Genomic DNA, 47,511 nt, shown 5'->3' on the forward strand with positions numbered 1-47,511 from the left:
GGGCGGCTGTAAATACGCCTGATGTTGGGAGTGTCGATATGGGTAACCATGTCTGCGCTTCACAATAAAGCCTTCGACTTCAGTCGCGGGTTATTTACGATGTTTTTTGTCGAGGTTGAAATTCGATTATCTGACGGCCATCGGCAAGCGCACGTGGTTTTTTCGGTTCGGCTTTCCAAGCGTGGCCATAAATGACTTCATAAGTCGCCGGCAAGCGCCCTTCACGCCGTAGGGTTTCATAGCGTTGTTCAATCTGTTGCCATGCCCGTTTCCCCATCAAACCACGGCCACGTCCTGCCATCGCATTGTGTGCGCCAATGGCTTTCAAATCACGCATCACACTTTTGACATCTTCATAGGTCAACACGATTTTTTCCATGTCCATCACCGGCTCGGCAAAGCCAGTTCGCACCAGCGCATCCCCGATGTCGTGCATATCAATAAAACGGTTGACGTGGGTATGGCCATCGACACCAGCAAAGGCTTGCCGCAGTTCCATCAACGTATCTGGCCCTAACGTGGCAAACATAAATAAACCGCCCGTACGCAACACCCGTTGCACTTCGCTAAATGCCGTGTCGGGTGTATTGAGCCATTGGATAGCGAGATTCGACCATACCAAATCAATACAGCCGCTGTGCAGTGGTAAAGCTTCTAAATCTGCACAGACCAAAGGTGGGTCTTTGTGTAATAAACGCCCGAAGAAACCACGCTCATGGCGCTGTTTGTCGCGAGATAAGGCCAGCATACGCGGTGCCAAATCCAGTTCAATCACTTGTGCTGCTGCATAGTGTTGGCGTAACTGTTGTGCGCCATAGCCGGTACCACTGCCGGCATCTAACACCCGTTGAGGCTGATGGCGAATATAACCGAGCCGTTCTGCCATGCGGTCGGAGACTTCACGTTGCAACACCGCCGCACCGTCATAGCTGGCAGCCGCCCGATCAAACGAGGCGCGTACCCGTTGTTTTTCCGTATCAAATAAAGAGGCTTCCATTACACATGTTCCGCTAAAAAGGGGCGTAAAGCCTGTAAAAATTCCGTTTCATGCGACAAAAACGGTGCATGTGAAGCTTGCGGGAAGACCTGTAACCGGCCATCGGCCACCCCATTGGCCCACGTTTGCGCGGCAGCCAAAGGCGTCAACGCATCGCGCGCGCCTGCCAATACCAAGGTCGGTACGGTGATGTCAGCCAGATGGGGCCGATAATCCGTGTTTTGTAATAGCTGTAGCGCCGCTAATAAACCACTCGGACGGCCGTGGGCAAACACCAATTCTCGCAAGGCAGCTAGCGTGGTTTTGGCACTGTCTGAACCCAAGGTTTGTAGGGCTAAAAAACGTTGAATCGTGGTATCAAATTGTTGGTCAAGCTGCTGAGCCAGTTGGTTCACTGTCTCTGCTGCTTGAGCATGGGGCCAGTCCGGTTGTCGAATAAAACAGGGACTCGAGGCCACTAAGGTCAGGCTTTTGATGTGTTGAGGGTAGCGCCGCGCCCAATGTGCGGCGATTAACCCACCTAATGACCATCCCACCACTTGCACAGGCAAGGGAAAGCAGTTGTGCAAGCTTTCCACAATTTCATCCAACATAAATGCGGATACTGTTGCACTGCGGCCATGCCCGGGTAAATCTGGCAGATGCACACAGTATTCCTCCGCAAGCGCCTGTGCCACCCGTTGCCAGACGCCACCATGTAATGCCCAACCATGCAGCAATACCACGTCATGGCCAACGCCTTGGCTAGAAAAGTAAATCGACATTAGGTGTATTCCAAAATTAAGACTGGGCAATCTGCCACAAGGCTGCGACAAGTGCGGCGATATCGGCCTGCTGATGTGCGGCCGACAGAGAGATACGCAAGCGAGCACTACCCTCGGGGACGGTAGGAGGACGAATGGCAGGCACCCAGAACCCTTGTTGCCGCAGTTGTTGTGAGGCAGCCAGTGCTTGCTTGTCTTCTCCTATCACGACCGCTTGAATGGGTGTTCGTGATGGCAAAATTGGCCATGGTAACCCTGCCGTTGCCTCACGGAAGAAAGCGATATGGTTTTGTAAGCGTTGCTGTGCCGTGTTATCTCGAATCAGCGCTAAACTGGCTAATAAGGCACAGGCCAGCGCCGGAGGGGGGGCTGTGGTATAAATGGCTGTAGCAGCACGGTTTTCGAGCCAAACAATCAACGATTGTGACCCAACCACTACCGCACCAGCCACACCAGCTGCCTTACCCAAGGTTGCCATCACAACCACCTGTTCAGGCAGTTGGCTGGAAGCGGATAACACCCCCTGTTCAAACAAGGTACCTTTACCTGCACCGAGCACACCAAAACCGTGGGCATCATCGATATACAACCAAGCATGATGTTCTTCTGCCAATTGCAACAAATCTGCTAACGGCGCTTCATCACCATCCATGCTATACACCGCATCGACGGCAATCAGTTTGCACTTGGCTTCGCTATTGGCAAGTAAGTGGCGCAGCTGTGACATATCGTTATGGTGAAAACGGTGAAGTTGGGCCCGTGATAGCTGAGCGGCAGCATTAAGTGAGGCATGGTTAAGGCGGTCGGCAAAAATCGCATCTCCGCGCCCAACTAACGCCGGTATAACCCCTATATTGGCCAAAAAACCATCACCAAATAACAGCCCTGCTTCGGCCTGTAGCCACTGTGCTAAGGTGTGCTCAAGTGTGGCGTGGGGGCGAAGATGCCCATTCACCAATGCTGAAGCCCCTGCCCCCGCACCCCATTGCGCTGCCCCATGTTGTAGTGCCGCAATGACTTCCGGATGATTAGCAAGGCCTAAATAATCGTTGCTTGCAAACGACAACAGCGCTTGGTCAGCCGTGGTGAGTGCACGTCCTTGCGGACTGTCTAAAACGTAGCGATGGCGCAGCCGATGAATGGCGGCAAGGTGGTCTAGGGCAGGGCTGAGTTCGGCTGGGGTAGGCATCTTTACATCACGTCAAAACTATCCAACAAGACAAGACCTGTGGCAGCTAACAAGAGCGCTTTACCATTGAGGCCATAGAGTACGGTGTTGGGCGGTAAATAAATATCCGGCAATACATGGGCCGGAATGGGTTGGGCATAAATCCACACATCAGTCGGCAGTTGTTTCCCGCGAATCAGTTTTTTCTGCCAACCGTGGGGTAATCCTTTACTGTGGGCAAGATGCTTCTGCAACCCAGGGGGGAGCCCATTAAAGTTGCGTGGATGTGAGGCATCAAAATAGTCGGGAAATTCTTTGGCAAATAGCATGATGTCGGTGCGGTGATGGCGCTGAAAACGCGGCATCCGTTGCATGGTGGACATGCTCTGCATCTCAACCATCGGCTGCATGTCCCTCATGGGCTGCATTTGCTGCATCGGTGCCATGTCCCGCGCCCGATGTTCACGCAAGCTGGCCCCCGCATTGACTTCCCAACCACCACCATGCTGCGGATGGTGTTCGGCTTCGCTATGGGTTTCACGCTGTGGTTTGCTGCTGTAGCTACGGCTGTGGACGGGGGGATTGGCAAACGCCAAGCTGGTGGACAGCGCCAATAAGGTCGCCAACACGGTGGATTTGGTCATGCGAGGTCTCCTCCTCTGAGATCACAAAAGCAATCCGTGCCGGCGTGCTGATAGCCTATCGGTTATGACAGTGGGCGCAAATCGAGTTTGGCCATCAGTTTTCGGTCGTGGTCTGATTCCGGATTGCCTGTTGTCAGCAGCTTTTCCCCGTAAAAGATCGAGTTAGCGCCGGCCATGAAACACAGCGCCTGCATGGCTTCTGGCATCTCATGGCGGCCTGCTGACAGGCGAACATAGCTTTTAGGTAGGGTGATGCGTGCTACAGCAATGGTGCGGACAAATTCTGTCCAATCAAGGTCTTCTGCTTCCGCTAACGGGGTACCTTCGACTTTAACCAGTTGGTTGATCGGTACGGATTCAGGTTGTGGATCGAGGTTTGCCAGCTGTGCAATCAGTCCAGCGCGGTCTTGGCGAGTTTCATTCATCCCCACAATCCCACCACAACAGACATGCAAACCAGCATCACGCACTTTGCCTAAAGTATTGATACGGTCTTCATATTGGCGTGTATGAATAATATCGTTATATTTTTCTGGGGCGGTATCCAGATTGTGGTTGTAATAGTCGAGGCCAGCATCTTTCAGCTGTTGGGCTTGGTTATCTTTCAACATACCCAAGGTGGCACAGGTTTCTAAACCCAACGCTTTCACGGCACTGACCATTTCTTTTACCGCTTCAAGGTCTTGTTGTTTTGGTCCACGCCATGCTGCGCCCATACAAAAACGACTGGCTCCACGCTCTTTCGCCGCTTGTGCTGCGGCTAATACCTCATCTAGCGCCAATAGCCCCTGTTTATCCACGCTACCGCTGTGATGAGCAGATTGGGGACAATAGCCGCAATCTTCAGGACAGCCACCGGTTTTGATCGACAGTAAGGTCGATAGTTGAATGGTTTGTGGATCGAAATGTTCACGGTGCACACTGGCAGCACGATAGACCAAATCTAAGAATGGCAGATCGAACAAGGCTTCGATATCGCTCACCTGCCATTGGTTGGCCACAGGATGAGGTGTTGCGGGGGTCGCAAAACGAATGGGGGTCGCAGTAGTCATGGCAGCCAAATACAGAGAAAAGAAAATGCCTCAAGCATCGTCAGCTAGGGCGGTGCTGTCAAACTTATTTCTGGATTTTTTGAACAATAGCTTAAAAATTCATCAAACCTGTTTGCTCTGTGGTCAACGTTGTCAGGATGACTTTTGCTCTGCCTGTGAACAGGACTGGCAGCGACAACACCAACAGTGCCCACAAAAAAACGTTGCACCTTTACAACAGATTACAGCGGCCTTTCCCTACCACTGGCCACTGACCCGTCTCGTCCAACAATTTAAGTACCACCGCCAGCTCACTTTAGCGGCGCCCTTAGCACGTTTGATGCACCGTTATTTGCCTCCGCTCTCGCCTGATTTCGCCCCCGATTTTTTGGTACCGATTCCGCTACATCCACAGCGTTTTGCCAAAAGAGGGTTTAACCAAAGTGCTGAATTGGCCTTACAGCTAGGGCATTTGCGGCAAATTCCGGTTTCTTTTCACTGTCTGGCGCGTACAATCGCCACCCCAAGCCAAGTCGGTCTTAATGCACAGCAACGACAACACAATCTCGGTCATGCTTTTGCTGTCAGTTGCCCTGTCGCAGGGCAAAAAATTGTGTTGATTGATGATGTAATGACCACTGGTACCACCTTGGCTCAAGCAGCAAAAACGCTGTTAGCAGCAGGGGCAAAACAGGTTGATGCTTGGGTATTTGCAAGCACCCCTGCTCATTTTTCTTGACCAAGTCTTTGATAAACCGTAAAAATCGGCACGCTTTGTATGTTTACTGTTGTTTTGTACCAGCCGGAAATCCCGCCCAATACGGGCAATATCATTCGTCTATGCGCCAATTCCGGCTGTGAGCTGCACCTTGTAAAACCACTCGGTTTTCCCCTCGAAGATGCCAAATTACGGCGTGCGGGGCTGGATTATCACGAGTATGCGCAGATGGTTGTGCATGAAGATTGGCCTAGCTGTCTCAAGGCTCTTGAGGGGCGGCGAATCTTTGCCTTTACCACCAAAGGCCAAACCCGATTTGATCGGGTAGCGTATCAGGCAGGAGATGTCTTTCTCTTTGGTCCTGAATCGCGTGGTCTGCCTGCCGAGGTGCGAGACATCCTTCCTCAGGATCGTCAGCTTCGTCTTCCCATGCGGCCCCAAAGCCGCAGTATGAATTTATCGAATACGGTCGCTGTGGCCATATTTGAGGGATGGCGGCAGCTTGATTTTGCTGGAGGATGCTAAACCCAGTAAGCGATCTGTTTTTTGCCCTGACGAGGTAGAGTCAACAGAGCAAAGCCTTGGCGCAGCCGCATAAGGAGCTCAACCGATGCAAGCTAGTATCCGATGGTTGTGCTTAGTGTTTGCTGTCAGTCTTTTGGCCGCTTGTGCCACCCCTCAAACGGGGAAAAAGACATCATCTGCCAGCATTCGCAAAGCACAAACACCTTCGCCTACCACTTCCATCTCCTCCCCATCTTCTGTCACAGACGGTGGATATTTTCAAAATGACGGCCCGGCAGCGTTTGTGCCGGTTAACCTTGATGCCGTCCCCGATGCTTTGCCTAAAGTCGAAGCACTCAATCCGTGGGCTAATCGTCCTTACACTGCCCTTGGGCAAACTTTTGTGCCAGATACCACCGACCGCAGCTATCAAGCGCGTGGGATGGCATCTTGGTATGGCAGACAATTTCATGGTCGCAAAACCTCATCAGGTGAGCCCTATGATATGTTTTCCATGAGTGCAGCCCATCCTACGTTGCCCATCCCGAGCTATGCCAAAGTCACAAATGTGCGCAATGGCAAGTCGGTGATTGTCAGAATCAATGACAGGGGCCCATTCCATAAAAGCCGTTTAATCGACTTGTCGTATGCGGCAGCACATCGCTTGGACTATTTAGATAATGGTCGGGCAGAAGTGGTGGTGGAACGGGTATTGCCGACGGATGGTTTTGGGGAAGACTTGCGCCGAACTGGTTTGGCAAAAATCAATCAAACCGATTCGCCACTTTCTCGCCCCGAAACACTGCGCAGTGCTGATGGCAGCTCAGTATTTCTCCAGCTCGGTGCCTTTAGCACGCATGTCAACGCGGAAATTTTCCGCAGCCGGATGCAGAGTATGCTGGATGATCAAGACACGGAGGGAGAAGTGGAGATCATCAACCACGACGGTCTCTATAAGGTTCGTCTTGGGCCATTTATCACCGTTTCTCGTGCCCGCGATGTGGCACAACGGTTAAATGTGCAAACGGTCGTCATGCGTTAAAAAAGGCTGACCTCACACAAAAAAGCGCGCGTTGAGTGCGCTTTTTTTATTTTCGAGCGCCATTTGCGAGTCATGGTCAACATGGTAGATTGTCGGTCAACTGATTTCTGCTGATGTTTTATTAAGGATTTGATCAATGATTAGCGAAGCACAACAAACGCAACTGGTACAAATGACAGTCGGGCTGTTTAACGCTGCACCGGGTGTGACCTACATGAATGACTTTGCCAAAAGTCTCAACGCGGGTAGTGAGGTGGCAAGCTTGGCAAAGGGGCTGGTGAATTCTCCTGCTTTTACAGCGCTCTATCCCTTATTTGACACCAATACCCAATTTGCTAACAAATATATGAGCAATCTGCTCGGCAATACGGTTTCAGTTGCGAATAAAGAGTGGGCCGCAAACTGGATGGCTGGGCAATTAAATGCAGGGGTATCGCGTGCAGATGCTGTGTTGACTACCTTGGTCACGCTGCTAGGTATCTCAAGCAGTGACCCTAATTGGGGATTGGCAGTACAACAATTTAACAACCGTGTTGATGTGGCGAAATATTACACATTGACTAAAAATGGTAACGCTACTGACTTGGCCAGTTTGCAAGGGACGATCAGCAGTGTCGGCAGTGATGCGGCCAGCGTTACACAGGCTAAAACGCAAATCGATAATAGTATTACACCTGTTGTACCACGTTCTTATAGTCTAACTGCTGCTAATGCCGTGTTAAGTCATACAGGAACTTCAGTGAATGTCTCTCCTGCAGGTAACTTATCAAGCAACGACGATACCATCACAGCCAATAATGCGATTGTCTTGTCTGGTGCTACTTTACTAGACAACAGCGCCACCGATAACGATACTTTAAACATCACCTTATCGAGTGCAGTCAGTACGGCGCCCACGATCAACCGGATCGAAAATATCACTATCGAAAGCTATAACAGCGGTGAGATGAGTCTTGCTAACGTGGTCAATAGCAAGACGATTACGATTAAAGGCACATCTTTTATTGGCACTGGCGCTAGTTCAGGACAAAGCTTCACCCTCTCTGAGATAAACGGTGCCCAAAAATTCGATCTTGCCACTGAGGCCGGCGCTGTCGATAGTTTGACCTTCCAATTGGTCGCAACAGGAAATGCTGCTTCATTGGATGTTGGAAATGGCGCGCTGGAAAATATCAACCTAAACGTTAACAGCAACAGCAGCTTAACGCTTGCTGATGGTACAAACGGCGGTAATGCAGCCAATGTGGTGATAAGCGGAGTAGCTAATCTGACGCTGACCAACGCAGATAGCACTGCCAATAATGTGATCAATGGCAGTTCTTTAATGGGTGTGCTTAATTATACCCATGCCAGTACAGCACACAGCGCCGTTTCTGTTACCGGTGGCAGTGGTAACGATAGCTTTGCCTTCGCTACCGACAAGATCAATGCCACGACAACTGTAAATGGTGGGGCAGGAACTGATACCTTGAATTTGACTGGTAATACTGCACAAAGTGGGGTCAGTTTGGCTGGGTTGAGCAATCTTGAAACGATTGCAATTGCTAATACAACAACTGATGTTTCTCTTTCTACCACAGATAATGTGGTAGCAGCAGGTGCTGTACTTAACGTCATTACAGCGCAATCTACCGGCAAGTTGACCTTCAATGGCAGTCTGGAAATTGATGGTGGCCGTTTTAGTATCATCGGCGGTGCCGGAGACGATTCATTAACCGGTGGCAATTCTTTGGATACCTTAAATGGTGCGGCTGGTAACGATAGTCTCGTTGGTGGAACAGGGGCAGATATGCTCACCGGTGGAGAAGGCAGCGATACTTTTGTGGGTGGCGAAGGGACTGACACCTTGATTTTGAGTGAAATTGCAGCAGCACGTGATGTCGTAGTCTTGACTCACGCGGGTATTGACATGGTGTCGGGTTTTGCCAAAGGTGCTGGTACAACCAATGACGTCATTGTCTTAAGCCTCTCTGCGTTAGAAACAGCAGGTGCGTTAGCGACAGGTGTAACAGTCAATATCAGTAGTGGGAATTCTACAGACCTTGCTGCAAATAACACTGCTACCATTTTGACGGTAAGTGGTTCTACGACTTTGACAGACGCTAATGTGCTCTATATTGCAGGGAACTATGCCACTGTCGACGCTTTGGTGGATAGTTTAGGGACAGGTGGTAGCAGCAACACAAATGCGCTGACAACCAGTCAAGCTATGACTGCAGGGGAAGCCATAACGATTGTTTGGAATGACAACAGTGGGGCTGCGCATGTTGGTTTGTTACGCTTTACTGCAAATGTTGCAACCAGTACAGCTTTAGTTGATGGGAATGTGGTTGTGCATGATTTGGTGCAACTCGTTGGCGTATCTGCTGCAGAACTCGCTGGTGGTGCGGATGGTGTCACAAATATTGGGTGGATCAGCTAACACACAACCTTATCTAACAGCCCCTGTTATTCATAACGGGGGGCTAGCGCAAACAGCAAAGCCGTTTTAAGGTTTTGTGTTTGCGCTTAGATGGTTAACTCAACACCATCACCCCATCAGCCTCGACCATCACGCCGCGTGGCAAGCTGGCAACGCCGATGGCAGCGCGGGCGGGATAAGGTTGGGTAAAGTATTGCGCCATCACTTCGTTAAAGACAGCGAAATTGGACAAGTCAGTTAAAAAAGCATTTAACTTCACAATATCGTTCAGTGATCCCCCAGCAGCTTCACATACCGCTTGCAGGTTTTTGAACACTTGGTGGGCTTGTTCAGCAAAACCCCCTTCAACACATTGCATCGTGGTGGGATCTAATGGAATTTGACCTGACAAATAGACCGTGTTGCCAGCGCGAACAGCTTGGGAATAAGCGCCGATCGCTGCAGGGGCATGTTCAGTATGGATGATGGTTTTGCTCATCAAAGTGACTCCTTGTGGGAATGTTAGTCGGGAAGAAAAATGGCCAGTAAATCGTTCAAGAAACGACGCCCTTGTTGGGTCGGGATAATATCTTGAGCGGTATGCGTCAACAAACCACGTTGTTGTGCGGCATCTAACTCATACAAAATCGCACTGATTGATAGCCCTGTGCGCTCATGAAACAGACTTTTGGCAAAGCCGTGATTGAGCCTTAGAGCATTCATCATAAACTCAAAAGCCAAATCATCTGCGGCAATGACATGGTCCGTTTGAACGGGTTGACCTGCCTCAATCGCTGCCAAATAGGCTTGAGGTTGTTTAACGCGCATTTGGCGCACGATTTTATCGTGAAAAGACAGTTTACTATGGGCACCGGCGCCAATGCCGAGATAGTCGCCGAATGTCCAATAATTCAGATTATGGCGGCTAGGCTGTTGCGGCAAACAAAACGCTGACGTTTCATAGTGCTCAAACCCCGCTTGGGCTAAGCGTTGTTCAATCGCCTGCTGCATGTCTGCTGACAATTCATCATCGGGCAGATCTGCCGGTGGTTGTGCAGCAAATAGGGTGTTGGGTTCGAGTGTTAGATGGTAAGCGGAAAGATGAGTTGGGCCAAAACTCAAAGCAGTTTCAATATCACAGATTGCCTGTGACAAGCTTTGCGCTGGTAAGGCATACATCAAATCAACATTGAAGTTGTCAAAATGTTGGCCGGCAATTTCAAGCGCTCGCCGTGCCTGTTCTCCGTCATGAACCCGACCTAAACGCTGTAATTTTTCAGCATCGAAACTCTGAATTCCAACGGACAGGCGGTTAATGCCACTGGCGCGATAAGCACGAAAACGTTCTGCTTCAAAAGTGCCTGGGTTAGCTTCGAGCGTAATTTCAGCATCGGGGTTGATTTTCAGTCGTGCATGTAAAGCCAAAAGCAGTCGGTCCAACGCGGCTGCACGGAATATGGACATACAGCGACAGGGGCGGCAAGCTATTCAGTTGGGTAAGATGTTCTGGGCGTTGAAACTGTAAAGGTGAAACACTCATTTTTGCAGCGCTTGTAAACGATTGACCAACTGAACCAAGGCTTGGGCACGATGGCTCACGCGGTTTTTCTCGACACTTGCCATTTCCGCTACGCTTATCTCGTAACCCTGTGCTTGAAACAGTGGGTCATAACCAAATCCGCCTTCTCCACGTGGTGCGGGCAAAATATGGCCACGCCACACGGCATCGGCAATGATCGGTTGGGGATCTTCTGCAGAACGGACCAGCACCAAAACACAGTAATAATGTGCTTGCCGATTTTCCGTGCCATCGAGTGCTGCTAATAGCGCTTCGTTATTGCGCTGATCCGATTTGGGTTCACCAGCATAACGCGCAGACAGCACCCCAGGGGCACCGCCTAGTGCATCTACACATAAACCGGAATCGTCAGCTAAAGCAGGTAAGCCACTCAAGCGGCTAGCGTGGCGTGCTTTGGCCAAGGCATTTTCAATAAACGTCCCATAGGGTTCTTCAGCCTCGGGAATACCTAATTGCCCTTGTGGCACAATTTGTGAAATACCGAGTGGTGCCAATAGTGCTGAAAATTCTTTCAGTTTGCCTGCATTGTTTGAGGCAAGAAGCAGTTGAGTTAGCATGGTGTCACACATCCGAGAGAGGGTTTAGTCGGCACAGAGCTGGGCGGCGCGCAGCAGAAGTTGGCCGTCGGCATCTTTTAACTGGGTTGCATCCGACAACAGTTGACGGAATTTACGTCCCCCTGCTACCCCAGTCATTAAACCAAGAAGATGGCGTGCAATGTCGCGCATTTTACCTCCCTCAGCAAGATGGCTTTCGACATAGGGAAGGAATGCGTGCAAGGCTGCCTGACGCGAAGTATTTGGGTTATGTGCTGCGGCAAAGAAACGGGTATCAGCATCATGGAACAGCCACGGTTGGTGATAGGCTTCACGACCAATCATGACCCCATCGACTTGCTGCAAATGTTGTTCGGTGTCTTGCCAAGTTTTAATGCCACCGTTGATGATGATTTCTAACTGTGGGAAATCCCGTTTTAATTGATAGACATAGTCGTATTTTAATGGCGGGATTTCGCGGTTTTCTTTGGGAGACAGCCCCTTCAAGATTGCATTCCGAGCATGAACAATAAATGTCCGGCACCCTTGTTCGGCAAGCTGACCGACAAAATCTAATAGCACCTGATACGACTCATCTTGATCAATCCCAATACGATGTTTGACCGTGATATCCAGCGTACAGGCATCTTGCATCGCTTTGAGGCAATCAGCGACTAAGTCAGGCTCTTTCATCAAACAAGCCCCAAAAGCCCCACGTTGTACCCGTTCAGAAGGACAACCGACGTTGAGATTAACTTCTTGATAACCCCATTGTTCAGCTAATTTCGCGCAGCGTGCCAGATCCTTGGGCTCTGAACCACCGAGTTGCAGCGCCAAAGGTTGTTCGATTTCGCTAAAGCGCAAATGTCGTGCTGCATCACCATACAACACGGCGCCGGTATTCACCATTTCGGTATAGAGCCAAGTATGGCGGGAAATTTCACGAAAAAAGCGCCGGAAATGGCGATCTGTCCAATCAAGCATGGGCGCTACAGCAAGACGGCGAGGAGGAAAAGAAACAGACATATTCACGTCAGGCAAATCACTGGAGAGCAGAAACCGAGCATGATACCGCCTGTGTCGTGGGATTCGTGCTTTTTTGTTTGCTTAGACACCGTATGCTAAACTAGCGGGCTCTCTTCAAGCCATAACTTTTTGATTCAATTCTATTTTATTGTCAAAAGCTCAATTGGCTTCGTGTTATTTTTTAATTTTTAATTTCGCCCATAATGAAACCAGAAACACCGCTTGTCAGCGTTTTGATTCGTAGCACAGGTCGCCCAGAATTAACGCAGGCGCTAGAGTCAATTTCCCAACAACATTATCAAACAATAGAAGTGTTGATTGTTGACGCTGGAGGAGGTGTGCGCCCTCTGGATCAATATATCCCAGAAGATTTTCCTTTTTCACTAGAAATTATTGACAGTGACACCCCTTTGCAGCGCTGCGTAGCAGCTAATCTGTTGCTTGAAAACGCAACAGGCCAATATGGTATTTTTCTGGATGATGATGACTGGTTCCTCCCAGAACATATTGAAAAACTAGTCACTGCCCAACTTGCCCATCCTGAATCTTGGATATATAGCGGTATCCGTTGTGTTGAGAATAATGGTCAAGAAGTGAGAATATTTGATGAGCCCTTCAACCCAACAAGATTGTTGATTGAGAACTATATTCCAATCCACGCGGTGTTATTCGATTGCAAAAAAATTCGACAAAAGAATATTCTTTTTGATCCTGCGTTTGATTTATTTGAAGATTGGGATTTTTGGCTACAGTGTTTGAGTGTTCAGCACTTTATTCATGTGCCAGGTGTTTCTGCTGTCTATCGTATTCATGGTCAGTCGGGCGCCGGGGTCAAAATTGATCGTGCTGAACAAGCCGAACAAGCCTTACAACAGATTATCGCTAAGTGGCGACAGCGTTGGACAGTACAACAACTACAAGATTTATTTGGTTATGCTCGTCATGTTGTTTCTTTACAAAACGAATTAGTAAAACAGAATGATTATTTAGAACAACAGCGTTTAGGCTATGAAAATAGTAAATCTTGGCGTCTTACCAAGCCTTTACGCCACATTGCCGATATTTTGCGTCAGTACCCTGCACAACAAAACTTAAAAAAAGCGCGCACTTATCTTGCTCGTAGTGTGCTTGATATCGCAACCGCAATTTATCGCAATCCTGCTTTCTCACGTTTGATTGCGTGGATTCCAGCTAATGTTAAAAGACAGGTTCGTAACACCCTAATGGTGTATTCACAAACAGATACGCCACCAGTCAATACCGGGTTGCGTGTTTACCGTCCATTAGGTAAACAACCTTTAGTTAGCATTATTATCCCTGTTTATAACCACGCAAATTATATTGAAAAATGTATTCGGAGTGCTTTGGCGCAAGATTGGGAGAATTTAGAAGTTGTGGTGGTGAATGATGCTTCACCCGATCCTGAGGTGGGGCGTATTTTACAACGCTTAGAAGGTGAACCGCGATTACAAATTCACCATCTCAGTGAAAATGTTGGTATTTGTCGTGCTCAAAATGAAGCGTTAATGAGAACCCAAGGCGATATTATTGCCTTTTTAGATTGCGATGATTATCTTCCTGCTAACGCTATTTCCTGCTGTATACAGGCGTGGCGTGATGATACGGTATATTTACACACTGGTCGTGTGAATGTTGATGAAAATAACCAAGAAATCAACCGTATTCACTTTATGAGTTTGCCTCGTCAGGATTATTTTGCCGAAAATTTGCGGGCGATGTATGCCACACATTTGAAGCTTATTCGGCGTGATGCTTTTTCTCGGGTTGGCTTATTTGATCCACGGTTTGACTCTGCACAAGATTATGAAATGTTGATGCGGATTGCCTTTCATTATCCTTCGAGCAGTTTTGTTCATGTACCAGATTTCCTATATTTCCATCGTTTACATGGCCAACAAACCACACAAACCCAAAAACGTAAGCAAGATCGCTTAACTCAGTTAATTCAAAATGAAGCCTGTCTACGTGAAAATATCCGCCACGGTAAATTTGAACATTTTATTTCATTTATTATGCTTTCCTACGGCAAGCATACCCAAACCCTTAAAGCGATTCAGGGATTAACCGAGACGGTAACTATTCCACACGAAATTATCTTATATGATAATGGCTCTACAGCTGAAACTGTGGATTTTATTCGTGAGTATATTGATGGCAAATTTCCTCAGCTAAAAGTGCATTATGGTGATCGTAATCTAGGCCCAGCCCAAGGACGACGTCAAGCTCTTGAATACGCAAGTGGAGATTGGTTTATTATTTTTGACAATGATGAAATTCCTGAACCAGGTTGGTTAGAGGAATTATTACTGCGTGCTCATGCTTATGATGATGTCGGCGCAGTATGCTGTAGAGTAGTATTCCCTGATGGGAAATTACAATTTAGTGGTGGGAGAGTTTTATCACATCAAAATCAACGCGATGTGATTGATTTAGCGTTATTTGATCGTGGTGAGTCGTTTGAGGCACTGCCTTCTTGCCAATTCCGCCAAGTTGATTGGTGTCCAATTGGAGCAACGCTGTTCACGTTAAACATCAAAGAATACTTACATGATGGTTATCCTAATACCTTTGAGGATGCTGGCGTGTCGTTTGCTCTGAAAAAACGTGGCTTGCGCCTATTAAATGCACCTGGGGCATTAGTATGGCACGACCACATTACCTTTCAACCAAAAGCAGAAATGAAAGAGCAGTATTTACGTGACCGTTATCACCCAAAAATGATGTTAAAGAGTGTGGCGAGCTTTTATCACGAAAATGGTTTGCTGATTTATGATGAATATATTTGGCGTGAGAATGGGTTGCACGCCTTTTCTCGGCCACAAATTGAACAAAAATTACAAGAAGTCGCACAATTAAAAACGGATTTTACGCAGTAAAGATAAGCCAATTTGTTGAATCTGTTTTATTAAATCGGTGGAGAAGGGTAAGCTCTCAACATAAAATGCCTCGGCAAGTTTTCCTTTGCCGAGGTATAAGCCACGATAACGGTTTAATCCCAACATCGCTTCTTCATAATCTGCACAAGCCATGGCTGTTGCATGTGCGTGTAGTGCCTGTCGTTTTTGCTCTACTACAGCACTGATGTCAACCACGTGACTCGCCGGCAATGGCGCCCAAATTTCATAAAAAAGCAAGGTCTCAATGCTTTTTACACGCTGACACAGCCCCGATAAGGCATGGCTGAGTTTGACGTGATCGCGGTGATAATCCAAAGGTGATGGCAGAAACACCCAGTTTGGCTGATAGTCACGCAAGATTTGATCAAGATGAGTCATCACTTCTGCCGTAGCTTCGAATGCGCCATCTGGTTGCTGTAAGAGCAGATAATCGGTGATACCGAGATGGGCCAATGCAGAAATAAACTCTTGTTGACGAATAAGATCGCTACCTGCGGGCAATCCACCTGCACCGCTGCCGTCGGTCACTAACACCACCTTTACAGGGCAATGTTGTGCTAAGCGAGCCAGTGTGCCACCACACCCAAGGCTTTCATCATCAGGATGCGGCGCAAAAACCAGCACTTTTTTTGCCACGTCGAGTGCTAAGGGACGTGGCAGGGGACATAAGGTCAACTCGCTAAGTGGTGGAGGAATGGTTTGCTGCCACCGTTTGATAAAGCGCAGCATAGGCGGCTCCTATTTGTTGTTTATCTGGCCACTGTTGAGCGTGTTGTTTGGCACATTGTTGCCAATACGCTAAGTGTGTTGGCTGTTGTAAAAAACCTTCGATAGCTTGTTGTAGAACGGTTTGCTCACCATGAATCAGTTGTGCACCAGCTCCCACCACCTCAGGCACACCGCCTACGGCCGTACACAAGCTGGCAGTGCCGGCGACTAAAGCTTCTAAGTTGGCTAAGCCAAATGATTCTGTAGCAGACGTGCTGATATATAAATCAGCAGCGGCAAGATAAGGGCTGACGTCTTCAGTGCTTAAACAAAACAGTCGATCAGCAAAACCAGCCGCACTCGCTTGTGCGTATAGGTGATCTCGGTGTCCCTCACCTAGAATACACAATCGCAACTGCGGGTAGCGTGCAGCGAGTGCGGCACAGGCTGTGACTAATAAATCAAATCGTTTTAATGGCACTATTCGGCCAACTGCTAAGACATAAAATGCCCCTTTGTCCCATTGCAACTGCTGGCGTGCGTCATCTCGGCTAGGCACTGACAATTCTGGTCGGGCATGGGGAATGGCATGCCAGTGGTGAGGAATGGAAGGCAACGCCAAATCGCGCGCAAGTTGTTCTAACGAAAGTTGGGTGGGTGCGACAACCCAGTGAGCAGCGCCTAAAGTGCGTGCCTCAAGGCGGCGTAACCAACGCTGTGCACGTGGCCCTTGAATTAAACCATCATCGTGAGTGGCACGGCTATAACAGCCAAATCCATGTTGAGTCACTCCCCAATAAACGCCCTTTAATCCCAGTCGCCGATAGGCCCATGCAAAGCCTGTGGCTAGCCAAGGATCGTGCAGATGGACAAAGCGATATTGTTCTTTGTGGGCAATTTCAGCAGCTAGCCACCCCATCTGCAGCCGTTCCGCCCAAGCACCCAACATCAAGCGCCGACCCATGTGGTGTCGCAATAACGGGACATGATTGAAATAGCGTAGATATCGCTGACGTTTTGCTAGATCGGCAGCGGTTAAATCGTGTTGACACAGGTAACGCACATGCCAACCTTGTTGCTCAAGTGCAGTTTGAATGGGGGTGATACTGCGCCCAAGACCATAGCGACGATCGGCCAAATGTTCACGCGTCACCATTAACAAACGGGATGAAGACTGCATTAGCGAAAATCCGTATCGCCAGCCATTAACCACCAATGATTTTCAAGGGTGGTAACGTCTGGGCCAGGTGACCAAATGTTGGTGGGAATGACAATATCGAGCGGGTGGCATGTTGCGGCAGTGGCGGTTGCAACTGCGGGTGCATGACTTTGAGTGAGCCAAGCAAATAATTTTTTTCGGCCAGCCCGCAAAGCAAAACGGCGGGCCACCCCCACTGCGATGGAAAAATGTTCGGGCGTGGCAATCATGTCTACCAATTCTACCGCCTCTTCCTGAGGTCGATCACGCAATATGACGACGGCCAAAGGCTGATGTCGCCAGCGACGACGTACCAACAATAACTGATAAGAAACCGTAGGATGTGCTAAATAACGATGTGCAATAAAAGCCCAATCACGCACCCCAATAATGCTGTTCTGAAAAGCGGCTGCCATGTCCTCCCAGAGCGTGTTGACAATGCCTGCCTCGTGTGGGGTGACCGGACGAGCGTAAACACGTGGGCTCCATCGTCTGGCAGCCGGCGGCCAATGTAACGCCACCATCTGATCGACTTGTGCATACAGGCCTAACCGTGTTGCCAGTTTTAAAGCCTTACTTTCGGGAAAGCCAAATCCCAATAAGTGGGGTTTGCCATAACCAATTTGATATTCCAAAAAGGTGGCAGCAGCGAGCTGGAACGGGCCATTCTTAGTTAACACCCCCCGTTCAGTGGGATGGACCATCACATCCCCAATTTGTACTGCTCGGCTAGGTTGTCCAAAATAGCGAATCGCACGCGGCATACCACCGTAAAAAGCCACCATTGTCTCTTCACGAAACACGGCGACTCCAAAGGGATTGGCATGGGCATATTTCCACTGCCGTTGAGCTTCGGGCATCACATAGCCAAAAGCCGCAGTAAACAAACTTGCCCAAGCCTGTTCATTTTTACCTTGTTCTGCCCATGCTAACGACCAGCGTGGCTGCCGCTGTTTTTTCCAGCAAGCCTGATCGCTGTCCCACATCCAACCAAAACGTTCTGCTAACGGCTGATGTTGTGGCGATAGCTGTGAGGCGCTGAGTGTGTGTTGTGCGGCAAACTGTTGAGAAAGATCATGTAACGGTTGCAGTAAAGTTGAATAGGCGGCTTGTTCGACAACAGGCTTATCCCACTGAAACCGTTGGCTTTCACAAAGATCTGTCGCAGAGAAAGGGCTGAGTCGCGCCCAGTAGCGGCCACTGCCTAAACATTGCCAAACCTCGTTGCTGACTGTCGCAATGCTGCCTTGTCCACGCTGATAAGCGGCTGGGATAAACAAAGGATGTGGACTTAATTCGAGCAACCAATCATCTTGCCATGCTTCCGGTACCGGCCACTGCGGCGGTTGTGAACATGACCCTAGCTCAGTCGCTGTCGGCAGTCTGGGTTCAGATGGCTGTGCCAAACGCCACTTATATTGTTGATAATCATCAGCAAAGTGTTTTGTCAGATAGTAGCGGTGGCTGGCTTGACTCAGTGCCATTTTGCTCGGTGCAGCCTGCCATTCATGTACCACTTGTGCGGTCGGTAAGAGATAGAGCGTTAAACCTAAGGCTTCGATACGGCGGCATAAGTCCGTATCTTCGTAATACATAAAAATAGCTTCATCAAACAAACCACCGAGACGATCAATGACCGCTCGAGTCAACATCAGGTGGGCACCAGACAACATGGTTTGCGGCACCGCAGCGGTTGTGTAGAGTGCAGCACAAGCTTGTTGTCGGCATTGATAGCTGGCAATTTGGCCTTGTTTTTGATCGGCCAATGCTTTTTGAATTGCATATTCTGTGCGTGGACTGACTGCTTGGCCGGGGGGAAGAAGCCAACGTTGTGCTTGATCCCAATAACTGATCGGAGAAACAGCACCCGCGTCGGGAGTCTGTAATAAGAAATGATGAAGTTGTTGTAGAGCTTCAGGCAATACTAAGGCATCTGGGTTCAGCAAAAAAATGACATCTTGTGTTGCAGCTTGATAAGCCAGATTACAACCACGACCAAAACCGAGATTGCGTTCAGCAATAATAAGACGGCAGTTGGCAGGCAGCGCCTGACGTAATCGTTCGGCCTCTTCTGGCGATTCACTGTTGTCTACCACAATCACTTCGGCAGACGGACATTCACGGAGTACGCTAGACACCGCACGAGAGGTCAAGGCAGCGCAATGATAGTTAACAATAAGGACGGAAATCATTTGACCGCCCCTGCCAGATGCCATTGCCGTGGCAAGTGGAAGATGCCTTGTTCCGTGCTGCTCTGTGTGACATCTAATACCAATTCGTGCGGCATCGCGTCATAAAAGTGTAAGCCGCGTTCACAAGTTAAATAGACACTCAGACTATAACGCCCCTTTAACAAAGGTAGCGCCTTGAGATGCAGTTGCACCGTGGCCGAGCCATCCGCTTGCCGTATGATTTCCCCCGCTTCTAACGACAAGGCGCTGGCAACCATACGCCACTCGGCATTATCAATGGTGAAGGCGACAGCAGGCGCGGGCAGGTTAGGGTCGGATTGAAATGATACCTCACAGACAATGTCCGATTGCAAACTACGGGCAGAGAGCTGCTTACCTTCGACACCATCACATAGCAAACGAATCTTTGATAAGCGTGCATGTCCGTTTGCTGCAATTGGGATGTCGGTACTTTGCTCGGTTGCAGTGTCATTCAACGACGCTTGATAATCGGTGACAATTGCGGCTGGTGAGCCAAATGCTTTTTGTTGACCTTTTTCTAACCAAATTGCCGTATTACAAATGCTCTCAATTTGATACATCGAATGAGAACAAAATAGGATAGTCACGCCTTTTTCTCGCAAACTCATGATCCGATCAAATGATTTACGTGAAAAAGCACCATCTCCGACAGACAATGCCTCGTCAACAACCAAAATATCAGGATCCACACTGGTCGCAATGGCAAAGGCCAAACGAACATACATACCGCTGGAGTAAGTTTTAACCGGTTGATGAATAAAATCGCCAATGCCTGCAAACTCAACGATGCTGTCGTAGCGAGCATCGATTTCGTCTTTAGACAGACCTAACACTGAGGCATTCAGATAGACATTTTCTCTGCCAGTAAAATCAGGGTTAAAACCCGCCCCTAATTCCAATAAAGCAGCAACCCGACCATTGACTTCCACGGTGCCATGGCTTGGAGTTAATGTCCCACAAATTATTTGTAATAAGGTGGATTTTCCTGCTCCATTACGCCCCACTAAACCCAGCACTTCACCTTTTCTTAATTCAAAATTGATATGGCTGAGGGCGTGAAACTCGCGATAATATTGGCGACGCTTCCCAAACAGCATCTGTTTTAGCCGGTCGGCTGGTTTTTGGTAGATATGGTAGTGTTTTCCTAAATCCTGCACACGGATAGCAATATCAGAGCACATCAGCAAATCCCTTCCGTGTTGCTTGGAAAAACAGACCACTGGCAATACAGAACAACATGGCCATCAGACTATACAGGCCCAAGCCAGCCCAGTCTGGCCATTGTTGATGCAACAGAATAGCGCGCAAGCTCTCAATAATGAGTGTCAACGGATTGAGATGCATCCAAAACTGCATCTGCGCTGAAAGTGCCTTGGCTGAATAAAACACCGGTGAAAGAAACATCGCTACATTCACGGCCAGCCCCATCATCTGTGCCACATCCCGTACAAACACCCCAAGTGCTGCGAACAGCCACCCTAAACCCAATAAAAAGGGTAAGAAAGGCAACAAAACAAACGGTAATGCCAGTGCCGTGAAAGGGATATGCTGTCGCAGCACCAGTGTTGCGGCTAATAAAATCAAACAGCTGAGGACAAGATGAAACAGCCCAGAAAGCACACTGATCCACGGTAAAATTTCCAGTGGAAACACCACTTTTTTTACCAGATTGGGTTGCTCAATAATCAGTCGTGGTGCGCGGCTGGCAATTTCAGCAAACAAGTTGAATACCATTAAGCCCGTGAAAATTTGTAGCGCAAACTCCAATCCACCACCCTGTTCCGCTCCCGGCCAGCGTGCTTTAAAGACACCGACAAACACAAAGGTGTAGACCCCCAACATCAATAATGGGGTGATAAACGACCACCCAATCCCTAACAGGGAACCACGATAGCGCCCTAATACTTCACGACGGGCAAATTGCCAGACCAAGGTACGATGGCGAAACGGCAAGAAAAAAGAAAGTGCAGGCAAGGGCATGAAATGCGCCAGTCAAAGTTAATTTTTTGGGGGGTCGATTTTACCTTCTGCAATCTCGCGCAGAAAGCGAACATCATGCACTGTGAGGCTATTACCCTCACGACTGACCACTTGTTTTGTTTGTAGTAACTGAAAGGAGCGAGTGACGGTCTCACGACTGGTGTTAATCATGATCGCCAGCTCTTGTTGTGTTGGAAGATGACTGATTTCCGCTTGCTGACCTTCACCAGACAGTTGCAGAAGTTGAGCACACAAGCGTTGAAATGGGTTGGGGAGCGATAACAGGATGCGCTGCGCGGTCACTGCCCGCACACGTTGTGCTAAACGCAACATCATTTGTTCTGCCACTGTTGGCGAAGCAAAAATAAAGCTGCGAGCAATATCGCGTGGCAAAAATAGAACCTGAGACTTGGCCACTGCAATCACAAATTCGGCACCTGCTTGACCATCTACAACCGATAGTTCACCAAAATAGTCTCCCTGTTCAACGAAGTACAAACCCACCTCGCGCCCATCAACAGTAAAATCAACACCTTGCAAACGGCCTTCTAACAAAAATCCCAACCCCTGCCCAACTTCAGTCCGTGACAACGCCACCTCGCGTCGTGATAACGACTGCAAAGTCATATTTGCCGCGAGATGCTCAAGCGTGGTCGCCGGCAAATCGCGAAGAAGGGCAAAACGATGCAGAAAATTAACGTGAACTGGCATTGAGGGGCCAAGCTGGCGGCCGTAAAAATGGGGCGACTATAACAGAAAATTTTCTTAAGTAATTCATGCTTAAGGCATTTTTCAAAGATGTGCGCCCAGTCACATCTTTTTCCCTACGGTTACGCCATAATCTGGCTGTTATAGTCCCTGTGCTGTGAGGCACTGCCATGATTGCGCGAATTTCCCCGCTTACCGTAAGTCTGTTGTTTGCCTTAACGCCCTATGCGGTTTGGGCGGGTTCAACAGTGGGAGAAGCCACTTTAGTCATCGGCAATAACAAACAGATCACTGCCGAAGGTCAAGCTCAAATTCTCAACCGTGGTATGAGTATCAAGGTTGGTGATCGTATCGAAACCAGCGAAGGTGGCCATGTCCATATTCGTTTTGTCGATGGTGCTTTCGTGAGTGTTCGGCCCGGTAGCCGTCTGGTCATTGAAGACTATCGGCACAATGCACAAAACAGCGAACAATCCGCGATTAAATTCAAGCTTGAACAAGGCACTGTCCGGTCGATTACTGGCCAATGGGGCGAGGCGGCACGAGATCGTTTTCGTTTAAACACCCCCATTGCGGCAATTGGCGTACGCGGGACTGATTTTGTGGTCCAAGCTGATAGCGAGCGCCTGCGTGCGGCGGTTCATTCAGGGGCTATCGTGGTTGCGCCTTTGGGGGAGGGGTGTCGTGCTGATGCCTTTGGCCCATGCGCCACTCAAACAGCACAACAGCTTGCCGCAGATATGGGTAATGTGATGTTGGAGTTACAACGTCGTCAACTCAGTCCCCGTTTGGTGCCATTGAATGACTTACTCAATCCCGAAGGGATTAGCGCACCAGAAACCAGTACACGCAATAACGCTACCACAACCACCACAGCCGCCAACACCAATACCAGCAATCGTCGTACTGATTCATTGGCTGAACCATTGATTACGCAATCACTGGATAACGCTGTGGTATTAAAACCCAAAGAGCCCACCGACAAACCCATTAGTGGCCCTGCCTTGGTTTGGGGGCGGTTAGGTGAGGCCAGTGTAGGGGATATCGTGTCAGTGCCTCTGGGCGAAGTTAGGGAAGGCCGAACCCCGCTGATGGGTAATCTGCGTTACACCTTAATGCGCGATAAACAACAGCCAATTTTTCCTACTGGGGGTGGTAAAACCGAGTTTTCACTACAAGGCGCCTTTGCAGAATACCGCCCAAGTGGCAGCGACCAAGCCCAATTAGCGCGTGTCGATGGGGGCAATCTATCGATTAACTTCGATACTGCCCAATACAGTACACAACTCAACCTACATCATCGCGAGACAGGGGCTGTTGGTTTCCTCTCAGCAGGTCATATTAACGAACAAGGTTTATTTGTTGGTACATCGGGGAATGGCGCTATTTCAGGGGCGATTGGTGGTGCCGGCACCGAGGCTGCTTATCGTTTTGAACGCGTGGTGGAACAAGGTCGTTTCGATGGTATCTCGTTATGGAAAAAGCCCGAAGTGCTGCAAAAAAGCGCAGAAACCTTTGCAACATTAAGTCAGCCGGTACGGTAATTCCATGTCTCGACAGCAACAACTTGCACGCTGGCTTGGTCGTTTTTCTGCGCTATTACTGGCCTATCTGTGTATGCTGCTTGTGCAGCATGGGTTTCCCCACCTCGTTCGTAATTTAGAAGAACGTGGTGGTGATTTGATTTGGCGTCTTGGTGCAGAACATCAGGTTGAACGCCGCTTTGTGATTGTCGACATTGATGAAAAAAGTTTGGCCGAAGTAGGCCCTTGGCCTTGGTCACGCGATACGATGGCTGCATTAAGCCAACAGTTAACCAACCTTGGCAGCCCATTGCACATCTACGATATTGTGTTTCCTGAGTCACGAGAGGGCGATGATGTTTTTGCCACCACGCTACAACGTACCCCCTCGGTTCTGGCGCAAGTGTTTGCAGTTGACCAAGGGGCTGCCGCCCAAGCCGGTGTGCTACAAGGCGCGTTACGGCAGCCACCATGTGCCACCTTGCCACAGGCTCGGGGTTATGTGGCAAATAGTGCGGTGTTAAAAGGTGTGAATGCCGGGCATATCACACCACGCATTGCACAAGATGGCATGATTCGGCAACTACCCGCTTTAGTTTGTTACCAAAACCAAGCCTATCCAGCCTTAGGTCTCGCTGCCATTTTGGCCGGTGCTAAACTGCCGGCACAGCTCAGTTTATCTGCTGGAGAGGATTGGCGCTCACCCGAGCAGTGGCTCACCAGCCCCGATGCCCCAGAATGGCGGCTGCCCCTAGATGCACAGGGCAATGCTCGATTATCGTATTTGTTAAGCCCAGAGTCGTTTATTTCGGTCTCTGCTGCTGATATTTTGCATGGCAAAGTCCCAGATGACTTGCTGCGTGGCAGTTGGGTCTTAATTGGTGCAACGGCATTTGGTATCGGCGATGCTGTACCAACGCCTCATGGTGGTGCAGTGGGTGGCGTCGGTGTACATGCCCAGTGGTTGTCGGCTTTATTAGATCAACGCTTACCATATACCCCGCGTGGTGCCTCGGTCATACAACATATTGCTGTATTGGCCATCGCGCTGATGCTGTTGGCGCTGTCTACTTGGCGTGGACGGGCGGCAATGGTCGTTTTGCCAATGACCGGTTTAAGTTTGGGGATGGTGTGTTACTTCGCTCAAGCTCATCTGCTGTTACAACAACAACTGTGGTTAGGATGGGTGTTTCCTGCAGGGTTTGCCATCAGCGCAGGGTTATTGCTGACTTTGGTTGAATATGCGCGCACTCGTTTTGAACGTGAACGTTTATTTGCCAACCTCACCAGTTACCTACCTGCACCTGTGGCTAACACATTGGCGCTCAAACGACCTTCTAGCACCATCGAAGCCGAACGCCGCGATATCACCGTTTTATTTGCTGACATTCGTAATTTCTCAGCGTTTTGTGAGAATCGTCCCCCAGAAGAAGCGGCGACGTTGCTGCATAACTTCTTTACTTGTGCCACTCGTATCGTAGAGAATTATGGCGGTGTGGTAGAGGCATTCCAAGGTGATGCCGTCATGGCGGTATGGAATGCGCCTTCTCGTTGCGACAATCATCCGATCCATGCCTTGGCTGCGGCTCGTGCTTTGTTGGTTGCAGTCGAAGCCGAGTTGCCAGAGGTAGAGCAATATGGTCTCGAACCTTTGGCACTAGGGATGGGGCTTGAAAGTGGTGAAGCCCTAGTCGGTTCATTTGGTCTGGCAACGCGCCGCGCCCACACCGCTTTGGGTCAAACCGTCACGATAGCCGCACGGCTACAAATGCTCACGCCAGAATTGGCACAACCCATTTTACTTGGTTCTGGTCTGGCCGCGCGATTAACCCCAAACAGCGTGGTCTCGCAGGGCTTTTTCTTACTCGAAGGACTGCGACATCCGCATTGTGTTTATGCGCCTGCTTTGGCTGATTAATTTTTTCGTCCTTCTTTCTTCTCCTCTGTTGTATGCCGAAAGTCTGTCCTGTCCTCATGGCGTCGGTGTCCCTGCAGCCCATTCATGGGAAGAACTTAAACAACGCGAACAAGCGGTGGCGGCTTATGCTGCGCGTTGTGAGCGTGATGCGCATTATTTAGCATGGCATGGTGCATTGTTAAATGCCCTCAATCGTCCACACGATGCTGCCGATCGGCTTGAGCGAGCGTTATTGCTTAATCCAGAATTGATGGTAGCAAAAATTGATTATGCCGAAGCTTTAACCAGCTTAGGTGAAACACGGGCCGCCCGTCAGTTATTACAAGAAGTCCTCGCTCGACCTGACCTCCCTCCCCATCTGGAGTCAGTTTTACAAACGCGCTATAAAGCCTTGGGGCATATTTGGCTCAGTCGTGCCTATCTAACTTCTCGTTTGGGCTACGACAGCAATTTAACCAGCGCCCCACGTATTGACCGACTGACACTTACCTTACCTGATGGCAATTTACCGCTGTTGTTGGCAGAAAGTTACCGCCGGCAAAGCGGTCTCACGGCCAGCCTAGAGTTTAATGGTGATCTTTCCCACCCCTTGGATTCGGGCGGCAGTCTCTTGTTTTACGGTGATATGCGCCTACGTCATAGCCCGAGTGTACGCGGTGTGGACTATGCCCAAATTGATACCGTCGCCGCCTATCTTCATCCCAATACACTAGGGGATGCCTTATTGTCTGTTGGCAGCAGCTTTTTGCATTACAACGGCGAAACACTCTACCGTTCAGCGCGGATCTCGTTGGCACAAGATTGGCAATGGGCAGACTGCCGGCCACGGGTGGGTTGGGACAGTGAGTGGCGGCAATATCCACAAACCCCAGAATTAGATGGTCGTTTTGCGGCGCTGTCTGTTGGGCTTTCCTGTCATCATCAGGCGCGCACCAGCTTTATCCTCCGTGCGGGACGTGATGATGCCGCCCGCCGGCGTGCCGGCGGTGGCCAATGGCGTCTTGAAGCGCGTGCAGCAGCCAGTTGGCCCTTGGCTGGTGGTGTATTGGATACTGATTTGAACTACAGCTTACAACGCGATGATCGCAGCTATAGCCCCTTATTAGCCAATGGCCTCGCTCGTCGAGTCCAACGTTGGACGGCTCGCGCAGAATATCGCTATCCTCTGTCTCGTCATTGGCAGGCGTTAGGCAGTATCGAAGTCAGTCGACAAAATGCCAATCTCGAATTATTCGATGTCAACAGTCATGCTTTTAGTATAGGTGTTCGCCGAACATGGTAACCACAACCTACTCCGAACCAGATTTTAACCGTCGCTTTGGCGGCATTGGTCGTTTATATGGTGAAGCAGCGCAACAGCGTCTTACCACAGCACATTGCTGTGTGATTGGTATTGGTGGGGTAGGTTCATGGGCTGCCGAAGCCTTGGCGCGAACGGGTATCGGCGAATTAACATTGATTGATCTGGATAATGTTGCCGAGTCGAATGTAAATCGCCAAGTGCATGCTGTCAGTGGCGAGTTCGGGAAACCGAAAGTACAGGCGATGGCAGAACGAATTGCACTGATTCATCCGGGGTGTCGCGTGAATGTAATTGAAGATTTTGTCGAAGCCGATAACTTAGAACGCTATTTGGCCCCACGCTATGATTTTGTGTTGGATGCGATTGACAGTATCCGCGCTAAAGTGGCCTTGATTGCATGGTGTCAACGACAAAGACAACCTTTGATTGTCAGCGGCGCAGCCGGTGGACAAATTGACCCAACCAAAATTTGTATTGATGATTTAAGCCGCACGACACAAGATCCGATTGCCGCCAAATTGCGCGCCCAACTGCGTAAACATCATGGATTTCCCCGCGATATAAAGAAAAAGTTTGGGGTTCCCTGTGTCTATTCCACCGAAGTCTTGCGGTATCCCACCCAAAGCTGTGCCACTGCCAGTGGCTTGAACTGTGCCGGTTTTGGTTCAAGCATGATGGTAACAGCCAGTTTTGGCATGGCAGCCGCAGCCTACGCCATAGCGCAGTTGGCGGCGTCTGCTACACGATAACGTTCGGAATTCCGAACAGATAACGAAACGTAAATTCGGAATTTCGACTGTTAGCTTGATGGCTATTGTGAAGTGCATCACAGCCTTTTCTATTTAATGTATTGTTTTATTGTGTGTTTTCTCTTCTTTTGTGGTTTGTTACAAAATTGGCACAGATTCTGCGTTATAGGACGTGTAAAGCCTGACTCAGAACAATCGGCTTATTTCGTACAAAAGAGGAGCTTTCTTTCATGCGTACTACCCCTTTCGCTTTGGCTGCTATCGCTGCTGCCGTATTATCGACGCCGGTTTTTGCAGCAGAATTAACCGGCACGCTGAAAAAAATCAAAGACTCGGGCACTGTCGTCTTGGGTCATCGCGATGCCTCGATTCCATTCTCCTACCTCGGTAACGATCCTTCCCAGCCGATTGGGTATTCTCACGACTTGCAACTGAAAGTAGTTGAAGCACTGAAAAAAGAGCTGAAACTGCCTAGCTTGAAAGTCAAATACAATCTGGTCACCTCTCAAACTCGTATTCCGCTGGTGCAAAACGGCACCGTTGACCTCGAATGCGGTTCGACAACCAATAACCTTGAGCGTCAGAAACAAGTTGACTTCTCGGTAGGGATTTTTGAAATCGGTACCCGTTTGCTGACCAAGAAAACCTCTGGTATCAACGATTTCCCTGATCTGAAGGGTAAAAACGTTGTTACCACCGCTGGCACCACCTCTGAGCGACTGTTGAAAGCCATGAATGTGGAGAAACAGTTGGGCATGAACATCATCAGCGCAAAAGATCACGGTGAATCGTTCTTGATGCTGGAATCGGGCCGTGCTGCCGCCTTTATGATGGACGATGCACTGTTATACGGTGAAATGGCGAAGGCGAAAAACCCTGCTGACTGGGTGGTCACCGGTAAGCCACAATCGTTTGAAATCTACGGATGTATGGTGCGTAAGGGCGATGCTGCCTTTAAGAAAGTGGTGGATGATGCCATCGTTGCCACTTACAAATCAGGTGAAATCAACAAGATTTACAACAAGTGGTTCCAACAGCCCATCCCACCTAAAGGCCTGAACCTGAACTTCCCAATGAGCGATGAGTTGAAACAACTGATCGCCAAGCCAACCGACAAATCTGCCGAACAAATGTAAGCCAGTTGGTTTATAAACAACAAGGGGCTCGTCCCCTTGTTGTCAGTAGGGCGTACCGGTATGCCATGTTGTGCAATGCCGGTTTCTGCATGAAAAGGGGATGTCGATGGATTACAACTGGGACTGGGGTGTTTTCTTTAAGTCCACTGGAATTGGTCAAGAAATTTATCTTGATTGGTTTATTTCTGGCTTGGGCTGGACCATTGCCGTTGCGTTGATCGGCTGGTTAATCGCTTTATTCTTGGGCTCGGTATTGGGGGTATTGCGTACCGTACCAAACCGCTGGCTGTCTGGCTTGGCCACAGCCTATGTCGAGCTTTTCCGTAACGTACCGTTGTTGGTACAACTGTTTCTCTGGTATTTCTTAATCCCCGATCTGTTACCCGAACCGATCGAGATGTGGTTTAAACAAGATTTAAACCCTGCTACTTCAGCCTATCTGAGCGTCGTTGTCTGTTTGGGATTATTTACCGCTGCTCGTGTCTGTGAACAAGTCCGGACCGGTATTCAAGCGCTGCCTAAAGGCCAAGCTGCCGCAGGCTATGCTTTAGGGTTCAAATTACCTCAAATCTATTCGCAAATTCTGTTACCGCAGGCTTTCCGCATCATCATTCCACCGCTGACCTCCGAGTTCCTGAATATCTTCAAAAACTCTTCGGTTGCCTCGTTGATTGGCTTGATGGAGCTGTTGGCACAGACCAAACAAACTGCTGAATTTACTGCCAATTTGTTTGAAGCCTTTACCTTAGCAACGATTATCTACTTCACTCTCAATATGAGCTTGATGCTGTTGATGCGCTGGGTAGAAAAGAAAGTAGCTGTTCCAGGCCTGATTTCGGTGGGAGGTAAATAATGGACTTTAGTGCAATTATTCCCGCCCTTCCCGGGATGTGGGAAGGGATGGCGATGACGCTCAAGTTGTTGGTATTGGGCGTGATCGGTGGGGTGGCATTGGGGACAGTCTTGGCTTTGATGCGCTTGTCGCACAATCCTCTGCTCTCGAGATTGGCCGGTGCCTATGTGAACTATTTCCGTTCGATCCCGTTGCTGTTGGTGATTACGTGGTTCTATTTTGCCGTGCCGTTTGTCTTGCGCTGGATCACAGGTGAAGACATGCCGATTGGTGCATTCACCTCGTGTTTAGTGGCTTTCATGATGTTTGAAGCTGCCTATTTCTGTGAAATTGTGCGGGCAGGGATTCAATCAATTCCCAAAGGACAGATGGGCGCTGCTTATGCTTTAGGGATGAATTACGGCCAAGTCATGCGGCTGATTATTCTGCCTCAAGCATTCCGTAAGATGACGCCGTTGTTGTTACAACAAAGCATTATTTTGTTCCAAGACACCTCGTTAGTGTACGCCGTCGGTTTGATGGACTTCTTGAACGCCGCCCGTTCACGGGGCGATATTATCGGCCAGCCGCATGAGTTCCTGATTTTTGCCGGTCTGGTGTATTTCACCATCAGCTTCTCCGCCTCGTTATTGGTTAAGCGTTTGCAAAAAAGGTTAACGGTATGATCTCGATTAAAAATGTCAGCAAGTGGTACGGCGAATTTCAAGTCTTGACCGATTGCACAACCGAAGTCAAAAAAGGCGAGGTGGTGGTGGTCTGTGGCCCGTCGGGTTCTGGTAAATCGACCTTGATTAAATGTGTGAATGCACTAGAACCCTTTCAGAAGGGTGATATTGTGGTCGACGGCACATCGATTGCCGATCCCAAAACCGATTTGCCAAAACTGCGCTCACGAGTGGGGATGGTGTTCCAACATTTCGAACTGTTCCCTCACCTGTCGATTACCGAAAACCTGACCATTGCCCAAATGAAGGTGTTGCGTCGTAGCAAAGAAGAAGCCACAGATAAAGGCTTAAAACTGCTCGACCGCGTTGGCTTGAAGGCACATGCACATAAATACCCTGGTCAGCTCTCTGGTGGTCAACAACAACGGGTGGCGATTGCACGAGCCCTAGCGATGGATCCCATCGTGATGCTATTCGATGAACCCACATCAGCACTCGATCCCGAAATGGTGAATGAAGTGTTGGATGTCATGGTGCAGTTGGCTCAAGAAGGCATGACGATGATGTGTGTCACCCACGAAATGGGGTTTGCCCGCAAAGTGGCAAACCGTGTGATCTTTATGGATCGTGGGCAAATTGTTGAGGATTGCCATAAAGAAGAATTTTTTGGCAATGTCGATGCCCGTTCCGATCGTGCGAAGCAATTCCTCGCAAAGATTTTGCAACACTGATTTTGTCCCCCTTGGCTGCTGAGTGAAATATTCAGCAGCTTTTTTTTGTTCGTTGTTTTCAAGAGGAAGAAACGATGAAAACCCTCCACAAGCTGGCACCTTGCTTTGCTGCGATGATGTTTTTGTTGCCTTACCAAGCCGCTCATGCAGAAGCGGCCAAGGCAAAATTGCCTAATGTGGTGATCTTAGCCACGGGTGGGACGATTGCAGGGGCTGGCGCAAGTGCAGCCAATAGCGCAACCTATCAGGCAGCTAAAGTCCCAGTCGACAAATTGATTGCTGGTGTGCCCGAGTTGAGTCATATCGCTCAGGTTCGCGGTGAGCAAGTTTTCCAAATTGCATCGGAAAGCTTTACGAACGATCATTTGTTGCAATTAGGCAAACATGTTGCCGAGTTGGTGAAACGTAGCGATGTTGATGGTGTAGTCATTACCCACGGCACCGATACTTTGGAAGAAACCGCCTACTTCCTTAACTTAGTTCAGCGTACCGACAAGCCTATCGTGGTGGTTGGTTCGATGCGCCCTGGGACTGCCATGTCAGCCGATGGCATGTTAAATCTTTACAATGCCGTTGCGGTTGCTGGCAGTAAAGATTCACGCGGTAAAGGGGTGTTGGTGGCGATGAATGATGAAATTCATTCTGGCCGCGACGTCAGCAAAGCCATCAACATTAAAACGGAAGCTTTCAAGAGTCCTTGGGGCCCTCTTGGTATGATTGTCGAGGGAAAAACCTATTGGTTCCGTTTGCCAGCTAAACGCCACACGATGAACTCAGAGTTTGATATCAAGCGCATTAATACCTTGCCGCCAGTTGATATCGCTTATGGTTATGGCAATGTAACCGACACCGCATACAAGGCGTTTGCGCAGCAAGGGGCAAAAGCGATTATCCATGCAGGTACAGGTAATGGCTCTGTGGCTGCGAAGGTCGTCCCTGCATTACAAGAAATTCGCCAAAGTGGTGTGCATATCATTCGTTCTTCTCGTGTCAATGCTGGCGGTTTTGTTTTGCGTAATGCCGAACAGCCTGATGATAAATATGATTGGGTGGTAGCACATGACCTCAACCCACAAAAGGCCCGTATCTTGGCCTCTGTTGCTTTAACCAAAACCCAAGACAGTAAAGAATTGCAACGGATTTTCTGGGAATATTAATTCTGGTCAATACCATTATTTAAGATAAATAAAAAAGCTCCCAATTACTCGGGAGCTTTTTTACTTGTTGTTCCTATCTTAAAAAACGGAAGTTTTTTCCGCAAGATGGCAACGCACTGCTACGAAAATGTTTTTTGCAGCAGTAATTAACGTACGATTTGTGCTAACTCACCTTTGGCATAGCGGTTTGCCATCAGGTCGAGGTTGACGGGTTTAATTTTGCTTGCCATCCCTGCCGCGCCAAAAGCTTCATAGCGTGCGATGCAAATATCACGCATGGCATCGGTTGAGGCTTTCAGATACTTACGTGGGTCGAATTCGTTGGGGTGTTGTGCCAAGAAACGACGGATAGCACCGGTGGAGGCCAAGCGTAAATCGGTATCGATATTCACCTTACGCACGCCGTGTTTAATCCCCTCAACAATTTCTTCGACTGGCACACCGTAGGTTTCGCCTAAATCGCCACCGAATTCGTTGATAATCTGCAACCACTCTTGCGGTACGCTGGAAGAACCGTGCATCACCAAGTGTGTGTTAGGAATACGGGCATGGATTTCTTTAATACGGTCAATGCGTAATACATCTCCGGTAGGCTTTTTGCTGAATTTATAAGCACCATGACTGGTGCCAATCGCAATTGCCAAGGCATCGACGCCGGTATCTTTGACAAATTGTGCGGCTTCTTCTGGGTCGGTCAATAACTGACTGTGATCCAACACGCCTTCTGCGCCCACACCATCTTCTTCACCTGCTTTACCGGTTTCCAAAGAGCCTAAACAGCCAATCTCGCCCTCTACCGATACCCCACAAGCGTGGGCAAAATTGACCACGGTGCGTGTGACATCGACGTTATAGGCATAGTCGGCAGGGGTCTTACCATCGGATTTCAGCGAGCCATCCATCATCACCGAACTAAAGCCGAGCTGGATCGAACGCTGGCAAACATCTGGGCTGGTGCCGTGGTCTTGGTGCATCACCACTGGAATATGAGGGAATTCTTCCACGGCTGCCAAAATCAAATGACGCAAGAACGGCGCACCTGCATACTTACGCGCACCTGCCGAGGCTTGCACAATCACCGGTGCATCGACTTTATCTGCGGCTTCCATGATGGCGCGCATTTGTTCGAGGTTGTTCACGTTAAAAGCGGGCAGGCCATAGCTGAATTCAGCCGCATGATCGAGAAGTTGACGCAGAGAGACGAGAGCCATCGGGCTACCTCCAAAAAGAAAACAGCGCGGCAGGCCGCGCTACAAAAAGAAAAGACTGCCTATCACTGTCTGCTCACACTGGTGAGCGCCACTCCAGCCACAGCAAAAGAACCACCCGCAAAACGATTGAGCCATTGTAGGCGCAAGGGAGTATTGAGCCAGCTTTTTAACTTGGCACCTCCGGTGGCATAGACGATTTGCCATGTGCTTTCGATGACAAAAAATGTTGCCGCTAAGATGGCCAGTTGCACCGATTGATCGGCTTGGGCATTCATAAACTGAGGGAAGAGGGCAGTGAAAAAAACAAACGCCTTCGGGTTGCTCATCGCGACGAGAAAGCCCGTGCGGAAACGCTGCCACGCGGTATCGATGACCGCTGCCGCTGTGCTTTCTTGCAAAGGACTGGCCGGTGCGCGCCATGTTTTAATGCCAAGCCACACCAAATAGGCTGCACCAGCATATTTCACCACCGAGAACAATAATTCCGAGGTCGCGAGCAAAGCGCCGAGTCCTAGGGCAGAACCACACATGATGATGCCCAAGGCCAATAACAAACCGGCTAAAGTGGGCAGGGTATGGCGCACGCCGTAGCGAATACCATGCGTCATTGCTAACAACATATTCGGGCCCGGCGTGGCCGAGACAAAAAACACCGTAGCGACATATAACAACCACGCATTGAGCGACATACCCTATCCTTTAACGCTTAGGCTCGTTCAGCTAACACGGCCACTGCGGGCAGTTGTTTGCCTTCGAGGAACTCCAAGAACGCACCACCCCCGGTCGAGATGTAGCTGATTTTATCGGTCACACCAAACTTAGCAATGGCTGCCAAGGTATCACCGCCACCGGCAATCGAGAAGGCTTTAGACTCGGCGATGGCGCGGGCCAAGGTTTCTGTGCCTTCGGCGAATTGATCGAACTCGAACACACCGACAGGCCCATTCCATACCACCGTGCCAGCTTGAGCCACAATATCAGCCAGTTGGGCGGCGGATTGTGGGCCGATGTCGAGAATCATGTCATTCTTGGTGACATCTTCCACCGGCTTGAGAGTGTCTTCTGCATTCTCAGAAAATTCCGGTGCGGTGACGACATCAACAGGCAACGGCACATTGCCACCACGGGCTTTGATCTTGGCAATCACTTTTTGTGCTTCTGCCACCAATTCTGGCTCGGCTAAGGATTTACCAATGCCATGACCTTCAGCCAATAAGAAGGTGTTGGCAATCCCGCCACCCACGATTAACTGATCGACCTTATCGGCCAGCGATTCCAAAATGGTCAGCTTAGTCGAGACTTTCGAACCTGCCACAATTGCCACCAGTGGGCGAGCAGGGCTTTCTAAAGCGCGGCCTAAGGCGTCGAGTTCGGCTGCCAACAAGATACCAGCACATGCCACCGGCGCAAACTGCGCGACGGCATGGGTTGACGCTTCGGCGCGATGGGCGGTACCAAAGGCATCGTTGACAAAAATGTCGCACAGGTTGGCGTACGCACGTCCTAAATCGGGGTTATTTTTCTTTTCCCCTTTGTTAAGACGCACGTTTTCTAACATCACCACATCGCCCGGATTGAGCGATAAGCCATTTTGCCAATCGCTGACCACAGGCACGGTTTTACCCAACAAGCTGCCCAAGCGCGCAGCCACGGGGGCTAAGCTGTCTTCAGGTTTAGGCTCACCTTCGGTGGGGCGGCCTAAGTGGGTCATCAGAATCACTGCTGCGCCGTTATACAGGGCATGCTGAATCGAGGGCAGCGAAGCGCGGATCCGAGTGTCATCACCGATGGTGCCGTTTTTCACGGGCACGTTCATATCGACGCGAATCAACACTCGCTGGCCGGCGAGTGCCTGATCGGTTAGTTTCTTGAATTGCATAAGCTGTTGCCGCTTTCTTAGCAGTTAAACAGAGCACGGGCGGTGTTCAACATCTGGCACGAGAAGCCCCACTCATTGTCATACCATGCCAATACTTTCACCATATTGCCATTGCTGACTTTGGTGAGGGTGCTGTCAAAGCAAGAGGCTTCGCTGCTGTGATTAAAGTCGGACGACACCAAAGGCAAGGTGTTATAGCCCAACACCCCTTTCATTGCGCCTTCGGCAGCGGCTTTGACGATTTCATTCACTTCGGCAACGCTGGTGTCACGACCGGCTTCAAACGTTAAATCCACCAACGAGACATTGATGGTTGGCACGCGCACTGCAAAGCCATCCAATTTGCCTTTCAGTTCTGGCAATACCAAACCAACAGCTTTGGCTGCGCCGGTTTTGGTTGGAATCATATTGTGGGTGGCGGAGCGTGCGCGGCGCAGGTCTTTATGGCGCACATCGGTTAACACTTGGTCATTGGTGAAAGCGTGGATGGTGGTCATCAGACCTTTTTTGATACCCAAACCATCGTTCAACGCTTTGGCAACAGGTGCTAAGCAATTGGTGGTGCACGAAGCGTTCGACACCACAGTCATGTCGGCGGTGAGCACATCGTGGTTCACGCCATACACAATGGTCGCATCGACATCGTCGCCACCTGGGGCAGAAATCAAGACTTTTTTCGCGCCAGCATCAATGTGAGCTTGGCATTTTTCTTTGGTGGTGAAAGCGCCGGTACATTCCATCACCAAATCCACATTCAACGCTGCCCACGGTAATTCAGCAGGGTTACGGGTTGAGAAGAAAGGAATCACATCACCATTTACGATTAAATGGTTGTCGTCGTGGCTGATGGTGGCGTTAAAACGGCCGTGAACGGTGTCAAATTGGGTCAGGTGGGCGTTGGTTGCTAAATCACCAGAAGCATTGACTGCCACCACTTCAAACTCGTCGCGCAGGTTGTTTTCATAGATTGCACGTAATACTTGACGGCCAATACGGCCATAACCATTGATCGCTACACGGATCGCCATGTTTTTCTCCTGAGATAGTTGTGTTGTGTTGAGGTGCAATAATTGGCACCCCAACCTAGGCTGCTACGATTTACAGCACTGCTTTGACTGCTTTGACCACTGCGGCAGAGGTAATACCAAAATGCTCAAACAACACCGAGGCAGGTGCCGATTCACCAAAGGAATCAATCCCCACCACTTCGCCGGTCAAACCGACATATTTACGCCAGTAGTCGGTTACTCCTGCTTCGACGGCAACGCGGGGTAAGTTTGGCGGCAACACCGCTTCGATATAACTGCGTGTTTGCTGATCAAACAAACGGGTACATGGCATCGACACCACCCGTACAGCCAAGCCTTCATCTGCCAGCTGTTGTTGTGCTTTCAGTGCCAATTCGACTTCGGAACCCGTTGCAATAATCACTGCCCGTGCTTCATCTGCATCACGCAACACATAACCACCGCGCTTAATGTCTTCGATTTGCGGCGCTTCACGTTGGATAAATGGCAAGTTTTGGCGGCTGAAGATCAAGGTGGACGGGCCATCTTGGCGAGCTAAGCTTTCACCCCAAGCGATCAAGGATTCAAGCGTATCGCATGGCCGCCATACGTTCATATTGGGAATCAAGCGCAGGGTTGCGATTTGCTCCACTGGCTGGTGGGTTGGGCCATCTTCACCCAGACCAATCGAGTCGTGAGTAAAGACAAACAACGGGTTAATTTTCATCAACGCCGCCATCCGCAAGGCATTGCGGGCGTATTCACTGAACATCAAGAACGTGGCACCAAACGGTTTTACCCCGCCGTGAAGGGCCATCCCGTTCATAATCGCTGCCATACCAAATTCGCGCACGCCATAGTGGACATAGTTGCCCGAGGTTTCACGCGAAATACTGCGGCTGGTTTTCCAATTGGTCAGGTTTGATGGGGTTAAATCAGCTGAACCACCGACCAATTCCGGCAAGACTTCAGCAAACACACCAATGGCGTTTTGTGATGCTTTGCGGGTGGCGATGGTTTCTGCTTTGCTGTTAACCGCAGCAATCGCCGCTTCATAATGCGCTTGCCACTGGGCAGGTAATTCGCCTTGCATCCGGCGCTCAAATTCTGCAGCTAATTCAGGATGGGCATTGCGGTATGCAGCAAACAGGCTGTTCCATTCCGCTTCGGCAGCCGCACCTTGTGCACGGGCATCCCACTCAGCAGCGATGTCCGCTGGAATATCAAATGGGGCATGTGGCCATTGCAGCGCTTCGCGTGCAGCAGCAATTTCGGCTGCACCCAAGGGCGCGCCATGCACATCATGCCCCCCCTCTTTATTGGGTGCACCCTTACCAATCACTGTACGGCAGCAAATCAAGGTCGGTTTGTTGCTGTCTGCTTTGGCTGCGTCAATCGCTTGCAATACGGCGTCGATATCATGACCATCCACCGCACGGATGACTTGCCAGCCATAGGCTTCAAAGCGCGCTGGCGTATCATCGGTAAACCAGCCTTCGACATCACCATCAATCGAAATGCCGTTGTCGTCATAGAAGGCAATCAGCTTACCCAAGCCCCAAGTCCCAGCCAATGAGCAGGCTTCGTGACTAATCCCTTCCATTAAACAGCCATCACCCAAGAACACATAGGTGTGGTGGTTGACGATAGGGAAGCCATCGCGGTTGAATTCATCGGCTAACAATCGTTCTGTCAGCGCCATCCCAACTGCGTTGCTAATCCCTTGCCCCAAGGGGCCAGTCGTGGTTTCAATGCCCGGGGCGTAACCATATTCAGGGTGGCCGGGGGTTTTGCTGTGCAGCTGGCGGAAGTTTTTTAAGTCTTCCCGTGACACGTCGTATCCTGTGAGATGCAACAGGCTATACAGCAACATGGAGCCATGGCCGTTGGACAACACAAACCGGTCACGGTCGGCCCATTGTGGGTGGCTTGGGTTGTGTTTGAGGTGATATTTCCACAGGGCAACGGCAATATCTGCCATCCCCATTGGCATTCCAGGGTGGCCAGAGTTGGCCTGTTGTACGGCATCCATGCTAAGAACACGGATGGCATTGGCGAGCTGTTTACGCATGAACATTTTCAGGAAAAGACCTTGCTTGTCGGGCGGGAAAGGGAAGAACGCAAAAAAGCGAGTAAAAAAATCATGTAATTATCGCCGATTGCTGCCATAGGCGGCAACCAGCGCAAGGATCTCAGTTTAATAAAATAAGGGTTTTCTTCATGACATCATTGCCTACGCCACCGACTTCGCCACAAACACAGACTTTGCGTGGCTGGTTTTGGATTCGCGATGCTTTTTTCTTACTTAAACAACAACCCAAAGCATGGCTGATGTTGGCAGGGTGCCATTTTCTGGTCAGTGCACTCATGCACTTTCTTCCCGGTATTGGTCAATTATTGGCTGTGTTGTGTGCTCCAGCGTTTCTCGCTGGGTTTTTATATGCTGCGGTTGGCCAACAAATGGGCATTCCTCCACGCTGGCAGCAATTGTTTGCCGGTTTCCGCCTACAGCCTGTACCGTTATTGACGGTAGGTGTCTATTACCTCGTAGGCATGGTGTTGGCCGCCATCGTGTTGGGAATTGGCCTTGGTATTTGGGGCCATTCAGTACCGGCAGAAAGCGATGCCCTGTTACGTTCTGCACAATCGGTCGATGGCCAGATGACCGTATTGCTGATTGGGTTTTTGCTGTTCTTATTGCCAGTGGCGTTGGCCTATTGGTTAGCACCCGCTTTAGTGGTGTTTCAAGGACTACCGGCATTGCGGGCGATGTGGCTCAGTTTGTTGACTGCGTTAAAGCATTGGCCGGCGGTTTTATTGTATTTGGTGCTCATGGCTGCGTTGTTGGGGCTGGCGATTATTCCGTTTGGCCTTGGCTTACCTATTTGGTTACCCGTGGCACTGTTAACTGTGTTTACCGCTTACTGTGACTTATTCCAACAGCCTGCCCCACAACCGATGGTGCCAGAACAAGATACCGCCCATTTTTTGGATTGATTTTACTGTTGGAAATGACTGCGTGCTTGTGCCAAGGTATGGCACAGCATTTTTGCTCCCTCCACCAAGCGTGTGCCCGGGCGACTGAGGGGATCGGCAGGCAGGGAATAGAGTTGTTGCTGTTGGATGGCTGGTAGCTGCGGCCAACTTTGCCACTGTTGCAGCGTTGCGGTGTTCTCCCCCAAGGTAAGCATCACTTGGGGTTGGCGGCGCAACACCTGCTCAGGTAAAACAGGAAACGCATCTAACCCCACATCAGCAAACACATTACTGCCACCACAACCCCGCAGCAAATCGGATAGAAATTGTCTGCCGCCGATGGTCAGCAGTGGCCGTGCAGAAATTTGCACAAACACCGAAAGTCGCGGTTGTGCTGAGGCATAACGCTGTTGTAGTTGTTGCCACTGCTGTTGAAATTGTTGGGCGGCGTGTTGAGCTTGTGCGGTGGAACCGGCTAATTGGCCTAGGCGTAATAGGCTATCTGCTACAGCCTGCAACGAACGGGGTTCGCTGAGAAAGACGGATAAGCCTAACTGCCGCAAGCGTTCTGCATCCCGTTGTCCCTGCCCACTGCCCCATAACACCACCAAATCGGGGCGTAGTGCTAACACTTTTTCAAACTGGATCCCGTTCACGCTGCTGACTTTCGGCAGCTTTGTTGCTGCTGCCGGAAAATCGCTCCACTCGCTGACCGCCACCACCTTTTGCCCTGCCCCGGCAGCAAACAGCAACTCTGTTGCATGAGGGGCAAGGCTGATGATGCGTTGGGCCGGTTGCGATAAACGCACCACGGCACCGGCATCATCTTTCACGGTGATGGGGTTGGCAGAGACAAAGCTAGCAGCGAATGCGGCCAGCCATAGCCATGAGATACGCATTAAGGTTGGTACTGAACGGCGGCAAAGACCGAACGACCGGCCGTTTGATAGCCAACATAATCGGTGTATTCACGATCAAATACATTATCTACCCGACCGTTGACTGACCATTGACGGTTAATCCGATATTCGGCAAACACGCTACCCAAAGCATATCCTCCTAAGCGACTGCGCGCAGCATTGTTTGCTGCACTGTAGCGATGACCCACCGCACGCCATTCTGCACCGACTGATAAATCACCAAACTGATGTGCCACACTCAACGCCGCAAAACGCTGTGGGCGATAAGGCAAGAAACGGTCGCTGTCGGCATCTTTTGCTTGCAACCAGTTCAGATTGCCTTTCAACTGCCATTGGTCGAATTGCCATTGGCTGTCTAAGCTGACGCCTTTAATCCGGGCCTGCCGCACATTCGCCATCGTGCCTTGGTAGGTGACTGGATCGGAAACGTAGCTAATCAAGTCTTTGATTTTTTTATCAAAACCAGTCAAACGGGTTTGGCCATAAGCATTGCGATGTTCCAGCGCCAGCTCACGGTTATAAGCTTGTTCAGGACGCAAGTTGGGATTGCCGCGATAGCTGGCACTTGGCAAATCTTGGTAGAGATCGGCAAAGGTTGGTGCACGGTAGGCGGTGCCATATTGCGCTAATACACGCCATTCTGGATGCAGGCGATAGCCAAGACCAAACGAGCCTGTGGTTTTGCCGCCAAACTGTGAATTGTCATCATGACGCAAAGAGGCTTGTACTGTTAACGCATCATAATTGGCTAAATAGCTGGCAAAGGCGCTTTTCACGTGGCGTTGTTCTTCGGTAAAGCGCGAGCTTCCTTCCACCTCTTGTGTCAGATATTCCACCCCGGCATTGAGCTGTGCCTGACCCAAAGTGAGTTGATGCAACCATGTCCAACGTTGGTCGTGTGAACCAAATTGATTGTTACTGAGCGCAAAGCCACCGCGCACCCAATCGGGGGAACGTGAACGGCTATCGTACCAATCGCGGCTATCCGCATAGGTTAACGTCGCTTGCCACTCATCACTGAAGCGGCTGGTAAACCAAGTGCTGAGTGTGGATTGACGGGTGTGGTTGCGATCATCAAATTGGTTGCCGGTGGCGGCGTCGTATTGGGTGTTGCTATGAATTTGCAGCGCCCGCAGGCCAATTTCATGACCACCATCGAATTGATGTTGCAGTGCCAACGATAGGCTTTGGCTGCGGCTACCGTCTTTATCGGGGTGATGGCTATAGCTGTTGCTGCGCGTCGTGGCCGAGAAACCCTCTGTTTCGCGTTGTGCGAGTGTTAAGGCATAACGGGTACGTTCACCGATTGTGCCTGCTGCGGATAAACGGTAGACCTGTTGACCATCCGAGCCAAAACCAGCGCTGGCGCTTAAACCTTTGCCATGTTGTTTGGTGAAAATCTGAATCACACCGCCAATGGCATCTGCCCCATAAATCCCTGACACTGGGCCGCGCACAATCTCAATGCGCTCAATTTGTTCTGGCGGCAATAAGTGCAACGGTGAGCCACCTGTCACAGCAGAAGCAACGCGTACACCATCGACTAACACCACGGTTTGGTTGGTATTTGTCCCACGCAAAAACAGACTGGTTGGTTGTCCCGCACCGCCATTGCTGGTTAATACCACACCCGTTTGCCGCGCCAAAATCTCGGGCAAGGTTTGACCTGCCGCTTGGCGCAAGGCGGTTTCATCAATCACCGTGACATCATTGACCACCTGATGCAGCGGGCTGGCGCTACGAGTCGGGGTAATCACGACCACCTCTAACGCTGGCGTATTGTCTTCTGCCGATGGGGTTTGGGCATAAGCATGAGAAACCGTCAAGACCGAGGCGGTGAGCGTAAAACAGGAAACAGCTTTGAACATGAAAAAACACTCTTTGGTGAAATCACAACGTAAGAGTGCGAAGACGATCAGCAAGATACATTGCCTAAGGCAGTGGCTCGCGTTTCGCGCCCCGCGAAACTCTGTGGCAAACCGTGTCACACCGACACGGGCTCAGGCCGGTCTCCGGGCTTGGTTATCTCGTCGCTTCCCTTCCCATTTCGGTTTGAAACAGTGGTATGAAGCGGCGGTGTCATTATTGACTCACCTTACCGTTGCGGGGGCAGCGTCGGTTTTGCACCGACTTCCCGTTTCACCTACTGATGTCGTTTTGACATAGCAGACACCTGAACGACAGCGATTATAACCGTCAAGAGCGTGGCTTGCCTGTGTTAGCATCGACAGCACTGGTCTTTTTAAGGAGAAATAGTATGTCAGGTGATAGCGTTGTTCGTGTTCAATTACAACAGAATGAAGGTTTTGAATTTCAAATTCATTTTGCTGAGCATTTACCGGCTTTAATTGCAGATGAACCCCCGCCCTTAGGCAAAGGCAATGGCCCAACGCCTGCTCAATTATTGATTGCTGGTGTGGCTAATTGTCTGTCTGACAGTCTGACTTTTGCGCTTGGTAAATACAAACAACAGGCCGGCCCTCTGCGTACCGAAGCCGAAGCCACCATTGGCCGTAACGAGGACAATCGCCTGCGGATTTTGGCGATTCGAGTGCAACTGCATCTTGCCGTGGCAGCCAGTGAAGTGGAGCACCTCGACCGTATCCTGAGTCAGTTTGAAGGGTTTTGCACCGTGTCAGAAAGTGTGCGGCAGGGGATTCCCGTGGATATCAGCGTCTTTGACAACACCGGAACCCAGTTAAAGTGAAACTCCCGTTGTTGCGCCACGTTATCTTGCCTACCTTAATCATTTTGCTGATGTTCGGGTTTGGCTATGGCGGCTATCGCATTAGTGAGCGCAGCGGGATTCAGGCGTTGACCGAGAATGGTGAACGCCAACTTGAATTACATGCCCGAGCAGTCGAAAGCGAGATCAATCGCTATACCTACCTACCCAGTTTGCTCGAATTGGAGTCGGGTGTCAGTGATTTATTGCTGCGACCGTCCACCGAACGCCAACGCCAAGTCAATCATTATTTGCAAGGGTTGAATGCGCGTAGCGGCAGCCGAGTGACCTATGTGTTAGACCTGACTGGGCGTGTGTTGGCCACCAGTAATTGGAAAGATGCCGACAGCTATCAAGGGGAAGATTTATCGTTTCGCGCCTATTACCAAGATGCGGTTGTCGGTAAACAAGGCCGTTTTTATGGTATCGGTAGCACCATCGGCGAACCGGGTTACTACCTTGCTCATGGCCTGCGCCATCAAGGTCGGATTATCGGTGTGGGTGTGGTCAAAATCCGTTTAGAGGCACTAGAGGCACGTTGGCAAAAAGCACGGCTGGAAGCCTTCGTTACTGATGAAAATGGCATTATTATTTTATCCAGTGACCCCAAACGCCGTCTCAAAGCGGTGTATCCACTTTCTGATGAAAAACGGGAAGCCTTGGTGCGCAGCTTGCAATATCACTGGTGGACATTCACTGAACTCAACCCTGTTGAACGGCTTCCTCTCGGGCCTGGGGTTGAACGTATTACCTTGCAGCGCAGTGCTGATGCAGAACAAGGTGAGACCAATACTGTAAGCTATTTGGCACAAACCCGCCGTCTCAGCGATACGCCGTGGGACTTGACCGTGTTGTCGCCGTTAGATGAAGTGCAACGTAATGCGGTCAGCCACGGCATGTTAGCCGCTGTATTGTTTGCTTTTATTGCCTTTTTTATGATTGCGTGGAATGAGCGGCGTAAAGTGTTGGCCACGCGCTTAGCGGCACGCGAAGCCCTACAAGCGGCAAACAATGAACTCGAACGCAAAATTGCTGAACGCACTGCCGATTTAGTCGCCAGCAATGCCCGTTTACGTGAAGAAATTCATGAACGGCGCCAAACTGAACATAATTTACGGCGTACCCAAGATGAGCTGGTGCAAGCGGGTAAGTTGGCTGTGATTGGCCAAATGTCGACCAGCATTGCCCATGAACTGAATCAACCTCTTGCTGCTTTGCGGACGTTATCGGGCAATACGATTCGCTTTTTAGAACGCGGTGCCCTTGATACTGCCACTACCAATTTACATACAATTAACGAGCTGGTTGATCGGATGGGGCGCATCACTGCCAGCTTGCGCGCTTTTGCTCGTCGATCAGGGGATGAAGGTGAAGCCGAAGTGGAACAGGCGATTGATGCGGCATTGTTTTTGTTGCATCCGCGCTTCGCAAGAACGCCTGTTAATTTACAACGCGCTTGTCCCAATGCGCGGCTGGCGATTGATCAAACTCGTCTTGAGCAAATTTTGGTGAATTTAATGGTCAATGCGCTTGATGCGATGGCAGAGCAGCATGAACGTCAACTGTGGTTGGCGGGGGAGGGGGAGCGCGACCGTTATCGCCTGATCGTGCAAGACAACGGCCCCGGTATTGCACCAGAGTTGCGCCATCATTTATTTGAACCCTTCTTTACGACTAAGCCCGGTGAACATGGTCTCGGTTTGGGTCTAACGCTATCAGCCAGTCTAGCCGCTGCCGCTAAAGGCAGCCTCACCGTTGAACATCCTGCCGAAGGTGGGACTCGATTTGTCTTATCGTTGCCGGTGTTAGCGGAGGATCACACTTAATGCTTTTTCGTCATAACATATAGCTAAAAATACCAAAACAGTTCTTTATAGCGGTGTATGCTGGCAGGACTTTTGATTTCCGTTTGCGGAGAAATCGCTTTCATGTCCTCACACCGTCGCACCCACCTCAAACAACTCGAAGCCGAATCCATTCACATCATCCGTGAAGTCGCTGCCGAGTTCTCCAATCCAGTCATGCTCTACTCCATCGGCAAAGACTCCTCAGTCATGCTACACCTAGCACGCAAAGCCTTTGCCCCTGCCAAACCACCGTTTCCATTACTCCATGTAGACACCACATGGAAATTCCGCGACATGATTACCTTCCGGAATCAAATGGCAAAACAAGCCGGCATGGAGCTCATTGTCCATACCAATCAAGAAGGGTTAGCCGCCAATATCAACCCCTTCGATCATGGCAGTGCCAAATACACTGACATCATGAAAACCGATGCCCTCAAACAAGCACTAGATCAATATGGTTTTGATGCTGCCTTTGGTGGTGCGCGACGTGACGAAGAAAAATCACGCGCAAAAGAACGTGTCTACTCCTTCCGAGATCGCTTTCACCGTTGGGATCCCAAAAACCAACGCCCCGAGCTATGGCACCTATATAACGGTCGCGTCAACCGTGGAGAATCCATTCGCGTCTTCCCACTCTCAAACTGGACCGAACTCGACATCTGGCAATACATCTGGTTAGAAAACATCCCGATTGTCCCACTCTACCTCTCAGCCCCTCGCCCCGTCGTAGAACGGGATGGCATGCTGATCATGGTCGATGACGAACGCCTTCCCCTACGCGAAGGCGAAACCCCACAAATGAAATCAGTGCGTTTCCGCACCTTAGGCTGCTACCCCCTGACAGGCGCTGTCGAATCCCAAGCCACCACCCTGCCAGACATCATCCAAGAAATGTTATTGACCACCACTTCCGAACGCTCTGGCCGCGCCATCGATCACGATCAAGCCGGCTCAATGGAAAAGAAAAAACGCGAGGGCTATTTCTGATGTCTCACACCACCAACACCAGCACCAACCTATTGCAATCCGACATCATTGCCTATCTACGCCGTCACGAAGAAAAAGACCTGCTGCGTTTTATCACCTGTGGCAGTGTCGATGACGGTAAATCAACCCTAATTGGCCGGCTCCTATACGACACCAAAGGCATTTTTGAAGACCAATTAGCCGCCGTAACCCGCGATAGCCGTGTTCACGGCACCACCGGCGACACACCCGACCTAGCTCTATTAGTCGATGGCCTACAATCAGAACGCGAACAAGGCATCACCATTGATGTCGCCTACCGCTACTTCTCCACCGACCGCCGTAAATTTATCATTGCCGATACCCCCGGCCACGAACAATACACACGCAACATGGCAACCGGCGCCTCAACTGCCAGCCTCGCCATCATCCTGATTGATGCCCGCTATGGCGTACAAGTACAAACCCGCCGCCACAGCTTTATCTGTGCCCTATTAGGCATCCGCCATTTTGTGATCGCAGTCAACAAAATGGACCTAGTCCAATTCTCACAAGAACGCTTCGACCACATCACCCAAGACTACCTACATTTCGCAGACAAACTCGGCGTCCGTGACATCCGCTTTGTCCCCCTCTCCGCACTCACCGGCGATAACGTCGCCCGTCCCAGCGAACACACACCTTGGTACCAAGGTCTACCACTCCTAGAAATCTTAGAAACTCTCGAAATCGACCGTGACGACAACCTCACCGACCTACGTTTCCCCGTCCAATATGTCAACCGTCCACACCTCGATTTTCGCGGATACTGTGGCACCTTAGCCGCCGGCACCATTCGCCCCGGCCAAAAAATCAAAGTCCTACCCTCTGGCAAACTCGCCACTGTCAAATCCATCCTTACATGGGAAGGTGAACTCAACCTCGCAACCGCCGGTGACGCCATCACCCTCACCTTGCAAGAAGAAATCGACATCTCCCGTGGCGATATTCTCGTCGCTGCCGAACAACACACCCATCTCGGACGCGCTTTTGCCGCCGATCTCGTCTGGATGCACGACCAACCACTCGACATCGGTAAACGCTACGACTTCAAACTAGGTACCAGCTTTAGCGGTGGCCGTATCCGCGCCATCGACTACCAAATCGATGTCAACTCCCTAGAACAACACCCAGCCCAACAACTCCCATTAAACGGCATCGCTCGCGTCGAAATCGAACTCGATAACCCCCTCGCCTTCGACGAATACCAACTCTGCCAAGCCACTGGCAGTTTCGTCGTCATCGATCGCCTCTCCAACGTCACCATCGGCGCAGGCATGATTCGTCAACCCCTACTCGACTCCTCTCTCCCACTCCAACACACACACACCAACACCCCTTTCGAACAAGATTTGAAAGCTCTAATCCAAAAACACTTTCCCCATTGGTGGCCTTGATTGACTGGGGGGGAGGCGAAAAATAAGAATAAAACCTAGAAAGCGAGATCATTTGATCTCGTTTTCTTTTTTTGGGTGCGCCCGGCAGGGTGTAATGGTCTAATACCCGTAGACACCTCGATAGGGCATGATGTAATGGTCTAATACCCGTAGACACCTCGATAGGGCATGATAGATCTTAACGAGGGGGAAGAAATGAATTCAAAACGTAGTCTGTAATGGTCTAATACCCGTAGACACCTCGATAGGGCATGATAGATCTTAACGAGGGAGAAGAAATGAATTCAAAACGTAGTCAATATGATGCGAGTTTCAAGCTAGAAGTGGCGAGGATGGTAGTTGACCAAGGCCTGAGCGTGATGGAAGTGGTG

General features: G+C 50.0%; 41 protein-coding genes and 1 riboswitch. Of the genes, 19 read left to right on the forward strand and 22 right to left on the reverse strand.

Annotation, left to right across the window (positions count from 1 at the left end; genetic code table 11):
• Positions 1 to 94: 94 nt before the first annotated feature.
• The 5 genes from bioC to bioB all read right to left on the reverse strand — a co-directional run bounded on the left by bioC (position 95) and on the right by bioB (position 4,625).
• On the reverse strand, positions 95 to 997 hold the full coding sequence (gene bioC / locus ACTBZS_RS04425; protein WP_463043388.1) for a malonyl-ACP O-methyltransferase BioC: 903 nt from the start codon (positions 995 to 997) through the stop codon (positions 95 to 97).
• Positions 997 to 1,761 (reverse strand): pimeloyl-ACP methyl ester esterase BioH, encoded by a 765-nt coding sequence (gene bioH, locus ACTBZS_RS04430; RefSeq protein WP_463043389.1) that lies wholly within the window; start codon positions 1,759 to 1,761, stop codon positions 997 to 999. Before bioH ends, bioC begins: the two co-directional genes overlap by 1 nt.
• Positions 1,762 to 1,777: 16 nt before the next feature.
• Positions 1,778 to 2,950, reverse strand: a complete 1,173-nt coding sequence (bioF, locus tag ACTBZS_RS04435; protein ID WP_460430441.1) for an 8-amino-7-oxononanoate synthase — start codon at positions 2,948 to 2,950, stop codon at positions 1,778 to 1,780.
• Positions 2,951 to 2,952: 2 nt separating this feature from the next.
• A complete protein-coding gene (locus tag ACTBZS_RS04440; protein WP_463043390.1) occupies positions 2,953 to 3,573 on the reverse strand; it encodes a hypothetical protein in 621 nt (206 codons plus the stop codon).
• A gap of 62 nt (positions 3,574 to 3,635) precedes the next feature.
• On the reverse strand, positions 3,636 to 4,625 hold the full coding sequence (gene bioB / locus ACTBZS_RS04445; protein ID WP_460430439.1) for a biotin synthase BioB: 990 nt from the start codon (positions 4,623 to 4,625) through the stop codon (positions 3,636 to 3,638).
• 79 nt (positions 4,626 to 4,704) lie between these two features.
• Here bioB and ACTBZS_RS04450 point away from each other — a divergent pair, with 79 nt between their 5' ends.
• From ACTBZS_RS04450 to ACTBZS_RS04465, 4 genes are all read left to right on the forward strand, one after another.
• Positions 4,705 to 5,343 carry a ComF family protein gene (locus ACTBZS_RS04450; protein ID WP_463043391.1) on the forward strand — a complete coding sequence of 213 codons (639 nt, stop codon included), beginning with the start codon at positions 4,705 to 4,707 and terminating at the stop codon, positions 5,341 to 5,343.
• Between the two features lie 39 nt (positions 5,344 to 5,382).
• Positions 5,383 to 5,847 carry a tRNA (uridine(34)/cytosine(34)/5-carboxymethylaminomethyluridine(34)-2'-O)-methyltransferase TrmL gene (gene trmL / locus ACTBZS_RS04455; protein WP_460430437.1) on the forward strand — a complete coding sequence of 155 codons (465 nt, stop codon included), beginning with the start codon at positions 5,383 to 5,385 and terminating at the stop codon, positions 5,845 to 5,847.
• 85 nt (positions 5,848 to 5,932) lie between these two features.
• Positions 5,933 to 6,868 (forward strand): septal ring lytic transglycosylase RlpA family protein, encoded by a 936-nt coding sequence (locus ACTBZS_RS04460; protein WP_460430436.1) that lies wholly within the window; start codon positions 5,933 to 5,935, stop codon positions 6,866 to 6,868.
• A gap of 136 nt (positions 6,869 to 7,004) precedes the next feature.
• The gene (locus ACTBZS_RS04465) at positions 7,005 to 9,290 is read left to right on the forward strand and encodes a beta strand repeat-containing protein (protein ID WP_463043392.1); all 2,286 of its coding nucleotides are present in this window, start codon (positions 7,005 to 7,007) and stop codon (positions 9,288 to 9,290) included.
• 94 nt (positions 9,291 to 9,384) lie between these two features.
• Here ACTBZS_RS04465 and ACTBZS_RS04470 read toward each other — a convergent pair whose 3' ends face one another.
• The 4 genes from ACTBZS_RS04470 to dusA form a co-directional block, all read right to left on the reverse strand.
• Complete coding sequence (locus ACTBZS_RS04470; protein WP_460430434.1) at positions 9,385 to 9,768, reverse strand: RidA family protein; 384 nt, start codon at positions 9,766 to 9,768, stop codon at positions 9,385 to 9,387.
• Positions 9,769 to 9,791: 23 nt separating this feature from the next.
• On the reverse strand, positions 9,792 to 10,733 hold the full coding sequence (gene hemW / locus ACTBZS_RS04475) for a radical SAM family heme chaperone HemW (protein ID WP_463043393.1): 942 nt from the start codon (positions 10,731 to 10,733) through the stop codon (positions 9,792 to 9,794).
• Between the two features lie 72 nt (positions 10,734 to 10,805).
• Entirely contained in the window at positions 10,806 to 11,405 is a 600-nt protein-coding gene (gene rdgB / locus ACTBZS_RS04480; RefSeq protein WP_463043394.1) for an RdgB/HAM1 family non-canonical purine NTP pyrophosphatase, read from the reverse strand.
• A gap of 24 nt (positions 11,406 to 11,429) precedes the next feature.
• A complete protein-coding gene (dusA, locus tag ACTBZS_RS04485) occupies positions 11,430 to 12,410 on the reverse strand; it encodes a tRNA dihydrouridine(20/20a) synthase DusA (protein ID WP_463043395.1) in 981 nt (326 codons plus the stop codon).
• A 203-nt stretch (positions 12,411 to 12,613) separates the two neighbouring features.
• Between dusA and ACTBZS_RS04490 the strand changes: the two genes are divergently transcribed.
• Entirely contained in the window at positions 12,614 to 15,307 is a 2,694-nt protein-coding gene (locus ACTBZS_RS04490; protein WP_463043396.1) for a glycosyltransferase, read from the forward strand.
• Here the strand turns inward: ACTBZS_RS04490 and ACTBZS_RS04495 are convergent.
• From ACTBZS_RS04495 to ACTBZS_RS04520, 6 genes are read right to left on the reverse strand one after another with little or no spacing between them, the layout of a single operon-like run.
• Positions 15,284 to 16,057, reverse strand: a complete 774-nt coding sequence (locus ACTBZS_RS04495) for a PIG-L deacetylase family protein (protein WP_463043397.1) — start codon at positions 16,055 to 16,057, stop codon at positions 15,284 to 15,286. The two genes, ACTBZS_RS04490 and ACTBZS_RS04495, sit on opposite strands and share 24 nt — an antisense overlap.
• Positions 16,008 to 17,216 carry a glycosyltransferase family 4 protein gene (locus ACTBZS_RS04500; protein WP_463043398.1) on the reverse strand — a complete coding sequence of 403 codons (1,209 nt, stop codon included), beginning with the start codon at positions 17,214 to 17,216 and terminating at the stop codon, positions 16,008 to 16,010. The genes ACTBZS_RS04495 and ACTBZS_RS04500 overlap by 50 nt, the downstream gene beginning before the upstream one ends.
• Positions 17,216 to 19,426: a GNAT family N-acetyltransferase gene (locus tag ACTBZS_RS04505; RefSeq protein ID WP_463043399.1), complete on the reverse strand. Its 2,211-nt coding sequence runs from the start codon at positions 19,424 to 19,426 to the stop codon at positions 17,216 to 17,218. The genes ACTBZS_RS04500 and ACTBZS_RS04505 overlap by 1 nt, the downstream gene beginning before the upstream one ends.
• Positions 19,423 to 20,628 (reverse strand): ABC transporter ATP-binding protein, encoded by a 1,206-nt coding sequence (locus tag ACTBZS_RS04510; RefSeq protein ID WP_460430426.1) that lies wholly within the window; start codon positions 20,626 to 20,628, stop codon positions 19,423 to 19,425. The genes ACTBZS_RS04505 and ACTBZS_RS04510 overlap by 4 nt, the downstream gene beginning before the upstream one ends.
• Positions 20,618 to 21,427 carry an ABC transporter permease gene (locus tag ACTBZS_RS04515; protein WP_460430425.1) on the reverse strand — a complete coding sequence of 270 codons (810 nt, stop codon included), beginning with the start codon at positions 21,425 to 21,427 and terminating at the stop codon, positions 20,618 to 20,620. Before ACTBZS_RS04515 ends, ACTBZS_RS04510 begins: the two co-directional genes overlap by 11 nt.
• An 18-nt stretch (positions 21,428 to 21,445) precedes the next feature.
• Complete coding sequence (locus ACTBZS_RS04520) at positions 21,446 to 22,138, reverse strand: Crp/Fnr family transcriptional regulator (RefSeq protein ID WP_460430424.1); 693 nt, start codon at positions 22,136 to 22,138, stop codon at positions 21,446 to 21,448.
• 167 nt (positions 22,139 to 22,305) lie between these two features.
• Here ACTBZS_RS04520 and ACTBZS_RS04525 point away from each other — a divergent pair, with 167 nt between their 5' ends.
• The 9 genes from ACTBZS_RS04525 (at position 22,306) to ACTBZS_RS04565 (ending at position 32,170) form a co-directional block, all read left to right on the forward strand.
• Complete coding sequence (locus tag ACTBZS_RS04525) at positions 22,306 to 23,679, forward strand: FecR family protein (RefSeq protein WP_463043400.1); 1,374 nt, start codon at positions 22,306 to 22,308, stop codon at positions 23,677 to 23,679.
• Positions 23,680 to 23,683: 4 nt separating this feature from the next.
• A complete protein-coding gene (locus ACTBZS_RS04530; RefSeq protein WP_463043401.1) occupies positions 23,684 to 25,576 on the forward strand; it encodes a CHASE2 domain-containing protein in 1,893 nt (630 codons plus the stop codon).
• On the forward strand, positions 25,554 to 26,858 hold the full coding sequence (locus tag ACTBZS_RS04535) for a tetratricopeptide repeat protein (protein WP_463043402.1): 1,305 nt from the start codon (positions 25,554 to 25,556) through the stop codon (positions 26,856 to 26,858). The genes ACTBZS_RS04530 and ACTBZS_RS04535 overlap by 23 nt, the downstream gene beginning before the upstream one ends.
• Positions 26,852 to 27,628, forward strand: coding sequence for a tRNA cyclic N6-threonylcarbamoyladenosine(37) synthase TcdA (gene tcdA, locus ACTBZS_RS04540; RefSeq protein ID WP_463043403.1), 777 nt, complete (start codon positions 26,852 to 26,854; stop codon positions 27,626 to 27,628). Before ACTBZS_RS04535 ends, tcdA begins: the two co-directional genes overlap by 7 nt.
• Positions 27,629 to 27,858: 230 nt before the next feature.
• A complete protein-coding gene (locus tag ACTBZS_RS04545) occupies positions 27,859 to 28,764 on the forward strand; it encodes a glutamate/aspartate ABC transporter substrate-binding protein (RefSeq protein ID WP_463043404.1) in 906 nt (301 codons plus the stop codon).
• A gap of 106 nt (positions 28,765 to 28,870) precedes the next feature.
• Positions 28,871 to 29,617, forward strand: coding sequence for an amino acid ABC transporter permease (locus tag ACTBZS_RS04550; protein WP_463043405.1), 747 nt, complete (start codon positions 28,871 to 28,873; stop codon positions 29,615 to 29,617).
• Positions 29,617 to 30,282, forward strand: a complete 666-nt coding sequence (locus ACTBZS_RS04555) for an amino acid ABC transporter permease (RefSeq protein ID WP_460430417.1) — start codon at positions 29,617 to 29,619, stop codon at positions 30,280 to 30,282. The genes ACTBZS_RS04550 and ACTBZS_RS04555 overlap by 1 nt, the downstream gene beginning before the upstream one ends.
• Positions 30,279 to 31,013: an amino acid ABC transporter ATP-binding protein gene (locus tag ACTBZS_RS04560; RefSeq protein WP_460430416.1), complete on the forward strand. Its 735-nt coding sequence runs from the start codon at positions 30,279 to 30,281 to the stop codon at positions 31,011 to 31,013. Before ACTBZS_RS04555 ends, ACTBZS_RS04560 begins: the two co-directional genes overlap by 4 nt.
• A 74-nt stretch (positions 31,014 to 31,087) precedes the next feature.
• The gene (locus ACTBZS_RS04565) at positions 31,088 to 32,170 is read left to right on the forward strand and encodes an asparaginase (RefSeq protein ID WP_463043406.1); all 1,083 of its coding nucleotides are present in this window, start codon (positions 31,088 to 31,090) and stop codon (positions 32,168 to 32,170) included.
• A 146-nt stretch (positions 32,171 to 32,316) separates the two neighbouring features.
• On the opposite strand, the gene fba is transcribed toward ACTBZS_RS04565, so the two are convergent.
• The 5 genes from fba to tkt all read right to left on the reverse strand — a co-directional run bounded on the left by fba (position 32,317) and on the right by tkt (position 38,344).
• The gene (gene fba, locus ACTBZS_RS04570) at positions 32,317 to 33,381 is read right to left on the reverse strand and encodes a class II fructose-bisphosphate aldolase (protein WP_022654281.1); all 1,065 of its coding nucleotides are present in this window, start codon (positions 33,379 to 33,381) and stop codon (positions 32,317 to 32,319) included.
• A 62-nt stretch (positions 33,382 to 33,443) separates the two neighbouring features.
• The gene (locus ACTBZS_RS04575) at positions 33,444 to 34,070 is read right to left on the reverse strand and encodes a LysE family translocator (RefSeq protein WP_460430673.1); all 627 of its coding nucleotides are present in this window, start codon (positions 34,068 to 34,070) and stop codon (positions 33,444 to 33,446) included.
• 17 nt (positions 34,071 to 34,087) lie between these two features.
• A complete protein-coding gene (locus ACTBZS_RS04580; RefSeq protein ID WP_460430672.1) occupies positions 34,088 to 35,260 on the reverse strand; it encodes a phosphoglycerate kinase in 1,173 nt (390 codons plus the stop codon).
• Positions 35,261 to 35,277: 17 nt separating this feature from the next.
• Positions 35,278 to 36,288: a type I glyceraldehyde-3-phosphate dehydrogenase gene (gap, locus tag ACTBZS_RS04585; protein WP_022654278.1), complete on the reverse strand. Its 1,011-nt coding sequence runs from the start codon at positions 36,286 to 36,288 to the stop codon at positions 35,278 to 35,280.
• 70 nt (positions 36,289 to 36,358) lie between these two features.
• Positions 36,359 to 38,344 carry a transketolase gene (gene tkt / locus ACTBZS_RS04590; protein ID WP_463043407.1) on the reverse strand — a complete coding sequence of 662 codons (1,986 nt, stop codon included), beginning with the start codon at positions 38,342 to 38,344 and terminating at the stop codon, positions 36,359 to 36,361.
• Between the two features lie 143 nt (positions 38,345 to 38,487).
• On the opposite strand from tkt, the gene ACTBZS_RS04595 reads away from it, so the two are divergent.
• On the forward strand, positions 38,488 to 39,264 hold the full coding sequence (locus tag ACTBZS_RS04595) for a BPSS1780 family membrane protein (RefSeq protein ID WP_463043408.1): 777 nt from the start codon (positions 38,488 to 38,490) through the stop codon (positions 39,262 to 39,264).
• A 2-nt stretch (positions 39,265 to 39,266) separates the two neighbouring features.
• Here the strand turns inward: ACTBZS_RS04595 and ACTBZS_RS04600 are convergent, their stop codons facing one another.
• The gene (locus tag ACTBZS_RS04600) at positions 39,267 to 40,142 is read right to left on the reverse strand and encodes a cobalamin-binding protein (protein ID WP_463043409.1); all 876 of its coding nucleotides are present in this window, start codon (positions 40,140 to 40,142) and stop codon (positions 39,267 to 39,269) included.
• Entirely contained in the window at positions 40,142 to 42,031 is a 1,890-nt protein-coding gene (locus tag ACTBZS_RS04605) for a TonB-dependent receptor domain-containing protein (RefSeq protein ID WP_463043410.1), read from the reverse strand. The genes ACTBZS_RS04600 and ACTBZS_RS04605 overlap by 1 nt, the downstream gene beginning before the upstream one ends.
• A 118-nt stretch (positions 42,032 to 42,149) precedes the next feature.
• Positions 42,150 to 42,355, reverse strand: a riboswitch (cobalamin riboswitch).
• A 65-nt stretch (positions 42,356 to 42,420) separates the two neighbouring features.
• On the opposite strand from ACTBZS_RS04605, the gene ACTBZS_RS04610 reads away from it, so the two are divergent.
• From ACTBZS_RS04610 to cysN, 4 genes are all read left to right on the forward strand, one after another.
• Entirely contained in the window at positions 42,421 to 42,870 is a 450-nt protein-coding gene (locus tag ACTBZS_RS04610; RefSeq protein WP_463043411.1) for an OsmC family protein, read from the forward strand.
• Positions 42,867 to 44,714 (forward strand): sensor histidine kinase, encoded by a 1,848-nt coding sequence (locus ACTBZS_RS04615; protein ID WP_463043412.1) that lies wholly within the window; start codon positions 42,867 to 42,869, stop codon positions 44,712 to 44,714. The genes ACTBZS_RS04610 and ACTBZS_RS04615 overlap by 4 nt, the downstream gene beginning before the upstream one ends.
• 102 nt (positions 44,715 to 44,816) lie before the next feature.
• Complete coding sequence (gene cysD, locus ACTBZS_RS04620) at positions 44,817 to 45,725, forward strand: sulfate adenylyltransferase subunit CysD (protein WP_463043413.1); 909 nt, start codon at positions 44,817 to 44,819, stop codon at positions 45,723 to 45,725.
• The gene (cysN, locus tag ACTBZS_RS04625; RefSeq protein WP_460430663.1) at positions 45,725 to 47,140 is read left to right on the forward strand and encodes a sulfate adenylyltransferase subunit CysN; all 1,416 of its coding nucleotides are present in this window, start codon (positions 45,725 to 45,727) and stop codon (positions 47,138 to 47,140) included. Before cysD ends, cysN begins: the two co-directional genes overlap by 1 nt.
• The last annotated feature ends 371 nt before the right edge of the window (positions 47,141 to 47,511 follow it).

The organism is Aquaspirillum sp., from assembly GCF_055136605.1.

Coding starts and splice junctions, on each gene's coding strand:
- ACTBZS_RS04560 (WP_460430416.1), top strand. CDS start 30,279: ATGATCTCGATTAAAAATGTCAGCAAGTGGTACGGCGAATTTCAAGTC.
- ACTBZS_RS04605 (WP_463043410.1), bottom strand. CDS start 42,031: ATGTTCAAAGCTGTTTCCTGTTTTACGCTCACCGCCTCGGTCTTGACG.
- ACTBZS_RS04545 (WP_463043404.1), top strand. CDS start 27,859: ATGCGTACTACCCCTTTCGCTTTGGCTGCTATCGCTGCTGCCGTATTA.
- bioF (WP_460430441.1), bottom strand. CDS start 2,950: ATGCCTACCCCAGCCGAACTCAGCCCTGCCCTAGACCACCTTGCCGCC.
- ACTBZS_RS04465 (WP_463043392.1), top strand. CDS start 7,005: ATGATTAGCGAAGCACAACAAACGCAACTGGTACAAATGACAGTCGGG.
- trmL (WP_460430437.1), top strand. CDS start 5,383: ATGTTTACTGTTGTTTTGTACCAGCCGGAAATCCCGCCCAATACGGGC.
- ACTBZS_RS04575 (WP_460430673.1), bottom strand. CDS start 34,070: ATGTCGCTCAATGCGTGGTTGTTATATGTCGCTACGGTGTTTTTTGTC.
- bioB (WP_460430439.1), bottom strand. CDS start 4,625: ATGACTACTGCGACCCCCATTCGTTTTGCGACCCCCGCAACACCTCAT.
- gap (WP_022654278.1), bottom strand. CDS start 36,288: ATGGCGATCCGTGTAGCGATCAATGGTTATGGCCGTATTGGCCGTCAA.
- tcdA (WP_463043403.1), top strand. CDS start 26,852: ATGGTAACCACAACCTACTCCGAACCAGATTTTAACCGTCGCTTTGGC.
- ACTBZS_RS04500 (WP_463043398.1), bottom strand. CDS start 17,216: ATGCAGTCTTCATCCCGTTTGTTAATGGTGACGCGTGAACATTTGGCC.
- bioC (WP_463043388.1), bottom strand. CDS start 997: ATGGAAGCCTCTTTATTTGATACGGAAAAACAACGGGTACGCGCCTCG.
- ACTBZS_RS04535 (WP_463043402.1), top strand. CDS start 25,554: ATGCGCCTGCTTTGGCTGATTAATTTTTTCGTCCTTCTTTCTTCTCCT.
- ACTBZS_RS04525 (WP_463043400.1), top strand. CDS start 22,306: ATGATTGCGCGAATTTCCCCGCTTACCGTAAGTCTGTTGTTTGCCTTA.
- ACTBZS_RS04490 (WP_463043396.1), top strand. CDS start 12,614: ATGAAACCAGAAACACCGCTTGTCAGCGTTTTGATTCGTAGCACAGGT.
- ACTBZS_RS04515 (WP_460430425.1), bottom strand. CDS start 21,427: ATGCCCTTGCCTGCACTTTCTTTTTTCTTGCCGTTTCGCCATCGTACC.
- dusA (WP_463043395.1), bottom strand. CDS start 12,410: ATGTCTGTTTCTTTTCCTCCTCGCCGTCTTGCTGTAGCGCCCATGCTT.
- ACTBZS_RS04600 (WP_463043409.1), bottom strand. CDS start 40,142: ATGCGTATCTCATGGCTATGGCTGGCCGCATTCGCTGCTAGCTTTGTC.
- ACTBZS_RS04580 (WP_460430672.1), bottom strand. CDS start 35,260: ATGCAATTCAAGAAACTAACCGATCAGGCACTCGCCGGCCAGCGAGTG.
- fba (WP_022654281.1), bottom strand. CDS start 33,381: ATGGCTCTCGTCTCTCTGCGTCAACTTCTCGATCATGCGGCTGAATTC.
- bioH (WP_463043389.1), bottom strand. CDS start 1,761: ATGTCGATTTACTTTTCTAGCCAAGGCGTTGGCCATGACGTGGTATTG.
- ACTBZS_RS04440 (WP_463043390.1), bottom strand. CDS start 3,573: ATGACCAAATCCACCGTGTTGGCGACCTTATTGGCGCTGTCCACCAGC.
- hemW (WP_463043393.1), bottom strand. CDS start 10,733: ATGTCCATATTCCGTGCAGCCGCGTTGGACCGACTGCTTTTGGCTTTA.
- ACTBZS_RS04520 (WP_460430424.1), bottom strand. CDS start 22,138: ATGCCAGTTCACGTTAATTTTCTGCATCGTTTTGCCCTTCTTCGCGAT.
- ACTBZS_RS04460 (WP_460430436.1), top strand. CDS start 5,933: ATGCAAGCTAGTATCCGATGGTTGTGCTTAGTGTTTGCTGTCAGTCTT.
- ACTBZS_RS04610 (WP_463043411.1), top strand. CDS start 42,421: ATGTCAGGTGATAGCGTTGTTCGTGTTCAATTACAACAGAATGAAGGT.
- rdgB (WP_463043394.1), bottom strand. CDS start 11,405: ATGCTAACTCAACTGCTTCTTGCCTCAAACAATGCAGGCAAACTGAAA.
- ACTBZS_RS04505 (WP_463043399.1), bottom strand. CDS start 19,426: ATGATTTCCGTCCTTATTGTTAACTATCATTGCGCTGCCTTGACCTCT.
- ACTBZS_RS04595 (WP_463043408.1), top strand. CDS start 38,488: ATGACATCATTGCCTACGCCACCGACTTCGCCACAAACACAGACTTTG.
- cysN (WP_460430663.1), top strand. CDS start 45,725: ATGTCTCACACCACCAACACCAGCACCAACCTATTGCAATCCGACATC.
- ACTBZS_RS04550 (WP_463043405.1), top strand. CDS start 28,871: ATGGATTACAACTGGGACTGGGGTGTTTTCTTTAAGTCCACTGGAATT.
- ACTBZS_RS04565 (WP_463043406.1), top strand. CDS start 31,088: ATGAAAACCCTCCACAAGCTGGCACCTTGCTTTGCTGCGATGATGTTT.
- ACTBZS_RS04470 (WP_460430434.1), bottom strand. CDS start 9,768: ATGAGCAAAACCATCATCCATACTGAACATGCCCCTGCAGCGATCGGC.
- tkt (WP_463043407.1), bottom strand. CDS start 38,344: ATGTTCATGCGTAAACAGCTCGCCAATGCCATCCGTGTTCTTAGCATG.
- ACTBZS_RS04495 (WP_463043397.1), bottom strand. CDS start 16,057: ATGCTGCGCTTTATCAAACGGTGGCAGCAAACCATTCCTCCACCACTT.
- ACTBZS_RS04510 (WP_460430426.1), bottom strand. CDS start 20,628: ATGTGCTCTGATATTGCTATCCGTGTGCAGGATTTAGGAAAACACTAC.
- cysD (WP_463043413.1), top strand. CDS start 44,817: ATGTCCTCACACCGTCGCACCCACCTCAAACAACTCGAAGCCGAATCC.
- ACTBZS_RS04555 (WP_460430417.1), top strand. CDS start 29,617: ATGGACTTTAGTGCAATTATTCCCGCCCTTCCCGGGATGTGGGAAGGG.
- ACTBZS_RS04530 (WP_463043401.1), top strand. CDS start 23,684: ATGTCTCGACAGCAACAACTTGCACGCTGGCTTGGTCGTTTTTCTGCG.